We start from the raw sequence: 46892 nt of genomic DNA, 5'->3' as shown, positions 1-46892 counted from the left end.
GTCCTTCTGGTCTTCTATGATCTTTTAACTCTGAAAAACTTTCCTCAACTATTTCTCTAAATATTTCCATACCTTAATACCTCTGTGGTATTTAAGGCCTGTAAAAATCTCTTTTTTGTTTCTGGAAAGTAATGTTTCAGTGTTTAGATATTAGCAGCATGCTAGAACGTTAGCAGATTGCTTCGTCGCAACAAAGTTGCTCCTCGCAATGACGTTCTACGATTGGTTCATAAGCCATTTTTCTTATCGTTAACCTGACAGCTATGGCATGTCACTGCGAGGAGTGAAACGACGAAGCAGTCTCGAAGGTCTACACATAAATTCGTCCGGGATTGCTTTGCTCCGCTCGCAATGACATGATCCTCGAAAACTTTACAGACCCCCTTTAAAATTAGGTATAATTTAAAAGTAATGACATTAGAATTTCAAGGCATAAAAGACTTTGAGTTGTTTTTAAATCAAAATAATATTTTTGATTTACTAGGAGTGGATAATATAGGAATCTTTGGATCTTTTGCAAGAGGTGAACCAGCACATGATATAGATCTTTTACTAGAGAATATTACTAACAAAAACAAACTAATTGAAATAAAAGAAGATTTAGAAAAAAAAATTGGAAAAAAAATTGATGTTGTAATAGACCAATATACAAACCCAATAATTTTGCATCGGGCTAAAAAGGACATAATTTATGTTAAGAAGTATAAGAAATGATCTTTTATACCTTCTTGGAATACTAAACGCAATAGAAAAAACTAAAAAATATTCTGAAACCTACAAAAGTGCAGAAGAATTCTTTGAGGCTAACGAACAACTTAACTACAATGCCTGCTTAAATTTATTGTCGTTTATTGGTGAAAACACTAACAAACTTAGTGATAAATTAAAAAATAGATATAAAGAAATTGAATGGGATAAAATAATAAACTTTAGAAATAGAGTTGTACACGACTATCAAGGTCTGGATGTTTTTATTGTTTACAAAATAATAAATGAAAGTCTTGCTAAGCTGGGAAATAACATATGCAAAATCATAGAGGAAGGACTACACACTGGTGATTTTGACAAAGATGAATATGTGATAGCAAAAGAGAATAAGTATTATAGATTTATTGACTTCAATAAAATTAAATTTTAAGTTTCACAGAAAATATGCACATTAGTAATATAAAAATTGTTCTTGATGACGAAAAAATTAAAAAAGTCTTAAAAATAAAAGATGTAATTAAAGTTATTGAAGAAGGTTTTAGAAAAAAAGCACAAGGATTAGTTAGTTTGCCTCCTAAAATAGGACCAGAGTTGCACACCCCTGGTGCTTTTGCAGAAGGAATGCCAGTAGCAGTGTTTAAAAAAGAACGTAACGGCGAATCGGCGATACGGCAATACGGAGAAAGAACAAAGCTTGAAATATTTGGAATTAAGTGGCAAAGTGCATATAAAAGTAATTTAAAAAAAAGGATTCCTTATTTAAATAATTTAATTATTTTAAATGAACCAAAATATGGTTTGCCAATTGCAATTTTAAAAGGGAACTGGATTACTGCAATGCGTACAGCTGGTGTCAGTGCAGTTTGTGCAAAATATCTTGTAGGGGCCAGCCAGCGGCGAGCCCCTACAATTGGCATTTTGGGTCTTGGACTACAAGCATATGTCCATGTAATTGCATTTAAATCTATTTTTAAAAATCCAAGATTTGTTTTATTTGAATATATTCACAATGAGCTTGTAGCATTTCAAAAAAAATTCCCAAAAGAAAAGTTTGAAAGCACAAAAAACATTCATGAAGTAGTAAAGAGCTCTGATGTCATCCTAAGTGCTACAACATTTCCACCAAAAATTACTCCATATATTTTTAATAAGGACTTAAAGGATGACGTACTAATTCTGCCTCTTGAATATGGAACAAGGATTGATCCAAATCTTTACAAATATTTAGATGAAATCTATACCGATGACATTGCTCAATACAAATTAAAAAGTAGAGACGCTCCACCGGGGCGTCTTTACTTCCCGCCAAACAGGCCAAAGATAAAAAAAGAAATTGGAGATATTGTTTTTAGCAATTATAAAAGAAGTAATATACCTAAGAAAATTCTTGTCTTTAATCTAGGGATTGCACTCTTTGATATTTTGGTTGCAGACCTTTTTGTAAAGAAGACAAGGAAAATTTAATCTTTAATTAATAATTTCAAAGAATTAAAAAATTGATTTTATTGTCAGGCATTTTGCTAGTATCTATGCATGTTTCACGTCATATAGAAAAAGAAAATTAACTATCTTAACCTTATTAAAAAATAAGTTTTCATCTTTTCATCCTGCAAATACAAATAGTGATAGAATATTTTTTGTATTTAAAAAGAGTAGCTATATAGGTCAAGTAAAATTTAAGTACAAGTATAAAACCAAATCAATGTCGATTAGGTCGAAAAATATAAAAAATAATTCAAGCTTGATTTGCTTTGACTTTTGTAAGAAATAAAAGACAACAAGTTATTCAAAGGAGAATAACGTTTGGCTACAAATGTTCAAGACATTTCTAAAGTAATTCCAAACGGGGCGAGACGTGCTGAGTACCTTGGATATTTAGCTCTTAGGTCAAATGGTACACCAGAACAAAGTCAAAAAGTTCAAAGAGAAGTTAGTGAGCAACAAAGCCAGAACAAACTAGGTTTTTTTCAAAAACTATGGAGAGCAACTCTTATAGCATGTTCAATTATTGTTGGGACTCCACTTCCAGAAGACAACAAACCATTCTTAAGATATTATGAGCAAATTAGGAATACTGCTAGTGAAAGTGATGCTCCTGCAGTTCAAATAACAAAAAGAGCAGAACGATTACTTTCTGATTCAGAAGCAGCAATTGATTATTCAAAAGAATATTCTACAAATGTAATTCCAAAAGATGTTGGTGTTCCAATGTCTGGAATGCTTTCCTTTCTAGCTGGCTGTGATGGCACATTTCGATCAAATGAGCAACTCCAACATAATCGTTTTATCAAATGGTGGACAAAGCTACTTTTACAAGAACCAGAAAAAGCAACCAAGGTTATAAAAATTTTAAACGACATGGATGATACCTTAACAAGTAAGAGCAGAGACCCTGGTTTTACATGTGCTGATAAAGCAATAGAAATTCATGATGCACTCCAAAGAACTATAAAACTAATGCAAGAATTAGCTGATTCACTAGGAATTAAAATAATTGAAGGTACAAATAGTGCAAGGCCTTTAGATGAAACACTAACATCTTCACAACTTCCTGGAGTAGAACCTTGCATAAAATTAGGTCGCTTAAATGGGCTTGGACCAGAAATTTATGGAGACTTAGAGACATTAGAAGAAAATATTAAGCACTGCAGGTTTACTTTCTTAAATGCAAATGGATATGCAGGTGGTCTAGAAAAAATATTTCTTTCTAATAAGACCTATAGAGCTATAGATTTATTAAGGCACCTTGAAGACAGATCAAATCCAGATGAAATAATTACTATTGAAATTGATGGTAAACAAAAAACCTTTGTTGAAGCACTTTTTACAGATCCTGCGCATGAATATGCCATTGCAGAATCAAAGAAAGTTGCTGGATATATTTATGACACCAATCTTGCATTAGAAGAAGGTTCTTACTATGACCATTATTTAAAAATTGCAAATCTTAAAAAAGAATGTATCAATGACAAACTTATGCAAGCAAAAGAAAGTGGAGCAACAAAAGAAGAACTAGCAAGAATAGAAGAAGAATGCTTAAAACAATTTCAGGAAAAGTTACTTGCAAATGTCAATGCTGGCATTCCTAAGTGGCAAAAAGTTATTCAAATAAGAAAAGGACTAAATGAATGTGAGAAAAAGAAAAAAGCCGGGGAACTAATCCCTGCTGAAGTTATAGAAAAAAAAAATATTGCGCTAAATAATGCTCTAGCAGATGCAATGCTGCATGTAAGACTAATCGGGGCTGATAGCACAGAACAAGTATCAAATGATTTCAAGGGACAAAATCATTATGCATTGCTATCAAGCAATAACACAAATGATATAAGAAGATTCATCAGACTAGCTACACGTGGTGAACTTGCTGCCCTTACAATGCATTATTACAACAGGTTTCTAACACCATTTGACAGGAGACAAAGAGGTGGTTTAGATGCTGTTGACAGAGCAAATTACATATTAAAACAATTTGCAAATCACTCCAAGGTCAGGCGCCTCATCGCTAAAGAAAACATGTATACAAATAGGAGAGAGCTACATCAAGACATTAAAAAATTTAGAGACCATGGGATTGAGCTACTTAAGAAAGAAGGGGTTAAATCATATCTAGACTGGAGAATGCTTGAACATTTGTCCCTTCACTATACTCAAGAACAATTAGAAGCAATTGATAATCAAAGAGCCGAATCAGGAGAAAAAAAATTATTTTCTTTTAGCACTGGTCCTTCAAGAGAAAGACTTCTAGACTTTTCTGATGAATTTAAAGCTGAACGTAATACTTCTTGTGCAGGTTTTGGTTCATCTGGATACATACAGTGGACAAAAGAGCATTTTAAAAACTCAGGAGGACCTGAAGCAGAATTAATTAGCATAATCGATACTTTTCTACCTGAAAATATTGAGGATATTGAGAGTCTGAGGTCACTCAATGAATCTGATCTACAACAACTTGAGTGGCTTTACCCAAATGAAATGTTTATCCGAAACAGTAGCCGTGGAATGTTTGCAAAAAATGGCCAAGGCGGTAATGGAGATCGTTCGTTTTATCCCATTTTTTCTTTTGTAGACAAAAGAGAAATTCAATATTGTTCAACACCTATTGCATCAACTAGAGCAGTTGAGATTCCATACTTACCACCTAGCAGTATTGAAGATAAGAGATTTAAATTTTATGGAATCAATAAATTAAATCAAGACGGCTGGATTTATTGGGAATTACTAGGGAATCGTGATAAAGATTCAGGTGTAGACCTTAGAGACAATCTCCTAGATAAAGACGGTTTCCAAACAACAGCTTTAACAGGTGGTGGTGATAGCACTAGTGACCTTGAAGCTCTTGCAGCAATACTACTTAGAAATGGTTTAGCAAACCAGGTTTTGTTTAAGTACAATGAAAGAAAGCTATATGAAGCAATTATCAAACTATGTATCGAGGATTACGGGAAGTTCATGGAGAAACTTAAGAAGGACCCTGAACAATTTAAAGAGTATTGTGCTGAATTGAAAGAACAATCAAAAGAGTTTGGTAACTTTTTTTTACGTAAAAAGAAGAATGGAAATTATGAAAAAATAGTAAGGTTCGAAGGTCCAGACTATGAGCATAGAACTCCTATACTTGAATTCAATCCTAGAAGCAAGAATTATGAGTTTACTAAAGAAGAATTAATTGAAGATTTTAAAAGAATCTATGGAGATAATTTTGTAGCACATAGCTCTCCAGAAGTTTACATCTACAGGATGCTCGAAACATTAGAACTGCTTTTAGGTAAGCATGAAAGATTTATACAAAAAGACTTTGCAAAAGCACAAGAGTTATGCAAGCGACAATTAAACGGAGAAACAAACTTTAGTTCTGACGAGTTAAATCTTATAGCTAGATATAAACAAGCTGTAAGAGAACAAAATGAAGCTTTTATAATTCCTCCTAATGCACCAAGATGTAGAATATGGCGTGAATACAGAGTTAAAGATGAAAGCAGTCAAGTAACTGGAATAGTCTACAAGAACAAAGATAATGTTTATGTACTAGATGAGTTAAATGGCAACAACCCGATACCATACAACAAAGATATTTCAAAATTAGAGAAGATCGAAATTGAAGAAGATGAAGCAACAGGAAAATTTAAATACTTTGATCCGTCTTCTAATCAATTAAAAGACTATGAAACTCCGGAAAGACTAAATAACATTTTACAAGAAGAAAAATATTTACCACCCTTTTCTCCAAAATCAGGATTGTTAACAAACAAATTTTTACTCTGGCTTTTGGGAAAAGATGACACAAAGCTTGGGAAAGCTAGATTAAAGAAACTTGTAGGCAATATACCTTTCTTATTTAGCGGGCTTTTAAAATATTCCGGAGCTCTTATGGCAATAGGCGGGATAGTAAGAATAGTCAGTAAATTCTCTGGGAATCTGGAAGGAGTTCTATATACTTCTGGTTACTGGATATCAAATAGTGTAAGAGCTGTTTCTGCATTAGGTGGTGCACTTAGAGGAGTTTTAAATCCACAAAAATATCCTGAGATTTGCGTTGGTGAAGGTTTAAATATTATTGCATCATTTTTACCAAACAAATCAAAATACTGGTTACTTGGTTTAGGGAATTCATTCTTATTTTTTGGAAGAGGCAGACAAGAAGCATTAATCAATCAAAAAGTAAATAATCACAGTGAAAGTATGATCGAGGGACATTTTAATAAATCTATTGATCCAAGGCCAAAAGTAAGGGAAGTAACTCAATTTAGCACAAACTTAATTCTTGGCGCAATGAAAAAACTAGAAAACTTTGGTCTGCCAAAAGTTGTAGGTAAAACAATTGGCCAAGCTGTAAGCATGTTATTGACTCCATTCAAGATGGTTGGTGATGTAATTAACGAGCCAAGGTTAGCTGGTTTATTAGAAAAAAGAAAATCTGATAAAAATGGAATACTTTATTGGACTGTACCTAGTGTAGGTCACTTAATGGCAACAGTAGGAGCTTTAAGTGGTATTGGTGCAGTAGTAGGAGCAACTGTTGGAAGAGTAAAGGCTGAAGCTGAAGACGGGTTTAATTGGTTTGGTAAATATTTTGCTATTCCATTTGCAACAGCTATACCAGCAATTGGAATTATTTTAAAAGGTTTACAAGTTGCAACTAATCCAGATGGATTACAACGAATTACAAGAACATTAAATGGGAAAGATATTAAAATCGACTACATAAGAGCTGGTCTAGGTCAGGCCTTTTCTGGCGTCCTCTATCTTATACTCCCATGGTTTGGGCTTCACAAAGACTTAGTTGCTGCTGGATATGACACAGCAAACGGCAGGTATTTTATTGGGGCTGGTGAAGAAGAAAAAATTAACGGCGTACAAGTTGCAAGTACTATTGCAAGGCGTGCAGATGAACACACTACTGATGCCGAGACTTTGTATACTGTAGCAGCCTAAGGCGTATTGCAATACGCCTCTACACCTCTTTTGTTCTTACAGACTTAACAAGTGAAGCTAAAGGGTGAAACAATGTTGCAATAGTTAGTATTGGTTTTTTTTGAAGAAGATGATATACACGGTCAATGGTTTCTTTCATAGAGTCATGACGAGCACGCCGTTTTATTTCTTTCTTTAATTGCTTGAGCTCATTTTTTCTTTCTTTTTCTTCTTCAAAAATTGGATTGTAAATCATGACACTTACCTCTTTGTAATTTTTTTAATTTTCTAACCCTCTAACATGGTTATACCCATAATATAAATTTTTTAGGTTATAGATTCATTAAGCCACCTAATATTTCTTTAGGGAAGAACACTAAAACAAGATTAGGAATCTGATTCTAAGAATTGTTTTGTCAGTTTCTTGCTGGTACTGCTAAAATAAAAATCTATGACAAGACGCGATGATCGAAAAAATGATGAACTAAGACCACTAAAGTTTACCTGTAACTTCTCAAAGAAAGCCCATGGTTCTGTCTTAGTAGAACTTGGCGATACCAAGGTTTTAGTTACTGCAATGATTGAAGATAAAGTCCCGCCATTTTTAGAAGGAACAAATAAAGGATGGCTGACTGCTGAATATTCTCTTTTACCTGGCTCAACTAATCCAAGATACCAAAGAGAAGTAAACAAAGGGCGTCCTTCTGGCCGCACTAGTGAAATTCAAAGACTTATTGGAAGAAGCTTAAGAGCTGCATTTGATTTAAATGCAATCGGCCAAAGAACTATAACAATTGATGCTGATGTAATTAGTGCCGATGCATCTACAAGAGTAGCTAGTATCTGTGGTGGATATGTAGCAATATATAAGGCACTTGAAAATTTAAAAAAGAGAGGATTGATTTTAAAAATCCCATTACTAGAACCAGTTGCTGCTGTTAGTGCTGGTGTTGTAAACAAAGAAGTTTTATTAGATCTCTCATACTCAGAAGATTCACAAGCTGAAGTTGACAGTAATATTGTAATGAATCAGTCAGGGAAAATTATTGAGCTTCAAATGACTGCTGAGGGAAAACCATTTGAAGAAAATATTGTGAGTGAAATCATAAAATTAGCCCGAAGAGGGATCCAAGAAATTATTCAAAAGCAAATTGAAGCTACAGCAAAAATCTGTGCTGTCTAATAAAAAGAGGGTTACCCATTAATTAAATTTTTACCTTAAAGAACTAAGTTAAAAGATCGATAACTAAAGTAGAGAGCAAAATCATGAGGACAGTGATAAAACTTTTCATACGTCTTTTTTGTGGAACCATTTTCACTTGCACCATGGCCTGTGCCCAATTACAATACTCAGTGTCACCATTTTGTGAAAAAAATAAAGTTTTATGTGTACAGAATGAAACACCTGTATGTTTAGTCTCAAACCCAAGAATTCACGAAGAAAAAAATCGTTTTAGTCCTGATTGTGATGTAAATTCATCTCCAGCTTGTATTGATTTATCTTATGGAACAAGAGCTACAGATGAAAATATTTTTATAGCTTGCATAGAAAGAGTAATATGTAACTTTGACACTAACAAAAATAAACTGGTTATCACTTGCTCCTCGGGAAAAATTGCCAAATGTCTTGGTAGTGATGACAGTCCAAGTTGTATAAGTGATGGAGAAGCTGCTGAATGTAAAGATGGAATTGCTGTTTGTGATTTTAATAATTGGCAGATCAGTAAGGATGAGGTTTCCTCATTCCTGTTGCAATAGCATTACAAGAGGCCTGTCTCCTTTTCAAAATATTCTTTCATCCACTTTTTTACTTTGTCATGTTCTTCTTCTGACTTACAGCGCTCTAGACACCAAACAAATGCTGTTCTTGGGCTAACATTTCTTGTAGCACAAAATTTATTTATTTCAAGTTGTCCATTTAAAACCTGATCAATGTCAGAGCCCATATCTCTTCTTCTTGATGTCATGCTGTCTTTTGTGTAAGTTTTCTTTTTAAGCTTTCTTTATTTATTAACTGCAATGACTCATAAAATTCAAGAGTCCATTTACCACGATTTTTCTTTGCAATTCCCCGCATTTTATCTCTAATACTTAATACTTGCTTGTCAGACCATTTTGTAAAATCACCGCATTTCTTTTTGCTACCTTTATATAGTTTGATTGCTTTTTTTATTGCATCTGTCATTTTGATTACCTCTTTCCTACAACATAAATTATTATATAACAATGTCATTGTTGTCATTAGAATTAGCATATCTCTACCCAAAACTTTTAAACATCTATGGAGATCGTGGCAATGTATTAACTTTGCTTGCAAGGTGCAAAGCAAGAGATATTGTTTTAAACATTTCTCCAATTAGTATTGGAGAAAAAGTTGATTATAAAAAGTACGACATATATTTTATGGGTGGCGGACAAGATGAACAACAAATCTTGGTTTCAGATGATCTCCAAAAGAAAAAAGATGACCTGATTTCTGCAATTGAAAATAATGCAGTGTTTCTTGTTATATGTGGAGGTTACCAATTACTTGGAAGTTATTATAAAACTAATACTGACTTAGAGCTTAAAGGAATTAGTGCACTTGATCTTTATACTGTAGGTGGTAAAAAAAGAATGATTGGAAATGTATTATGCGAAGAAACTGAATCAAAATTTATGTTGGTAGGTTTTGAAAATCACAGCGGGAAAACTTATCTAGGTAAAAACCTTAAACCATTAGCAAAAATAATAAGAGGCAATGGAAACAATAGTGAGGATGGTTTTGAAGGAGCCAGATACAAAAATGTTTTTGGTACTTATTTGCATGGTTCTCTACTACCCAAAAACCCAGCTCTTGCTGACAAAATTATTAGACTTGCACTAGAACAAAAAAAATTAGAAGTGCCTAATATAGATTTAGATGACTCATTAGAAAATGCAGCACATGATAGAGCTGTAAACTTAAGATATTAATTTAGGTAAATCTCTCTTAGGCCCTACAGCTACAAGAGTGTAATATTTAGGATCAAATATTTCACCTGCAAGTTTAATAACTCTGTCATTAGTAATTGACTCTATTGAATTACTTATTTCATCTGGTGTTAAAAATCTTTCATAGTAAAGATCATAAAGAGCATTTCTAAAAGCTCTGACCTTGGATGACTCAAGTTCAAGGAATAAATTTGTCTTGAGTTGCATTTTTGCTCTTTCAAGTTCATCTTGCTTAAGCCCTTTATTTTTAATTGATTTTAGTTCTTTTAAAATCAAGTTTACTACTAACTCTGAATCCTTTGGTGCCACACCAGCGTAAACACTAAATATCCCCCCAAGTTTATTTGTGTGATAGTAAGATGAAACTGCGTAAGCTAATCCACGTTTTTCTCTTATTTCTTGATAAAGTCTTGAGCTCATCCCTCCACCAACTGCAATATCAATTACACCCAAAGTATATCTATCTTCTTCATAAACAGACACTCCATTAGTACCAAAGTTTAAATGTAATTGTTCAATTACCTTATACTTACACAAAACATCTGGCGTAATCACTAATGGAGATGGTTCTTTCTTTTTCTTTTTTTGCTTAACATTTAAAGTGAAGTTTTCAGCAAAGTGGATTATTTCCTGAAGATCAAACTTGCCAGCTACTGAAATAATCATATTGTCAGGGGTATAAAGATTGTGTAAGAAATCTACTATTGATTTCTTTTGAAGATTTGAGATTGATTTTATTGTTCCTGTTATTAACTTTCCAAGTGGATGATCCTTCCAAACAACTTCACATAAAAGATCTTGAACAAGATCTTCAGGAGTATCTTCATACATTTTTATTTCTTCAAGAATTACTTGTCTTTCAAGTTCAATGTCTTTATCATCTAACTTAGGATTAAAAAGCATATCCAGAAAAAGTTCAAGCACCACTAGAACATACTCACTTAAAACCATTGCATGGTAACAAGTATATTCTCTGTCTGTAAAAGCATTTAAACTGGCACCAACATCCTCGCTTTGTTCTGCAATCTGCAAGGCTGTTCTACTTTGAGTCCCTTTAAAAACAATATGCTCAATAAAGTGAGAAACACCGTTATTGTTTAGTTCTTCATCTATTGGTCCTGCACTTACCCAAATACTTAAAGTACATGACAATGCACCTGGCATTTCTTCTGCAATTATTCTTAAGCCATTATTTAATACAACTTTTTGGAGGAGCTTATTGTTAGAAGTCATTTTTTTAGAATCTGCCAAGGAGCTTTATTCCTTGCTACACTATCTGCCGTAGGTGTCAAGTGAATATCAAACTCATCACTTGCACCATTATCACAAATAATACTTACTGTAAGATCTTCTTCTTTATTATTTGATATTAAATCTAAAGCATGTGAACGCTTTATAACTACTCTCATGTTCTTAGCTAACATAGCTGGACTTAGAGAAAATACTGAAGGTTTTATTTTTACAAAAGATTCATTTGAACTGGTGATAAAACATTTGCTCTTTGAGTTGAAGTTAAAAGCAGAAGCTTTAATCATTGTTTTATTTGCACCAACAGGTTTCAAAATCAATGTGTCACTGCCTGTCAAAGTTACTGATGGTATACCAATACCTGTTGCTTCTGCTGATATGGCAAGTTTATAAGAAGTTGAACCTGAAAAGGCTCCTATCCCCAGTAAGTAAGTGCCAGCTTTAAGTGACTTATTAATTAACTCATCCGAATTACCGGTTTGACTTGATGATTCAAGAATTTGGTCTGCATACTGATTAAACAAAACAAGATCCAAATCATTGTCTTGCAAGTCACTTTCAATTGTTAACAGGGCAGTTAAACTAGAAGTTTGTGTAATTGTAAATTGATACAAATCACTTATTACTAAGGTTTCATTCCCTGTTGTAGTTGATACTTCAACTTCACCACTATCTGTAGAAGATGCTTGTCCACTAATAGTTACTGGCAATGTTACTAACTGAGGAGCACTCAATAAATCATTTGGCTCAATTTCATTTATGTTATTTGTACCACCAGAACTTGAAGATGGAATTATAGAAGTTGCACCAATAATATCTACTCCAGAGACTGTCTGACCACTAGCAACACTTACAACAAGTGCATCTTTTTCACTTGTTGTTATTGGCTGGCTAGGCCCTGTGTAAAACCCTTTGACAACAGGGTCTTGAAAAGATTTATCAGTTTTGCTTCCAGTATATGGACCTACACCAGATCCGCCAGTAAAAGAAAGATCAATTGGTTCAACTTCAATTCTATAATCACCTGGTGGTACAGCAAAGAGTGTAAATTCTCCACTGCCATTTGTAAGGAAATCAGAAACACATGAGATAGCTTCCAACAATGGATTATTTGTATTTCTTGCAATAACATTTGCACCTAAGACTGGTGTTTTTCCATCTCGCTTGAGGACTCTACCTGTTATTTTTCCATACTTCGTAAGCTCACTTTCATTTGGATATAAAAGAGAGATGCTTGAGATATCGTCTCGCCTGATTAAAAATAAGTCATTTACTGCAACTGGAAATTCTAAAGGTACAGAGTCTCTAATTTCTTGTGATGCACCTGGACTAATTGCTTCTACATTAATTTGAGAGTGATCTAAACCAATACCATGTCCTGTCTCATGAATAATTGTTCCTTTAAATGAATCAATTGTAGACTCAGGATTTGAAGGAGTATCAATTCCATCAACAAACCTGCCATTAAAAATTGCTTGAGACTCAGCAATCTGGTTTACAAGCGGACCAGAACTTACTGTAACTGGCCCAGAAAGACCTAAAACTTGATTCCCTGAACCATCGCCTAAAAATGAGCTCAAAAGTGAGCCATCAGTATCAAATATAACTGCTGTATAACCTAAAAGATCTTTTGAATTTAATATTGAATCATAGTTAGTAGCATCTACATCAAAAGCTAGAGAGCCTGGATTATCTCTTTGGAATCTCATTTCAGAAGTCTTGATTGCCTGCCATTCTCCATATAGAGGTTCAATAATTGATATTGCTTCAGAATTAGACAGCCTCCCGAGTGAGCCTTTATCATACCTATAAAGCAAAGGCCTATTTCCATATGTAACTGCCATGTTGCTTTTAACAACAAGGGGACCACCTGCATGTACCCTTAAAAAGCTACTTACAGCAAAGCATAAAACTATAAGTATAAATATTTTCTTCATCTTCTTATTTTTCTTTATTTACTAAAAACTTAACAGCCTTAATAAACTCTTTATATCTAATTGGTGCACCATGTACAGAACAAGTATCTAAATATTTATCAACAAACTTATCTTCTTCAATTGTGATTTTCTTTCGTGTCTTTAAGTTTCTAGTTAAACCTCTGTTATTGTGCCCATTTCTAACAACGTCTCGTTTTCTAATAATGCCTTCTCTTAAGATATCAAACTTTCCATATTGAATGGCTACAGGGCTTGTTAATCCTCTTTCACTCTCAGGATATAAAAATAAAATATATTTCTTTCCCATTTCATAACTTGCTTGTCTAATAGTTGGCTGCCATTGTTTAAATGTAACTTCTTTTTCCCCATGTACTCCTTTTACTCCTTCTGTTATTTTAAAAGTAATCTCATAAACAGGTAATTTAGATTCTAAATCTTTTTCTACAAACTTAACTTCTTTACATTCACCTGCAAATATCTTTCCACTAGATTTTACAATTTCATCTAATGTAGGCTGAATGGTATCAAATACGAAATGCTTTTCAATTTTTACTTTACTGGACTCTGTATCATTTTGTTCAACTATACTTGCATAAGAAGCAAAGAGAAAAATTCCACAAAGCAGAGAACTAAGAATTGAAAATTGAAAATTGACAATTAAGTAATTAAATCTCATAAAAGATTAGCCTATTCTAGATTATACATGCCCTAAAATCTATTGTCCTAACAATTTCGTAACCAAATAAGTGAGAGCCTTATTCGTAATTACTCAGGTGGCTCTGCGGTGACGTAGCTCCTCGAGCCACCTTTCCATAGACCGCTCGGCTTGCCCAAATGAATTGGACCAAGCCTCGCTTTGTTAAATAGCATAATTTCGTGAAGGATGACCTAAGAGAAATTAACATGCTGAGTAGTCCCCTTTATTCACTATTGTTTGTTCCTTTTTATATAATAAAAGCCTATGACTACATCAAATATTATTTACACACCAAAAGAAATTGAGATTAAATGGCAAAAAAAATGGGAACAAAGCAGTATTTATAAAGCTATTGATTTTGACAAAAAACCAAAGTATTACTCCTTAGTTATGTTCCCATACCCAAGCGGCGATCTTCACATGGGGCATATGAGGGTTTATACAATCAGTGATGTTATTTCAAGACACAAAAGAATGTGCGGCTATAACGTGTTAAACCCAATGGGATTTGATGCATTTGGATTGCCTGCAGAAAACGCTGCTATTGAAAGAGGAATACCACCAAATAAGTGGACTGAAGAAAATATTAACTACATGAAGAATGAACAGTTAAAAAGATTAGGTACAAGTTATGACTGGGAAAGAGAAGTAATATCTTCTAATCCTGATTACTACAAGTGGACTCAATGGCTCTTTTTACAATTTTATAAAAATAACTTGGCTTATCAAAAAGAAGCCCAAGTAAACTGGTGTCCTAAGTGTCAGACAGTTCTTGCAAATGAACAAGTAGAAGAAGGTAAATGCTGGCGACATGATGACACCTTTGTAGAGCGTAAGATGATGCGTCAATGGTTTTTAAAAATTACAAACTATGCAGAAGAATTATTAAATGATCTAGATAAACTAAGCGGCTGGGCAGAGCGTGTAAAGCTAATGCAAAAAAATTGGATAGGAAAATCTATTGGTGCTGAGATTATGTTTCAGGTTGAAGGTTTTCCCAATCTAAAAATCCCTGTTTTTACAACAAGGCCTGATACAGTTTTTGGAGTTACTTACATGGTTATTGCTCCCGAACATCTGCTTACAGAAAAACTAACAACTAAAGAAAATAAAGAAAGTGTAAAAGCATACATAAAAAAAGCAAGCTTACTTTCAGAAATTGAAAGACTTTCAGAAACCAAAGAAAAACTAGGTATTCCATTAGGTACTTATGCAATAAATCCATACAACAATAAAAAGATTCCTCTTTGGACTAGCGACTATGTTCTTCTTGAATATGGAACAGGTGCGGTAATGGGTGTACCTGCTCATGATAAAAGGGATTTTGAGTTTGCAAAAAAATTTAATTTAGAAATTAAACAAGTAATTTCAAAAGACGGCTTTGAAAAAGAACTTTCAAGTGCATATATTGAACCTGGCATAATGATTAATTCTGGAAACTTTAATGGTTTATCAAGTGAAGAAGGTAAGAAAAAAATTGTTCAGTTTGGAGAAGCAACTGGTTTTAGCAAAACAAGAATAAACTATAAACTAAGGGATTGGTTAATAAGCAGGCAAAGATATTGGGGTTGTCCAATTCCGCTTGTTTACTGTAACTCTTGTGGCATAGTCCCAATACCTGAAGAAGAATTGCCTGTCTTGCTTCCTAGTAAAAACATTGACTTTACAAGTAGTGGGTCCCCTCTTAGTAAGGCAAATGAATGGCTACAAGTTAAATGCCCAAAATGTAAAGGAGAGGCAAAAAGAGAAACAGATACTTTAGATACATTTGTTTGTTCAAGTTTTTATTACTTAAGATATGCAGATGCAAAAAACAACAAATTCGTTTTTGACAAAAAAAAAGTAAACTACTGGTTTCCTGTAGACCAATACGTTGGTGGGATTGAACATGCAATACTGCACCTTATGTATTCAAGATTTTTTATAAAAGCACTTCGTGATTTTGGACTTTTAAATTTTGATGAGCCATTTTTAAACTTACTTAGTCAAGGAATGGTTACTATGTACAGTTCAAAAGAAGGCAAAGTAACCAAGATGTCAAAATCAAAAGGTAATGTTGTAGGGACTACTGAGTTTTTTGATAAATATGGTGCAGATGCTGCTAGACTTTTTATTTTATTTGCAGCACCACCAGAACAAGAAATTGAATGGTCAACACAAGGTGTTATAGGTCAGGTGAGATTTCTAGAAAGAATCTGGAGATTGTTTTTTATTTTAAGAGAGAATATTGATTTAAAAATATATGAAGGATTTATTGATGTAGAGACGCATGGCCATGCGTCTCTATTGCAGGAATTGTACAAAATTGCAAATTATACAATTAAATCTGTTTCTGAAGATATTTCAGATAAAAAATATACCTTTAATACCTGCATTGCACGAATGACAGAGCTTGTAAATGCAATGTATAAATTTATCCTGGATAAAAAGATTTTTACTGAAGCAGAAGTTAAGGTTTTGAATTTTTCTTTTACAAATCTTTTAAAACTTTTAGCACCATTTGCTCCACATATTACAGAAGAGTTGTGGGAAAAGCTTGGTGGAGAATCTTTAATACACACTCAGAGATGGCCTGACTATGATAAAGATGCTTTAATTACAGATGAAATTGAACTTGTCATTCAAATGGGTGGGAAAAAGATTGATGTCCTTACTACTAAGAAAGGGCAAGATCAAAAGGAGCTTGAAAAAATTGCACTTAATCAGCCAAAAGTAAAATCAAAAATTAAAGGGAAGGAATTAATAAAGATTGTGGTCGTGCCGGATAAGATTGTAAACATTGTCATCAGAGGGTAGAGACGCCTCAATGGGGCGTCTGTACAAACATGAATAAAAACATATCTCTAATAGATTTTGGTGCGGGCAATCTTCATAGTGTTTATAAGGCATTTAAATTTATTGGTGCAAATACTGAGATCACAAAAGATCTAAAACAAATTGAAAAGTCAGATGCTGTTATTCTTCCAGGGGTTGGTGCATTTGGCGCTGTTATGGATTCAATCAGGAGAAATAATCTGGAAGAAATAATTATTAAATCAGCAAAAAAACCATTTTTAGGTATTTGTGTAGGGATGCAGGTTTTATTTGAAGAAGGAGAAGAAAATCCAGGAATAAAAGGCCTTGGAATTTTAAAGGGCAAAGTTGTGCGATTTAAAAAAGCAAAAAAAATTCCACACATTGGATGGAATGATGTGACACAATATGACACTGAGAAGTTCTATTTCATCCACTCCTACTATGTTATCCCAGAAGACAAAAACCTGATTTATGGAGAAACAGAATATGATGGAGAAAAATTTACCTCAGTAATTAAGAAAGATAATCTTTTTGCAGTACAATTTCATCCAGAGAAAAGTGGAGAGGGTGGTTTAGATTTATTAAAAGAATTTATTAAATCAATTTGACTAGATCAGGAATATTATTTATTTTAGAAAGTATTAAACTTGCAATGTCTCTTGCAGCATCTGGCTTGGCAAAAGACTTTGTAACTTTTGACATTTCATGTAACTTACTGGGATTTTTAAAGAGATCTAAAATTGTGTTTAATAGTTCTCTGGCTCTTAATCCTTTTTGTCTAAATAAAACTGCACCACTTGAATTAATTAAGTGATTAATATTTGCTTCTTGATGATTTCCTGCATAAGGATATGGAATAAAAATAGCTGGCTTACCTAAAACTGTAATCTCTGTCACTGTCATTGCTCCAGAGCGAGAAATTACTAAGTCAGCAAGATGGTAACATTTTTCAGGATTCTCAAAAAAAGGTTTTGCTATATAACCTGCAGTCATAGTAGCAGGTATTCTTTTGATAAATCCTTCATGAGAACTTTCACCGGTTTGATGAATGATTTGAATATCATTATTTATTACAAGATCTTTTATGATTTCCAAAGCTGCTTCGTTTATAGCATTTGCACCTTGAGAGCCACCAATTATAAAAATTGTCTTTTTATTCGGGCTAAAATTAAACTCTTTGCAGAGGGTAGCTTTATTTAACATTTCAATTTCTAAAAAACATTTCCTTACTGGATTACCAGTAACAATGACATTTTCTTTTTTATTTTCAGGGAGCTCATTTGTTTCAAAACCCAATGTCAAGGCTAATGCACCATTTGAACAAAATTTATTTGCAAGACCAAGCTTAACATCAAGATTATGAACAATATATGAAATGCCTAATCTTTTTGCAGCAATAAAAACAGGAGCTGCAGAATATCCCCCAGTTCCAAAAACTATTTCTGGTCTATAATGCTTTAAATAAAGTTTTGCTTTTGATACTGCCTTAAGTAAATAAAAAGGCCAGGCGAAAAGTTCTTTTTGAAGCTTTCTTGGAAAGCCTAAAAAATCATAACCAAAAAAATCTATTCCATTTTTTTCTGCAATATACTCTTCAGGTTTTTTATTAACTCCAAGATAGTAAAGATCACAACCTTTTTCTTTTAATATCTCGCCAACAGCAATACTCGGAAAAATATGTCCACCTGTTCCACCACCACATAGTACAACCTTTTTCATTTATAATTTCCGTGTCCTTCCTAACCTGCAGATTGTACAGGTACCAAGCGGCATTCAAAAGGAATATTACACATAGACTCCATTGGGCCCTCTTGTCTGCCAATAGAAATAGTTACATAGTAAACCCCTGTCTCTCTTAAAGTCAACATCATTGAGAATGAGTCAATGCACCAGTGGCAAGAAATTGGAGGACTAGAAGTAATAGTAAATTGATTTTTTCTTTCAGCAAGTAATTGTCCGCTTGGAGCAAATATTTCAAGCTGTTGTAAAAAAGTACCTTGAGCATTAGTCCATTGATTTGCAACTACAAACTGAGTTAAGGTAGCAGGTAAGGTCGTAGTTTGAAAAATATTTTGAATATTTAAAAGATGAACTGCATGTGTAACCCTGTCAAAACTTACTTGACTGCATATTGCACCAATATTATGTCTTGGGAGGTTAGTTGTCATAGCAATGATTATACCAAAACCCTGCAATCACGTTGTTTGTATTCTTCTCTAAGGAAATTAAAATTTCTTTTGCTCTTTCAACCTGCATCCCTTCATCACTTACAATTTCATCAGGTACAATCCCAACTTTGTTAATATTTCTTCCAGAGGGAGTTAAGTAAGCAGCAATTGTAAGATGCAAAGCAGAGTCATCAGGGAGTTGTAGAATTTCTTGAACAAGACTTTTACCATAAGTTTTCTTACCAATTACAAGTGCTCTTTTATTTTCTTTTAGAGCACCTGCTAGTATCTCACTAGCACTTGCAGTGCTTTCATTTACTAAGATAATAAGATGTGAACTTGTAATTTGATCTGAATTTGCAAACTCATTTTTTCTACCTGAGTCACTTACAGTTGTAACTATTTTGCCTTCTTTTAAAAACATATCTGCAATCTCAACTGCATTCTTCATTAAGCCCCCTGAATTATTTCTAAGATCAATAATTAAGCCACGTGTAGCCATAAGTTTTAAAACTTCGTTTTTAAACAACTCACTTGTGCTTTCAGGAATAAAAGAACTAATTTTTATAATTGCAACATCGTTATCTAACAATTTACTTGAAACTACTTTAAGTTTAACTTCCTTACGTTTTAATACCTTAGTTAAAATTTCATCCCCCCTTTTTAGCTTAACTGTAAGTAAAGAATTTTCTTGTCCTCTTAATAAGTTTGCTACCTGGTTTGGATTTAAATGTTTAGTACTCTTGCCATTTATACTTATTATGTAATCATCTGGCACAAGACCTTCTTTGTTCGCTGGACTATCTGGAAGAACTTCAATTATTTTTGGTTTGTTAAGTGCAAGTTTAACTCCAATTCCAATTAGTTTTGAGTTCATAATGTTTAGTTCATCTTTAAATTCTTCCTTTGTTAAAAGCCTTGTATATGGATCATCTAATGCTTTAATAAGTTTATTTATATATTTATGAGCATCTGTTAGGTTATTTATTTTGTTTTCAAATTTATTTTGCCAGCTATCTAAATCAATCGTTGACTTAAAGTAAAATTTTTCATTGACCACTTTCCAAGCAGTATTATACAAAGCTACTGCCTTTGTTTTTTCAGAGTCTGCGCTAACCTTTTGTATAAAGATTGTTGAATGTAACAAGAAAAACAAAACTAAAAAAGTAAGTAAATTTATCTTCAAGTATTTTTTTGTCTTGTTTGAACTTTTCATTAATACCGAATTATAACAAATTGGTTTACTATTCTATGCGCTATACGCTATACGCTGTACTCTAGTTCTCATGGAGCTTTTGCTTTACTTTTTTATCTCACTAATTGCAATTTTAATTTCATGTATTGTTTTTAGTAATTCAGTTGAGTGGCTCGGTGCAAAGTTAAACTTGTCACATGGAATTACAGGAAGCCTTTTAGCTGCTGTTGGAACAGCCTTACCAGAAACAATTGTTCCTTTAGTAGCAATATTTTGGGGAATAAATAAAGAAACTTTGATTAAAGTTTTAAAAGGCGAATTTGATACCACAAATCCTTTTAGTCAATATATGAATCAAATAAGTATTGGTGCAATTATTGGTGCCCCATTTATGTTAAGTACAATTGCATTTTTTTTAATTGGATTTGCAAGCTGGATTTATTTTAAAACTGGAAGAAGAAAATCAAAAGAAATTAAAATGGATGAAACTGTTTTAGAAAGAGACTTAACTTTTTTTATTATTTCATTTTCACTTGCATTTTTAGCTGTATTTTTAAACCACACTATGCACATACTGTTTGGCATTGTAATGATCCTGATTTATGTTATTTATTTATACCTAACAATAAAAGAAGAAGCAAGGACTGAGTTTAAAGGCGAAGAGTTAGAAGAAAATCTGGATCCTTTTTTATTAACCAAGCTTTTATCAAAACTAAAACCAAATTTACTGTTAATCTGGCTTCAATTAATTGTCTCGTTGCTTTTTCTTATATTTAGTGCTCACCATTTTGTAGAAGTAATAAAAGAAGTCTCACACAAGTTAAACTTTCCTGCATTTATTATTAGCCTTTTACTTACACCACTTGCAACTGAACTTCCTGAAAAATTTAACAGCTGGATGTGGATTAGACAAAAAAAAGACACACTTGCTGTTGGGAATATTTCAGGAGCACTTGTTTTTCAAAGCACATTCCCTGTAACAATTGGGCTTTTATTTACAAGCTGGAAAATTAGTTCATTAATTTCATCTCTAACTTTTATCTTTTGTTTAATTAACACAAGTATAGTTTTAATTTCATTAAAGAAAAAAAGGCTTACATACAGAACATTCTTATTTTGCGGGATTTTATATTTAGCTTACTTATTTGGTGTTTTTATCTGTTAAAATCTTTTTAGATTTATTTCAAGATAGGAGTAAAAGCAATGACTAAAATTAACGCACTGCTTTTATTCTCTTAGCAGCTAGTAGTCCTGCTGCCTCACCCATAGCCCAGCAATTTGCCTGAATACGTGCAGAGCTTTGTGCTTCAAAATCTGCAGAAAGACATCTCCCTGCAACAATCAAATTTTTAATTTCATTTTCCTTTGGTAATAATGACCTGAGAGGTATTTGGTAATAATCACCATTGGGTGGTTGTTGTGGTAGAGGCGTGATTAATCGCGTCTCTGCCACAGGCGGATGAATATCAATTGGCCAATTTGAATTTGCAATGGCATCTTTAAATTTTTTTGCACTTAAAACATCTTCCTTTGTTAAAACATATTGCCCTACAAGTCTTCTGCTTTCTCTGACACCAATATATGGTGCTATCTGACAAACATACGAATCTTTAAACCCAGGAAGATATTTTTTGCAAAAGGTGCTTTGTCTCTTTATCATTTGCCTTCCATGAACTAGAAGCCATGAAGTATCTTCATTATTTAGTGGATCTAAAATTTTATCTTCTGGCGTAATTCTTGGACAGTTAAATGCAACAAGTCCTTGTGAGTCTGGCACTGAAAAAATTTGAAAATATGCTGCGTCTTCTTTTTTTAAATCACCATTTTTAAAAGCTTCGTCAAAAAAAGGTTTTAGTGTCCAATTTTTTTCAAAAGTATGTGCACCTGAAAGTAAAATGTCTCCATTGTTTAAAAAATAAACTGGCGAATCGCCAGCTTTATCATTTTCTTTTAGCCAGTTAGCAAATGTCTTTAAGTCAACTCCAGCCATCATAAAACGAAGTGACATTGCTTGTCTGTAATTATTTTCACCTGCTTTATAACTTACACCAGATAAAGCAATAAGATCGCCATCACCGGTACAGTCTATAAATTCTTTAGCGCTGATAGAAAAAAAACCACCTTTGTTAAAAAAATATATATTTTTTATCTCATCCTTTAAGACATCACAGGAAATTATTTGACTTTCAAACATCAACCTAACATTTGATTCAACACACATTTCGTCAAGGACAATCTTATAAACCTCCGGATTAAACCAGCCCGGATTTCCATCTTCAAAGATGGCTCCACCACCAGCTTTTGCAAGACGATTACAAACTTCTAAAAACAATCCTTTTCCCATTGGCATATTTTTCATCATTGGTGTTACAAGAGCGCCTGTTGCCATTCCACCTAAGAAACTTGCTTTTTCAATTAAAACAACCTGTAGGGGCGTTGCATGCAACGCCCCTACTGCAGCTGCTACTCCTGCGGATCCTCCACCTGCAACAAGGACATCACATGAGGGAAGATCTTTGTAATTTATTTTAATTTCTGGCACTTTTACCTTATATCAAATAATTTTTTTGTATTTTCTGAGGTAATTTCTCCTACTTCTTCTACACTTACATTATGAATCCTTGCAAGTTCTTCTGCTACAAACCTTACATATTTTGGCTCGTTTCTTTTACCTCTATAAGGAACTGGAGTTAAAAAAGGACAATCTGTTTCAATTAAAGTACTCTTTAGTGGTATTTCTTTTGCAACTAGTTTTAAATCTTGTGCACCTTTAAAAGTTAGTATTCCTGAAAAAGAAATATAAAAACCAAGCTTAAGTGCTTCCTTAGCAGTATCAAGATCTCCTGTATAACAGTGAAAAACACAAGCTCCTTCTTGTTTTTCTTCTTTTAAGATTTCTATCACTTCTTTAAAAGCATCTCTGCAATGAATTATAAGTGGCAGTGAAACTTCTTTTGCAATTTTAATTTGTCTTTTAAAAGCATATAGTTGTACATCTTTAGGGCTTAAGTTGTAATAAAAATCTAGTCCTGTCTCACCAATTGCTACTACTTTTTTTTCTTTTGAATATTGAATAATTGTGTCATAGCTTACATCCCCCCAAGCTTTAGCCTCATGAGGATGAATCCCAACACTTGTGTACAGGTTGGTATACTTCCTTGTTAAAATTAAGTTTGTTTTAATCTCTTCAAGATTGTCGCAAGACTGGACAATATGTGTAACACCATTAGAAAATGCTTGTTGAATAACTTCATCTCTGTCGTGATTAAAATCATCAAGTGTTAAGTGAGAGTGTGAATCTATAAAAGTCATGGCAACAGAAATAAAAAATATAAAAAGATTTCTTCCAAGAAAAGGATTACTTGGTCTTGCACTTGGATTAATTCTCGCAATTATTGTACTAAACGTAGACAAAAAATTGTGGTGGCCGCTGGAACTTGAAACAATTAACGGTAGAAATATTTCAAGTAAAGTAGCATTAGAACCTACTCCTACGAAACAAATTGTTGTTTTACTTTTTGATGATAAAACTCAATTTTTACTTAGGCAAAATGGGATGCCAATAAAAGATTTTGAAAGAAAAGGAAGAGATTTAATTAGACTAATTATTGAAAAACTTGAGAAAAGTAACGTCAAGTCAATAGGAATAAACTTAAACTTAAGCAGTCCATCAGGTAATCTAGCAGATGAAAATCTAGCAAAGACAATTGCAAAATTTAAAAACATTGTAATTGCAGATTCAATAAATTCACCACTTCCACATATAGCAAGCACTATCTTAAAAAAAGCATCTGGAATAGGATATGGAGAATTATTTGCTGACTACGACAAAACTGTACATAAAATAAAGTTAATTGACAAAAGTTTTGGAGATATTCAAGCTTTTTCCTATGCTTTATTTAAAATATCTACAAGAAAAGATGTTGATCAAACTTTAAAAGCAAAAAATGAATTTTACTTAAGATACTTGGTAAAATTTTTCGTGAAGTATTCATTAATTGATTTTGCCCAAGGAAAAATCAGCCCGTTATTACTAAAAGATAAAATAATTATCCTGGGTATAGGTTCAAAAAGCAAATTAACTAGAGATCAGCTTTATAGCCCCTTTGACAAAAACACACTTTTATCTGATAGCGAGGTTCAAGCTATAGCACTCTCAAATCTTTTATATAACCTCTACCTTCATAAATTCAGCCTCATTGAATATCCAATTTTATTTATTGCTTTAAGTTTGTTTCTTGGTTTACTTTTTAGTAATCTGCCTACAACTAAAAGAGTGTTTCTTGGTGTGTTACTTTTTGTAAGCATAATAATCTTTAGCCAGATTTCTTATACTCATTACAAGCTTGTTATAGAACTTATTCCTCTTTTATTTCTTGTTTTAGGAAATTTGATTATTGGTTCACTAATTTTTTTACAAATAAACTTACAAGAGCAAAATATAGAACTAGAAGAAGCTCTTATAATGTTAAGTAACAGAGTAAAAGAGTTAAAAGAAGTAAGAAAACAACTTTCTACCAAAAGTGAAGATGAGAGAAGAAGAATTGCTAGAGAACTCCATGATGACTCGCTAGCTAGAATTACTGACTTAAGAAGATACTTAGAATCAATGTTACTACAGGACCTGCCTATAAACATGAAAAAAGAACTTGGAGTATCAATTAATACACTCGATAATGTTACTTCTGAAATTAGAAGGACAATAAATGCTCTTAGACCTTCAATGTTAGACAATGCAATGGGTTTAATTCCAGCAATTGAAAATCTCTTAGATGAACTTTCAAGAAGATCCAATCATAAGATTCAGACAAAATTAGCTACCTCAATTTCAAAATTAAAACTTATTGAAGCTAATGAGATACATCTTTATAGAATCATTCAAGAAGCACTAAACAATGTTTTTAAACATTCCCATGCTACAAAGGTAGAAGTATCAATTAAAGAACAACCAGGGCAAATATTAATTCTCATAAGAGACAACGGAATTGGTTTTAATTTAAGTGGATTAAACAAAAAACCAAAAAGTGGCTTTGGGCTTGTTGACATGAAAGAAAGAGCAGATTTAATTGGAGCAAATATTCAATACTTAACTAATCCAAGTGGTGTTGGCACTGCTTTTGAAATTACACTAGCACAAGAAAAAATCAAGGTTACTGAAAAGAATAAAGAAGAAGTATTATCTGTTAGATAGGGCTCATTGAGAAAAACATCCCTAAAATGTTTGCAATCAAGTATGTAAATAAGAAGAGCCCTAATAAAAAAGGAATTATTGCCATAAGAAAAACTCTCCAGGCTTCAAGCTGAAAGCTTTTTGCAAGACTAATCCAAAACAAAATAAAAGTCCAAAGACTTACTAACACTTCACAAGCAGTATAAATTGTAAGATTAAAATTACTTATTAAAGAAACAGGGGCAAGAAGTAAAAATGGTATGCTTGACAAGCCTGTAAATCCTAAGAGCCTTAAAAAACTATTATTTGGTGTTTTAAAAACTGTACTAAAGAAAAATATTAAAAGACCAACAAAAAACCAGCTTACAAAACCAATTATTTCAGTCCCGACGATATTTAGGATGTTTGCACTACCTGATCCAACTTTACCTAGATTAGACAAAAATACAGCAAGAACACCATAAACTAAAACTGTAAAAGTATCTTCATCATATAGCTCACAAAAGACTTTGTTTGGGCAAAACAAAACTCCATAAAAAGTTTCTAAAAAACTAATTTTAGGTTCATCTTGTGGAATATTTTGTTCAATATTTAAGTTATTTATACTCATGCCTAAATAATATCATGAATTAATTTTAATTCTTGTGGCTTTTCTTGTTTAATTAATACAGAGTTGGTTAAAGTTTTTTTTGCACTTTCTGCATCTTCTTTGTTTTTTGAATGTACTTCAAACAACACTTCACCATTTTTTACTTTGTCTCCATACTTTTTAAAAAACAATATACCAACTGAATGATCTATACTATCACTTACTTTTTTTCTACCTGCACCTAAAGTATGAACAGTCTTTCCAACACTTAATGCATCTATTTTATGTACATAACCATCTCGTTCACTTTTTACAACTTCAATGTGCTTTGCCTTATTTGAATTTGAAAATAATTTTAAATCTCCATCTTGAGCAATAACCATTTCTTTAAATTTTCTTAATGCTTTCCCGCCTAATAATATTTCTTTTAAATCACTGTCTGCCATAGGAGCAAAATCTATACACTTTGCAAGAGAAATTACAATCTCAACTAAATCAGTTACTTCTTTACCAGACAAAACATCAATAACTTCTTTAACTTCAAGAGCATTTCCAATAGCATAGCCTAAAGGTTGATCCATATCTGAAATAATAGCTTTTACATTCCTACCTAGATTCTGACCAATATTAACCATGGCCCGTGCTAGCAATTTTGCATCATGAAATGACTTCATAAATGCACCAGAGCCAAACTTTACGTCTAAGATTATATTTTTTGAACCACCTGCAATTTTTTTACTCATAATAGAAGATGCAATAAGAGGTATGGAATCAACGGTATTTGTTACATCTCTAATTGCATAAAGTTTTTTATCTGCAGGGGCTAAATTAGCACTTGCACTTGAAATTGCAAGTCCAATTTTTTTTACTTGATTTTTTATTTCATCAATTTGTAAGTTAGTTCTAAAACTAGGAATTGATTCTAATTTATCAATTGTTCCACCTGTAATCCCTAAAGCTCTCCCAGATAATTTAGGTACATTAATTCCACAAGCTGCTACCAATGGTGCAAAAAGCAGCGTTACTTTATCACCAATACCACCAGTACTATGCTTATCAATAGTAGGTTCCAGGCCTTCCCAGTTTAAAGTCTCACCAGAGTTTACCATTGCTAATGTGAGAGAAGTAGTTTCTTCATTAGTTAATCCGTTTTCTTTTACTTCTTTTAACCACTTGGTGATTTTATCTTGGCTAAAAGTATTTAAATTTTTTATAAAATAATTTATTTCTTCTTTAGTATGTGTTTGCATTTAATATCTCATCTCTTATGTCAAAGTTAGAATAAACTTCTTGCACATCATCATGTTCTTCTATTAATTCAAGCAATGTGATTAGATTTTTTGCAGCCTTAGGATCATTTATTTCTACATGCTTTTTAGGATGGTATACAATTTGTGTTTCTTGTAGTTTTATTTCTTTTGCAAGAATATTTTTTTGTACTTTTTCAAGCTCTTCAGGCTTTGTAATGATTGTTGCAAATTCACTGTCTAGTAAATCAATGTCTTCTGCACCAACTTCAATTGCAAGTTTATAGATTTCATCTTGGAGATTGGAAGAACATGGGATTTTAATTTCTCCACGCTTTTCAAACATCCAGCTTACTGCTCCACTCGTAGCAAGTTTCCCCTCATATCTTGTAAAATAACTTCTCAAATCAGCTACGGTCCTATTTTTATTATCCGTGGTACATAAAATTAAAATTGCAGCACCACCTGGTCCATAACCTTCATAAATTACTTCTTCCATACTTAAAGCACCTTCATCTACACCAGCTCCTTTTTCAATTGCACGTTTTATATTTTCTTGTGGTAGTAGATTTGCTTTTGCTTTTTCAATTGCAAACCTCAAACGAAAGTTACTATTTGGGTCTTTCCCTCCTAGTTTGCTTGCAACCATGATCTCTTTTGCAATTTTTGAAAAAACAGCCCCGCGTTTAGCATCAGTTACTGCCTTTTTACGTTTAATTTGTGCCCATTTAGAATGACCGGACATTTGTTTGTATCTCGTCGTTTATTCTCTGTAGAGACACACGGCCGTGTGTCTCTACCTAACATATAACATTATATGAAATACTATAACGAGGTACGCTATACTTTTTATGAAAAAATGAAAGTAGATATTGTTAAATACCGCTGGTTTTGGTTTGGGTTTTCACTTGCTATTTTAATTCCAGGATTAATTGCAGCTGGAATTTGCATAAGCAAGTTTGGCTCTCCAATAAAACTTGGACTTGATTTTACAGGTGGAACAAAGCTGGAATATAAATTCCCGCATGAAATTAGACTTGAAGAAACCAGAAAAATTGTAGACCGTAATAAACTTGGTGGAAGCAGTATCCAGGTCTCAAAACAAGCTCTTGATGGTTCTCAGATAGTTATTATTAGATCAAAAGCAATTAAAGAAAGAAAATCTACTCAAAAGAGAGCTAGCCAAAAAGAAAAATTAGATGAAGATTTAAGACAATCATTTGGCAACTTTGAGATTTTATCAATAGATTCAGTAAGCCCATTAATTGGTCCTGAACTGCTTACATCTGGTTTACTTGCCTTACTTTTTACTTGTGTTGGAATTGTCTTATATATTACCTATAGGTTTAAAAGAGACTATGCACTTTGTGCAATAATTGCACTTCTTCATGATGTGTTTATATTAATTGGTCTTTTTGCAATTTTTAGTTTAATTTGGGGACTTGAGATTGATAGCTTATTTATTACTGCAGCACTTACTGTAATTGGCTTTTCAGTTCATGACACAATTGTTGTTTTTGACAGGATTAGGGAAAATTCCAAATACTTAAGTAAAAATAAAACATTTGGTGAAATTGCAAACGATAGTATAAACCAAACTTTAGTTCGAAGCATAAATACATCACTAACTACACTAATTACACTCGGTACTTTATTTTTACTTGGTGGTGAAACTACAAAAATGTTTGTTGGTGCAATGTTTTTAGGAATAGCATCAGGTACTTATTCAAGTATATTTGTAGCTAGTGCACTTTTAGTCTGGTGGAGAGAAATTGCTAAAAGAAGAAGAGTTAGAACAACATGATTAATTCTGAGCTACTTCTTGGTGCAGGAGTTGCATTTTTAATTCTTACAATTATTTTTACACTTTACTTAATAGTCTTTAGAAACATCATGCCTGATGAGAAAGAAGATAATGACGAAGAATCTTGATATGCTGTTCTTAAAGCATAATTTTTTTCTTCAATTTTTCTTTTTATTTTAGGAATTAATTTTATCGTTTCTTCTTCACCTGCTTTAATTGCTTTTGCTAAGCTTTTTTTGTCCAAATCTAAAATACCAATCCCTGTTAAATCAGGATTTATTACAACATCTGCCTTACTTAGAATGCTTTCTGATTGAGCTCTTAATCCAAGACTTATTGCCCTTGTTAAAACTGATTCAAATGATCTAAAATCTTCTTTGTTCAAGGTCTCCATTTTAGTATCTACATCTACTGCTATTATTAAATTTGCACCCATTTTTTTTACTTCTTCAATTGGAATATTTTTTAAAACTGCACCATCAACGAGTAGTTGCTCATTAATTACTATTGGTTGGCGTAAGGCAGGGATTGCAGTACTGGCCTGTACAGCTAAACCAATATCACCTGACTTAATAACCACAGGAAGCCCACTAATTAAATCTACGGCAATGACATGCAAAGGTATAACCAGATCAATTGTTCCGTCACTTTTTGAAATAGCATTATTTACAAAATTATGTAATCTATGATCATTGTATAATCCTGCATAAAAAGGCTTGCCAATAAATGTTCGCCATGTTCTGTTAATATAAATAAATAATCCCCTAAGCAGTGAAAAATCTGATTTATAAACCTTACTAATTGCACCAGATAAAACATATTTTTCTAATTCACGAGGACAAACCCCGCCTGAATACAATGCAGCTATTAAAGCTCCTGCACTTGTACCTACTAAGTAATCAACTGGAATATTTTCTCTTTCTAAAACCTTCAACACCCCAATATGAGCTGCTCCACGAGAGCCACCCCCACCAAGAGCAAGTCCGATTTTTGGCCTAACTGGAGATTTGTCTTCAGCAAAAGAAGGAGGTAAGAAGGTAAAAAAGCAAGGAAGCAAGGAGACAAGGAAGAACATTATCCTTGTAACCTTGCAACCTTGCAACCTTGTAACCTTACTCATATATGTCCATTCTTTTCCAGCCAGCTTAATATTTTATCTGCACTTTCTTCAGGTGACTGTTTGTCTGTTTCTACAATTACCTCTGGACTTATTGGTTCTTCATATGGATCAGATATACCAGTAAATTGAGCAATCTCACCATTACGTGCTTTTTTATAAAGTCCTTTAATATCTCTTTTTTCTACAACTTCAAGAGGACACTTTGTATAAACTTCAACAAAATTCTCATGCATTTCTCTTGCTTCATTTCTAATTTCTCTGTATGGAGAAATTGCAGCAGTAATTGCAATAACACCATTTCTTGAAAGCAAGCTTGCTACATAACCAATTCTTCTAATATTTGCATCCCTATCTTCTTTACTAAAACCAAGTCCTTTGCTTAGATGTGTTCTTACCACATCACCATCAAGTACTTCTACCTTCAACCCCATTTTCTTAAATTTATTTTCTAAGATATTTGCAATAGTTGATTTACCAGCACCAGATAAACCAGTAAACCACAATGTAAAACCAATCATTTTATTTCTTCCTCTTTTTCTTTTTTCGCTGACACAGAAACTAGTGCAGCTCTAATAATTTTATTATTTAGCTTATAGCCTTTTTTTAAAATCTGCATTACTGTATGATCCGGCAGTTCATTTGTAGGTATTTGATGAAGAACCTCATGTAAAAAAGGATCAAATGGTATGCCTGTTTCTTCAATTGGTTCTAGTCCAATATCTTTTAAACACTTTAATAACATTTCAAAAACTAGACTAAAATCCTCTAAAATCTTTTCAGGACTTGAGTCAGGTTTTATAGTTTGTCTAGCATATTCAAAAGTATCAAGTGCTGGTAAAAGAATTTCTATAGTTTTCTCTGCCGCATATTTATACAGCTCTTCTTTTTCTTGCGAGGATCTCTTTTGAAGATTTTGGTAATCTGCTAAAACTCTAAGATATTGGTTTCCTAATTCGTCTAGTTTCTTTTGAAGTTTTTCTAACTCTTGTTCTGTGGAAATCTCAGGGGTGCTTTCTACTTCACCTGAAGGTTCACTAGTTAGGGGTATCCCAGCAGTTTCTTTATCATTAGTCATTTTAATTTCCTCATAGTCTATATTATCCAGCCTTCTTGTTATTTCCTTAAATAATTTATTTAAATTTTAACTTTCTCTGGTAATTACCCCTACCTTTTCAAAACCTTTTCATAACCTTCATATAGGATTCTATATTGCCAGTAAGGGCTGTAAAAAGACAGAATGAGGAATTTATGAAGATTAATACACAAGAAGAAATATCATTCACCAACTCATATGCAGGTGTATATCTAAACAAAAAAGAAGGTGCTGTTGCCATAGAATTTAAATCCCCTGAAATAGTTCTATACCTAAATACATCTTTATATCAATCCATGGCCTGGCTTTTCCTTAATGCAAGCGAGTGTACAGAAATAATGGGCTTTGTTAACTGGGCAGTTGATCCTAAGTCAGCTAGTAGAAATTCATTAATTGAAGTACATGGGCCTGAACATGCTGCTTGTTTAGTTTGCTCACCAAATCATGAAAGGATTCAGTTAAATCTAGAAATTGGTATTTCTGTTGATTTAAAGTTTAGCGACTTTAAGGGTTTAATTGAGCTGGTTAAAGAAGCACAAGGTGACCTAGAGTGGAGACGTCAATTATTAACCTGGTCAATCAACAAAGATAAAGACATAGATCAGCACAATAACGATAAAAAAGATAAAAAAGCTATATAAGAAATTGATATAATTATCCTTGATGTTTACAATCTATACGTTATCAGATAGCAGTGGTGAAACTGCAGAGCTAGTTGCTAAATCTGCACTTAGCCAATTTGAATCTATTCAAGCAAAAATACAAAGGCTTCCGAAAGTAAGATCAACTGAAGAGGTAAAAAAACTTTTTTTAGGTGAAATAAAATCACCAGCAATTATTATTTACACACTAGTCCTTCCTGAAGCTAAAGAAGCGTTAATGGAAGAAGCAAAAAAATATTCAATCCCTACTTATGATGTTCTTGGTGATATTGTAACTAAACTAGAAAATATATGTCATGCGCCTCCTTTACGAGAGCCAGGCCTTAGATTAAAAGTTGATGAATCCTACTTTAACAGAATGGATGCAATCCACTATGCAATTAAATATGACGATGGTCAAAATATAAGCAATATAGAAAGTGCAGATGTAATATTATTAGGTGTTTCAAGGACAGGTAAAACTCCAAGTTGTATGTACTTAGCACAACACTATGGCCTAAAAGCAGCAAATATTCCAATAGTTTTAGGTACCGAGCCACAAGAAAAATTATTTAAAATCAACAGCGGAAAGATTATAGGATTAATTTGTGACCCACTAGTTCTTCAGTCTTTTAGAAGTTCACGGGCAAATTCACTTCAAATGGACTACAGTGCAGATTATTGCGACCTTGATCATATTTCACATGAAGTAGAGTTTTCAAAAAAGGTCTTTAGAGAATTAAAATGTGAGACAATTGACATGACAAACAGGGCAGTTGAAGAAACTGCTATTGAGATAATGTCTAAGTTGCAGCTACTAAAAAGATAACCTGTGCAGAATAATTTTCACAAAGTTTATTTATTTCAGGAAGCATACAAAGCTTTTAACAGCAATGACTCACAAATGCGTGAGTATTTAGGAGGTAAAGGTACAGGACTTGTTCAAATGACTCATGCAGGTTTTCCTGTCCCGCCAGGTTTAATCATTACAACAAAAGCTTGTAATGAATATGCAAAAAACCAGTTCCAACTTCCTTCTGGACTTCTTGAGCAAGTATTTGAAAAGCTGACAACAATTGAAAAAGAAACTAATAAAAAGTTAGGAGACAAAACAAAACCACTTTTAGTATCTGTTAGATCTGGTGCAAAGTTTTCAATGCCAGGGATGATGGATACAGTTTTAAATCTTGGCTTAAATGATGAAACTGTTCTTGCTCTTTCTAAAGCTACTTCTAATGAATCTTTTGCACTTGACTGTTACAGAAGATTTATCCAGATGTTTGGAAATGTAGTTCTGGGTATACAAAAAGGAATTTTTGAAGCCATTTTAGAGGAATCAAACACTAATGGCCCCGCCAAAATAATTGCTAAGTTTAAAGAAACTATAAAAGAAAAAACAAAAAAAGAATTTCCACAAGATGTAAAAAACCAGCTAGAACTTGCAATTGAAGCTGTTTTTAAATCATGGAATAATCCACGTGCAAAGTATTACAGAAAATTAAATAAAATCCAGGACGATCTTGGAACTGCTGTAAACATACAAACAATGGTATTTGGAAATATGGGAAATGGTTCTGCAACAGGTGTTGCTTTTACAAGAAATCCATCTACAGGAGAAGATGAGGTTTATGGTGAATACCTTATAAATGCTCAAGGAGAAGATGTAGTAGCAGGAATAAGAACACCAAAAAAAATCACTGAAATGAAAAAAGAATTGCCTGAAGCTTATAAGCAGCTTTTAGAATGTATTAAAAAGCTAGAACTATTTTATAAGGACATGCAGGATACTGAGTTTACCATTGAACAAAACAAGCTTTGGCTATTACAAACAAGAGCAGCAAAAAGAACTGCACAAGCTGCAGTAAAAGCTGCTGTAGACATGACAAACACTAAGATCATTTCAAAAGAAGATGCTATAAGAAGAATTGATCCTTTATCCTTAAACCAATTTCTCTTAAAAAGTTTCGACCCCCAGTCAAAAAAGCAAGCTGAGGATGAAAATAAACTACTTGCAATTGGACTAAATGCTTCTCCTGGTGCAGCTTGTGGAAAAATTATTTTTAGTCCGGATGAATCAGAAATACTTTCTCAAAACGGGGAAAAGATAATTCTTGTAAGAGTTGAAACTTGCCCAGATGATATTCATGGAATAGTTCCTGCTGTTGGGGTATTAACTTCAAGAGGTGGGATGACAAGTCATGCTGCAGTAGTTGCACGAGGGATGGGAAAACCATGTGTAGTAGGATGTGAAACTTTAAAGATTGATTTAAATAAAGAAACAGCCTCAGTTAATGGAAGAACATTAAAAAAAGGAGAGCTAATTTCTATAGATGGTTCAAGTGGCCAAGTTTTTCTTGGAGAAATAAAAACAAAAGAACCAAAAATAAGTAATGAACTTAAGATTTTACTTTCTTGGACAGATGAGTTTAAACAGTTAGGTATAAGAGCAAATGCTGATACACCAATTGATGCAAAAGTCGCAATTGAATTTGGAGCAAAAGGAATAGGCCTTTGTAGAACAGAACATATGTTCATGCAACAAGATAGACTCCCTTGGATCCAAAAGATGATTATGGCAACTAGTCAAGTTGAAAGAGAAGAAGCATTAACAAATTTACTTCCTTTTCAAAAACAAGACTTTAAAGAAATATTTAAAGTTATGTCTGGCTTACCAGTAACAATAAGACTTCTTGATCCTCCACTACATGAATTCTTGCCAAAGTTTGATGAGTTAGCTATTAAGGTTAGCGAGCTTAAATACAAAAGCCTAGACTCAACAAAAGAAGAAAAACTTTTACATAGAGTTAAAGCTTTACATGAAGCAAATCCAATGATGGGTTTACGTGGTTGCAGGCTTGGGATTTCTTATCCAGAAATAAATAAAATGCAAGTACAAGCAATTTTTGAAGCTGCATGTGAATTAGAACTAGCTGGTACAAAAACTAATGTAGAAATAATGATTCCATTAATCTGTGAAACAAAAGAGCTTAAGCTTGTTAAAGATATGTTAGAAAAAGTTGCAAAAGAAACAATGGAAAAGTATAAAATTAACATTGATTATAAATTTGGCACAATGATTGAAGTACCTCGTGCTGCACTTACAGCTTATGAAATTGCAGAACATGCAGAGTTTTTTAGTTTTGGTACAAACGATCTAACTCAAATGACTTTTGCTTTTAGCAGAGATGATGCTGAAGCAACATTTTTATCAAAATATTTAGATGAAAAAATACTAACTGAAAATCCATTTGAAGTTTTAGATGAGTCAGGAGTTGGAAAACTTATGAAAATTGCTGTCCAAGAAGGCAAGAAAAGAAGGCCAGAATTAAAAATAGGAATCTGCGGCGAGCATGGAGGAGAACCTAAATCAATTTCATATGCACATAAAATCGGTCTTGATTATGTAAGTTGTTCCCCATTTCGTGTACCAATTGCAAGGTTAGCTGCTGCTCAAGCTTGTTTAAAAGTAAAAGAAAGAGATGTTTAATTCGCGAAATTACGATTTAATTTACCTCTTTCCCGTGAACCTTAAAAAAAATTTTAGAAATCAATAATTAAGAAAGTAATACTTTACCTTACCCTTTTTAAGATTGAAAAAATTTATTTGTAAGAATTAAGCCAAAATAAAACAGAAATTATTAAAGGAACATAACCAAATCAGAGATTTTTCCTGATTCACAAAAAAATTACTTTGTGGTATTAATATCAGTACTACTTAAAAACTTTTGAAAGGAGGTGGTTTTCATTCAGGGACATCGCGGTTATATATGCTGTCTGGTAGTTTGGGTCTAGCTAGACGACGTTTCATACGTGCTTCTATTACCGGGTCATCTTCAGAAGCCTTTGGAGCCCTGTCTAATTCTTCACGAAGCTTATCAGCCTTTGCTTGTGCCTCAGGAGTACTAAGTATTACAAAACATGCCCCTGTTTTTGGTATGTTTACTATTTCTACTGGCATGTTCCTTGCTCCTACCTCATAAAATGCCTTAACTATAACTCCATCCTTAATTGCAATACAGTAAAAGTCTCTGATTTGTTTAAAAAAGTTTATACAAGTTCAAAAATCTTAAAAATGTTCTATGGATAATAACTCGGTTAAAAGGAAAAATCACAAATAAATCATGATTGCATCAACACCACCAGTAAATCAAAAACACGATTATTATCCGCCTGTCTTTATAAGTCCAGTTATTAAAAGGGATAAAAAGAAATTAGAAAAGTTTTTAAAAGAAGAACTTAAAAACTTTTCATCAAGAGCAATATATAACGAAGACAAATTAATTTCTCTTTCTGATGTTTTTCCTGAACATTACAGAAATAATGATGGATTTTTAGAGGAAGCTGCTAAAGATATTTGTGTTCATCGAGATAAAGATGCTCGAATATTTCATGCAAAGCAATTAATTCAAAAAGGACTTGATGTAGGAGTTGAGCTTAATAAAAAAGAAGCTCTTTATGTTATAGACAAGGCATGTGAAAAAGTAGAAAAAACCATTGACTGGGCACACGCAAATAAAATATATGGAAATGAATCTGCTACTTATGCTATTGAAGCTTCTATCCTTAGTGGAGTGATTTCTGCCTTTGAACAGTTGGATTATTTTCCTCCTTCACTCATGATTGGTTTAAAAGCACTTCATGGTTACACCCAAGGCATGAGAGGAAAAAAGTTATATGGTCACATTTATGGAAGAGCTGACGATGATAAAGGTGTTTCTGTTTTTCAAAGAGATAATTATGAAAATGTTGCTGGGACTTGGGCTGAACTTTCTTGTACTTTTGAAACTAATATTAAACCTTATGTTTTACCTTTTCTCTCCTTCCTTGACTCAGATAAAATAGAAACAGCAACTTCTCTCCTTACTTTACCTACTAACTCCCTTTGGAGTTTAAGGTATCTTGCTCTTAGTGACCAAAGGCTTGGTAATTATTTATTTAAGTATGCTAAAAATATTCTTCCTGCAGTATTAGGGAAAGAAGAGAGTAAAGAAGCTATAGAAGAAATAATAAAATCAGAAGTTTTGTCAATAAATCATTTAAAAGGAAGAGTAAAAGGATTACTTAGATTAAAAGAAGGAGAAAAAGCATCAAGTAAGTTAGGCAAATTATTTCTTGGATTATTTTCAAGAGATATAAAGGTATTAGAAAACTCAGCAAGAATATTAAATGAAACAATTGCACCATTTATTGGAATTGCAGGATTTAGTTTTTTAGCAATTTTTATGCCATTAAGAGGAGTGACAGCATTTACCAAAGATGAATATGTAAGTGATTCATTAAAAAGAAAAATAAATTCACTTGCCCGTATAAGAGGATCATTTCAAAATGTTTTATACTCTCTTAGATTTAGTACAAAAGAATACGCTAGGAGTGTACAACTTAAAGACTATATAAGCAAACTAGATGAAGATGATCCAACTAAAAAAGAATTAGAGCCATTAGTAAATAACTTTTCTAATTTATCAAAAATAGGTTTAATTGGAAATGCAATAAATATATTTATGCCAGCTATAGAATTAATAGATGACAGCAGTCCATTAAAAAAAATACTAAAATCAGTTTTAAGTGAAACAGGATATGGTATTAGTCAATGGTTTTTCCCGAAAAGAAGAGAACTTAGAGGAAAATTATTTGAAGCAGCTAATTTAGATCTATATGAACCACCTGAAGAACCACCACCATCACCACCAAAATTAAAAATATATAGAGGTGATGTTTAGTTCTTTGCTACAGCTAACTTTTTTGTAACTTCAGATAAATTATTTCTAACTACAGCTAAGTCAGGATTTGTTTTACCAAGCAACTTTTCTAAAAGTACTAAAGCTTGTTTAAAAAGTAATTCTGACTCTTTATACTTTCCTCCTAAGTAATAAACTGCGGCTAAATCATTTAAGGATTTTGCATAAAGAGGATCTTGTTTCCCTTTTGCTTTTTCTGTAATTGTAACTAGCTCTTTAAAAAGTGGTTCTGCTTCTTTGTACTTCCCTTGAGCTTTATATAATTCAGCTAAGTTACTAACTGGAGTATATAAATTCTCATCACCAGCTTTAACTTTTTTCTGAATTATACCTAGAGATTCTTTATATAACGGTTCTGCCTCTTTATATTTTTTCTGAGTAAAATACAAGGTTGCAAGGTTGTTTAAAGAAATAGCATAATCTGGGTGCTCTTTTCCTAAAGTTTCTTCCCTAACCATTAATACTTTTTTGTAATTTTTTTCTGCATCATTAAACTTCCCTTGGAGTCTATATAGCTCAGCCAAGTTATTTAATGCTGTTGCTGTTCTTGGATCACTTGGACCAAATTCTTTCTCTGAGAAGGTAAATGCTTTTTTTGCCTCGCCTGATGCCCTAAAAAATTGTTTTTCATTATAAAGCTCAACTACTTTTTCATTTAACTTCTTCCACTTTGTTTCTTTATCAGCAATATCACTAGCTGAAATTGCTTGATTACATGCACATTGCATTAAGCTTCCTTTTCTTAAACAACCTGACAAACTAATTAATAAAAATATTGAAACTATTAGTAATAACTTTAAGTTATTCATTTTTTTCTCCTAGAATAAGATAGCATACTACTGACCTCAGAGCTCCGCGCTCTGAGCTATCAGCTCACTTATATCCTGTACCACAAGCGGCTCTCCACTTTTATCTAGCGTTCCTGCAGTCTCTAACATAATAGTACAAAATGGGCATGCACTTGCACAGGTTTTTGCACCAGAGTTTTTTATTTCATTTAACCGCATAACATTGATTTGTTTCCCAAGGGCCTCATACCAAAGCCCTGCACCTCCACCACCACAACATGTTCCTTGCTCACGTGAGTTTTTCATTTCAATATATTTTATACCTGGAATCTTATTTAAAATATTTCTTGGCGCGTCATATTGGCTATTGTGACGACCTAAATAACAAGAGTCATGATAAGTAAGTTCTTGGTTAATTTCTTTTGTCATTGTAAGTTTGCCTTCTTGAATCAAGCTCCATAAAAACTCAGTATGATGTAAAACTTCTACATCCTTTAAACCAAACTTTGGATATTCATTTTTAAAAGTATTAAAACAATGTGGACAATGAGTAACTATTTTTTTGACATTTATACTTTTAAATGTTTCAATATTTCCAATTGCAAGCTCTTGAAAAAGCCCTTCATCGCCAGCACGTCTAGCGGTGTCTCCAGTACATTTTTCTTTCTTTCCTAAGATTGCAAACTTTACATTTGCTTTTTTAAAAAGTTTAACCATTGTTTTTGCAATATTTTGATTTCTACTATCATATGCACCTGCGCAACCCACCCAATACAAATATTCAAAGCTAGGTGTATTTTCTACTTTTGGCACATCTAATCCTTCTGTCCACTTTTCACGATCTTCTACTGGCTGTCCCCAAGGATTAGATCTTGAACGGATATTTTTTAATGTATTAAGTAAATTATTAGGGGCTTTGTTTTCAGTAATTAATGTTCTTCTCATCTCAACAATTTTTGTAAGCTGATTTATTCCAACTGGACATACTTCAACACATGCATTACAAGTAGTGCATGACCAAAGGGTTTCTGGAGTAACTAAACCTGGAAGAGTAGAGCTAGAATTCCCTTTAAACTTATGCGAAAACAAAGGTCTTTTATACATAGCTTGCCTTAGATCTAGAATTACCCACTTTGGTGAAAGTGGTTTTTCTGAGTTTGTTGCAGGACAAATTTCATGACACTTACCACAAGCAGTACAAGCATCCAAGTCCATTAGATCCTTCCAGCTAAAATCCTCAAGCTTTGATACTCCTTGTGCAAAATCTTCAGGAGGGTTGTCCATTGCCATAAGTTCAACTAAATTAAAAGGAGTACTTAAAGCACCACTTGATTTTAAATCACTAAAAAATAAATTTACTGGGCTAACAAAAATATGAGCAAACTTTGTATATGGAATAAGTGCTATAAAAGAAAATGTTTGTAAAGAATGCAGCCACCATAAAATAAGATGCAGGTTTTTTTGTGCCTCATAAGATAATCCTTGAAACAAAGTTCCAATCATCATTCCAACAGATGTATATGTTTCAATTTGATTTGTAGCTGATTGTCTAAGTCCTTCAATTAAAAAACCAACAATTATAAATAAAGCAAGGTAAACAAGCTGTAACCAATCATTTTGATAATTATCTAATCTTTCGGGTTTTTGAATGTATCTAATATATGCAAAAAATAAAATCCCAAGAAGCATGAAAACACCAGATAAATCCATAAGAAGTGAATAAACTTTATAAAATGTCCCTTCAAAAAAATAAATTGGCAAGTGCTCTTGAACGGTTAAAATATCAGTGCCTATCCAGAGAACAAAAAAACCATAAAAAACAAGTACATGCGCAAAAATTACCGGGCCTCTCCAGCCTTTATAGAGAAAACTACTACAAAACATTTTTATAAACCGTTTAGGCAGATTGTTAAAGTTACTTACTGGTCTTCCACGTGACCAGTTTTTAATTTTTAAATAAAAACCATAAATAAAAAATAAAACTGAAATTAAAAATAAGCTATAAAAGATTTCTTTGTAGTGTGGGAAGTCATGAATATTCCACCAGAGGCCTCGTGTTTCCATAACATGGCTATTTTAGCAGTGGTAAGTGATAAGTGGTAAGAATAAATATCAGGACTTGTATTAGCTTTAATCTGAAGTTAAGTTTGATTTTTAAAATACTCTTCAATAGCACTTTTAGTAATTTTGCTCTTAATTGTTTCTTTAAGTAATTTTTTAAAATACTTCACATCTACTTCTTCTAAATCTATTTCAGGGAGTAAAGAAAACCTTTTCCCTTTACAAGTAGAAATGTATAAAGCGTCAAGAAGTGCTTTCTCAGCATTAGCAATTAAATAATTAGATTTACTATGACTCCATTCAATGCCTTTATTCATCATGAGTGGTGTTAAATGAAAAAACTCAAAATGGCCTATAGGACTTATTAATTTTCTTGTATGTCCAGTAGTTGCTACCTGGAATTTTGCTGGTATTTGGGAAATAACACCATGGTAATGTAGTGCGGTTAAAAATGAAACATACCCTTGTTCCCTGCCAAGTAAGTAAGGTACTGCTCCTAGCGGGTTGTAATAAGGATGATTAATATTAGCCCAGACGCCACGCGTAACTTTTTCTATTACGTGTTTAGCATAAAGTCTATGGAGTTGTTTTGATGCAGCTGATATTTCTAAATCATTACAGCAAGCATAATTACTAGTAGTAAAAAAGATCTCTTGATTTAAAAATTTAAGATTCATATTGTAAGTAATCCTGCTACTTTATTTTGCATTTCAGTCCAATTTTCATAAGAAGAATATTTTGCATATTCTGCTGCATCTAAAAATTCTAAAACTTGTTCTTTAAACTCTTTGTAATTAAGTGATAGGACTGCTTCTTTTGCTTTAAGAACTAAATTAGGATCTAATTTATTTACATCTAGCTCTTTAGCATGACCACCAAGAGTTAGAATAAAGACATCAAAAACATCTCTGCTTTGGGTTTGTGACCTTCCATATAATGCTTCGATTTTTTGTATTATTGCAGTTTTGCCAGTGTAGTGCTGACATAAAAAAGAAAGGCGATTGTACTTGTTTGAGATTTCAGTATTTATCCTGTCAAACTTATATGTGTACAAATCATGTGTTTTTTTTCTTCTTGAAAATTCAATCTTCGTTGGCAGTGATTCTCCTGAACTTGTTATGATTTTTAGCTTAAATCTTTGAGTGGTTTCTGTGTGTTTAGCTTTAGCTGGATCATTAATAATTAAACCTTCTATTCCAAATGTTTGCAATCTTCTTCTAAAGCTATTTTCATTTAATATTTTATAACCATTTTTTTTTAAAGTAGAAACACTGCTAGCTAAGACATCAATATCCATATCTTCTGAATAACGAGGGTTATTAAAGAAAAATCTTAGATTTACCCCACCTTTAAGAATGTAAATTTTTGGATCAGAAATTAAAAGCAAATGTTCTAAAAAACAAAAATGAAAAACTTCTCTAAAAAAAATATTTCTCTTCATAGATCTAATAAGTATTTGAATTGCCATTTTTGTCAATTCAAATACTTATTAGAATTATACCCAAATTTAAAAAACTATGTTACTATTTCCCCTTAAACACTTCACACTTTGCAACAGCTCTATCATCTTCAAAAACAACATCTGGCCTTAAATTAAAAATACATCTTACTCCAGGTTCATATGGTTTTTGTGGTGCAAAGAACTCACACTTACTACAAAGATCATAACGTACAGTAGTAGTAGCTTTCTTATGCCACGAATCTTCTGGATCAGACATTAATCTTTCCTACTAATGCCTTTAAGCCAAGCAAATAACTATCTTTCCCAAAGCCAGTAATCTGCCCAACACAAGCAGGAGCAGTAAGTGATTTTTGCCTGAACTCTTCTCTTGAATAAATATTTGAAAGATGCACTTCAACTGTTGGCAGTTTTGTAGCTAAAATTGCATCTCGAATTGCAACGCTTGTATGTGTGTAAGCTGCTGGGTTTATAAGGGTTCCACTTGTGCCATTCTTAGATGCACTTTGAATAAAGTTTACAAGTTCTCCTTCTATATTTGATTGTTTTATTTCAAGAGAAACTTTTAATTCTTTAGCAAGATCTTTTAACTCATTATTTATTTTTTCTAAACTAACTTTGCCATAAATACTTTTTTCCCTTTTACCAAGCATATTTAGGTTAGGACCATGGAGGATAAGAATCTTTTTTTTCTTTTTACTGGACATACAAACATTATAAAAGAAATGTCATGTGTATGAGTAAGTTTAAGCTATAATCTTCTACATGACAACAGCCATTATTATTCCAGCACGTTTTGGAAGTACTCGTTTCCCTGGAAAGCCACTTGTAAAAATTGCAGGGAAACCAATGATTGAATGGGTAATAAATGCTGCATGTGGTTCAAAACTTGCAAATAAAATAATTGTTGCAACAGATGACAAAAGAATTGTTGATTTTGTTGACAAGCACTCAGCACTTAAGATAGACGTTTGTCTAACCTCTAAAGATCACAAATGCGGCACAGATAGAATTAGTGAAGTTGCAGAAAAATATCCAGAAATAAAATATGTGGTTAATTTACAAGGCGATGAACCACTAATGCCAAGTGAATATATAGATAAAGTTATAGAAGTTCTAACCTCAGGATTCGAAATGTCCACCCTTGTAACCCCGATTACAAATCTAGATGACTTAACTAATCCAAGTATTGTTAAAGTAGTCATGGACAAAAATAATTTTGCACTTTATTTTTCAAGATCACCAATTCCCTATAAAAACCTCGAAACCTCGAAACCTCGAAACCTCGAAACCAATTCCTATTTCCGCCACATTGGCATCTATGCTTACACAAGAGAAACATTACTTAAGTTTAGTAACTTACCTCCATCCAAACTCGAAGAGCTAGAGCAACTGGAACAACTCCGTGCTCTCGAAAATGGCATTAAGATTAAGCTTGAGGTAGTACCGAAATCTTATCCAGCAGTAGATAGACCAGAAGATATAAAAGCAATTGAGGATATTTTTATGCTATCTTATTCAAAGGGGGTAATTTAAAATGTCATCGATGCTAAAAAATGTTTCAAACGAAGAAAAACTAAAAGCAGTAAAAGATATTGTTGTAGCTTACATAAATAGTTCTGTAAGAAAAAAAGGTGATGATGCTGAACCTACAATGAAACTTGAGCAAGTATGTGAACTTATTAAAAAAGTATTCCAAACAATGGAAGAGATTCTACCTATTGTAGAAACTAAAGTAGGATTACACTAAGTGATCACCTCATTGGGCTGTATCTTAATAATTGTCTGACCATTTATTCCATTGATTTTGTAATTCTTAGGTTTATCATTATTTTGTTTAAGCAGTTCTGTCTTTAGCTTATTTACTCTCTTATAAAGCCTTAGGGAAATATCTTTTGCTGTACTTAACTCTTCTCTTAGATGATTTGCTTTTGTTTCTAATTCCGGGATTTCATCTGTTTTTCGTTGAAGCATTACAATTTTTTCATGTGATCTTTCAAGAGACTCAGTCTTGTCTTGCAGATCTTTCTCCAGGTTTGAAGAGTTACTTTGAAGTTCTTTAAGTCTGTCATTTAATACATTTAAATCATTTTCCAACTGGTTTTTTACTAGAATAATGTTTTCATAATCTGATTGTAGTTTTTGTATCAACAAAACTTTTTCGTTTTGGTTCTTACTTGTCTTATTATTCAAATCAATTACCTGATTAAGATTTGATATTACCTCGTCAACTTTTTTTATTACACCCTCACGATTCTTTACCTTACCCATGAATAACTTGCTTAAAAAGCCACCTTCATGGGATTTGTTTACAATGTCTTGTACCTCTTTTAGCTCCTCAACCACATTTTGAACTAATTTGTTTTGATCATGGAACTCACTTTGAATAGATAGATTTGTATCTGTCCCTTTTTTATGAGTATTATAAATTGACTGGTATAAGCTTACTAATTCTTTTAGTTTCTCTTCACTAACATTTTTAGGAAAGTATTTTTCAACAAATCTTTCACATAGTCTTTGCAAACTCTTCCCAACCTTTTCTGAGATAATAGGGAATTTCTCTTTTATAGAATTTTGGAGTAACACCGGCAATGCTTGTGCTGTATTTATCCCCTCTAATGAAGGGCCAGCTAGAATCATTCTTATAAGCCACTGAGCTTGAATGTTTATATCTAAATCAGTTTGAATTGCTTGTTCTTTTTCAAATCTTTTAAACTTAGCAAGATTTTTACCTTCAACCATAAGTAATGATTGCAAGTGTCTAATTAAATCTTTTGAGACTTTTGACTGCTTATTTTGTAACCTAATTTGATTAAACTCAACAATAGTAGTCTCTTTTTGTTTTGTTGGCAATAAAAATAAAATCTGAGATTCTAATGTCCAAAGATATTCCAGGATCTCTTTTAAAATATCTTCCTGTGTTGCCCTGTGCCAGTTTTTATTTGGCGAGATACTATAAATAACCTGAAGGATTTCCTCCTGTAGAATTTCTTTCCCTCTGCTTTTTAAGCTAAGAGCAAGTTCCTCAACTGCTAAAGTAGGTGACTCGCAAATTACTTTTAACACATTTTTTTGTGCATCTTTTGTAATGGGTTGTATTTCTTGTGTCAACAAACTATACTCCTGGCTCTTGTTCATCTTTCTTTTCTACTGTGATGCTGCTGCTTGCATCAGTGTTTACTACTTCTTCTATTATGTTACTTTGTTTTTCTTCAACACTAGCATCTTGCAGGCTTTGTTCTACTTCCTGACTCTCTAATTCTGTGGTGCTTTGACCCACATCTTTTAGTGAAAGCCCTATTTTCCTTTGTTCAGGATCAACTTTTATTAGTCTTGCAGTAATAAATGAGTTTACTTTAGGTCTTTGAACATTTTCTGGGATCTCAGAATTATGCAATAAAGCTTCAACACCAGGTTTAAGCTCAATAAATAATCCAAATGAAGCTTCACTTATAACTTTCCCGCTGGCCAGGGTATCAATTCCCAGCGTGCTCTCAACTTGTTCCCAAGGATCTCCTAAAATTTGTTTAATGCTTAATGCCACTCTTTTATTTTCTTTATCAATCCTAAAAATCCTTGCTTGAACTACTTGTCCAACTTTTACTACTTCTTTTGGATGACGAAATCTCCCCCAGCTGATTTCTGAAGCAGGGATTAAACCATCAAGTCCTCCAAGATCTATAAAAATCCCAAAGTCTGCAATTCGTAAAATCGGAGCTTCGATAATATCTCCTTCATTTAATTTTTTAATTGTTACTTCTGCTTTCTTTTGTCTGTCTAGCTCAATGGCTTTTCTGTGATTTAAAATAATTTTTCTTTCCTTGTAATCCAGCTCCTCAATTAAAACTTCTATTTCTTGGTTAACCCAGTTTTCCTGACTTATACCAGGAAGTCTTATGTATCTGCCTGGTAAAAATGCTCTTACTCCATCAATATATACTTCAGCTCCACCTTTTATTACTTTTGAGATGGTAATTTTAATTGGTTTGTTTTCATCTTTTAATTTTTGAAGATTTTCACAAACAGTTTTTTCTCTTAGTGCTTTTTGCGAAACTAAAAACTGATCGCTTTTATCCGGTCCAGAGATAACTAAAACCTTAAAAGGTTCACTTTGGTGAAGTTCAATTTCTGCACCATTAACAACATGGCTATTGGGTATAAAACCTTCCCACTCTTCATTAACATCAACAATATATCCTTCCTTTGTTTTTAAAAGCAACTTACAATTTACTTCAGTTTCTAAGAAAGGTTTATTTTGATACTTATTTTTTAGTTCTTCAAATGTTACTTGTGGCATTGTTCCCTTTTAAATTAGTCGTCTTATTAAATTATATTTTATTCTTTATTACTAAAAAATATTTTACTAGCATACACCAAAGCAATGCCTACTGCCAGATAGATTATTCCTAAAATTGGTCTATCAAAGCTGCTATGACGCAGCAAAGAACCTAAAATCATCATCATACTAATTAAAATAAAACCTTTTATACCTAATATTTTCACACAACCTGTGAACATGTCACTTTTATCAAATTGAATGACTTCAGATCTTTTATAATACTTAAGAGCTACTTTCCGAAGTAAAAATTCCCCCTTCAACAGCCCTATTGAAAGAGCAATTGCAAGAAATATAATAAATTTAGGCCCAAAGTTTAAATGTAACAACCACCTTACACCAGCAATTGACAATCCTAAACCTACAAGAAACCAAATTAACCCGACTAATATTAAGCTTGTTTTCTTTATATCTATTTCTTGATTCACTTTGTCAGCATCCTATAAAACACATCTACTTATTATCACGCATATGCATCTTTACAACAAGTTCAAGAGTAGTAATGATAAAGATAAATTTCTTTTAATGTTGCTTGTTAAGTTCTACCAATTTAGTGATTTAGCCTGAATTATCGTGAAGATTAATTTTTTTTTATCTGATTTACGAGTTTATAGTATTCAAAATTCTATCTAAACCAGATATTATTGAGTTAAATACACTCATGCGATCACAACCTAAAAAAGACATAGCCACAACAAAAGCACTGGATCATG

At 32.8% G+C, this 46892-nt stretch carries 46 protein-coding genes (1 of these 46 only partly in view); 19 read left to right on the top strand and 27 right to left on the bottom strand.

Annotated elements, in window-relative coordinates:
- The first annotated feature begins 411 nt into the window (after positions 1 to 411).
- The 4 genes from HYY52_02805 (at position 412) to HYY52_02790 (ending at position 7140) form a co-directional block, all read left to right on the top strand.
- Positions 412 to 714 (top strand): nucleotidyltransferase domain-containing protein, encoded by a 303-nt coding sequence (locus HYY52_02805; GenBank protein ID MBI2995621.1) that lies wholly within the window; start codon positions 412 to 414, stop codon positions 712 to 714.
- Positions 692 to 1138 carry a DUF86 domain-containing protein gene (locus HYY52_02800; GenBank protein MBI2995620.1) on the top strand — a complete coding sequence of 149 codons (447 nt, stop codon included), beginning with the start codon at positions 692 to 694 and terminating at the stop codon, positions 1136 to 1138. Before HYY52_02805 ends, HYY52_02800 begins: the two co-directional genes overlap by 23 nt.
- Before the next feature lie 14 nt (positions 1139 to 1152).
- Positions 1153 to 2172, top strand: a complete 1020-nt coding sequence (locus HYY52_02795) for a hypothetical protein (protein ID MBI2995619.1) — start codon at positions 1153 to 1155, stop codon at positions 2170 to 2172.
- A gap of 339 nt (positions 2173 to 2511) precedes the next feature.
- On the top strand, positions 2512 to 7140 hold the full coding sequence (locus HYY52_02790; protein ID MBI2995618.1) for a hypothetical protein: 4629 nt from the start codon (positions 2512 to 2514) through the stop codon (positions 7138 to 7140).
- Between the two features lie 19 nt (positions 7141 to 7159).
- Here the strand turns inward: HYY52_02790 and HYY52_02785 are convergent, their stop codons facing one another.
- Complete coding sequence (locus HYY52_02785; protein ID MBI2995617.1) at positions 7160 to 7375, bottom strand: hypothetical protein; 216 nt, start codon at positions 7373 to 7375, stop codon at positions 7160 to 7162.
- A gap of 195 nt (positions 7376 to 7570) precedes the next feature.
- On the opposite strand from HYY52_02785, the gene rph reads away from it, so the two are divergent.
- Positions 7571 to 8302 (top strand): ribonuclease PH, encoded by a 732-nt coding sequence (gene rph, locus HYY52_02780; GenBank protein MBI2995616.1) that lies wholly within the window; start codon positions 7571 to 7573, stop codon positions 8300 to 8302.
- Between the two features lie 143 nt (positions 8303 to 8445).
- Positions 8446 to 8877, top strand: a complete 432-nt coding sequence (locus HYY52_02775; GenBank protein MBI2995615.1) for a hypothetical protein — start codon at positions 8446 to 8448, stop codon at positions 8875 to 8877.
- Between the two features lie 2 nt (positions 8878 to 8879).
- Here HYY52_02775 and HYY52_02770 read toward each other — a convergent pair whose 3' ends face one another.
- Positions 8880 to 9086, bottom strand: a complete 207-nt coding sequence (locus HYY52_02770) for a hypothetical protein (protein MBI2995614.1) — start codon at positions 9084 to 9086, stop codon at positions 8880 to 8882.
- Positions 9083 to 9304, bottom strand: coding sequence for a hypothetical protein (locus tag HYY52_02765; protein ID MBI2995613.1), 222 nt, complete (start codon positions 9302 to 9304; stop codon positions 9083 to 9085). Before HYY52_02765 ends, HYY52_02770 begins: the two co-directional genes overlap by 4 nt.
- A gap of 47 nt (positions 9305 to 9351) precedes the next feature.
- Here HYY52_02765 and HYY52_02760 point away from each other — a divergent pair, with 47 nt between their 5' ends.
- Positions 9352 to 10074, top strand: a complete 723-nt coding sequence (locus HYY52_02760; protein ID MBI2995612.1) for a glutamine amidotransferase — start codon at positions 9352 to 9354, stop codon at positions 10072 to 10074.
- Here HYY52_02760 and HYY52_02755 read toward each other — a convergent pair.
- From HYY52_02755 to HYY52_02745, 3 genes are read right to left on the bottom strand one after another with little or no spacing between them, the layout of a single operon-like run.
- Positions 10063 to 11325, bottom strand: a complete 1263-nt coding sequence (locus tag HYY52_02755) for an insulinase family protein (GenBank protein MBI2995611.1) — start codon at positions 11323 to 11325, stop codon at positions 10063 to 10065. The genes HYY52_02760 and HYY52_02755 overlap by 12 nt on opposite strands.
- Positions 11322 to 13277, bottom strand: a complete 1956-nt coding sequence (locus tag HYY52_02750) for a hypothetical protein (protein ID MBI2995610.1) — start codon at positions 13275 to 13277, stop codon at positions 11322 to 11324. Before HYY52_02750 ends, HYY52_02755 begins: the two co-directional genes overlap by 4 nt.
- Before the next feature lie 4 nt (positions 13278 to 13281).
- On the bottom strand, positions 13282 to 13953 hold the full coding sequence (locus HYY52_02745) for a hypothetical protein (GenBank protein MBI2995609.1): 672 nt from the start codon (positions 13951 to 13953) through the stop codon (positions 13282 to 13284).
- A gap of 300 nt (positions 13954 to 14253) precedes the next feature.
- Here HYY52_02745 and HYY52_02740 point away from each other — a divergent pair, with 300 nt between their 5' ends.
- Together HYY52_02740 and hisH are read left to right on the top strand one after the other, a co-directional pair.
- Positions 14254 to 16770, top strand: coding sequence for a leucine--tRNA ligase (locus HYY52_02740; GenBank protein MBI2995608.1), 2517 nt, complete (start codon positions 14254 to 14256; stop codon positions 16768 to 16770).
- A 29-nt stretch (positions 16771 to 16799) separates the two neighbouring features.
- Positions 16800 to 17378 (top strand): imidazole glycerol phosphate synthase subunit HisH, encoded by a 579-nt coding sequence (hisH, locus tag HYY52_02735; protein ID MBI2995607.1) that lies wholly within the window; start codon positions 16800 to 16802, stop codon positions 17376 to 17378.
- On the opposite strand, the gene murG is transcribed toward hisH, so the two are convergent.
- From murG to HYY52_02720, 3 genes are read right to left on the bottom strand one after another with little or no spacing between them, the layout of a single operon-like run.
- Complete coding sequence (gene murG / locus HYY52_02730; protein ID MBI2995606.1) at positions 17365 to 18489, bottom strand: undecaprenyldiphospho-muramoylpentapeptide beta-N-acetylglucosaminyltransferase; 1125 nt, start codon at positions 18487 to 18489, stop codon at positions 17365 to 17367. The two genes, hisH and murG, sit on opposite strands and share 14 nt — an antisense overlap.
- A 20-nt stretch (positions 18490 to 18509) precedes the next feature.
- Positions 18510 to 18938: a hypothetical protein gene (locus HYY52_02725; GenBank protein MBI2995605.1), complete on the bottom strand. Its 429-nt coding sequence runs from the start codon at positions 18936 to 18938 to the stop codon at positions 18510 to 18512.
- The gene (locus HYY52_02720) at positions 18928 to 20154 is read right to left on the bottom strand and encodes a S41 family peptidase (protein ID MBI2995604.1); all 1227 of its coding nucleotides are present in this window, start codon (positions 20152 to 20154) and stop codon (positions 18928 to 18930) included. Before HYY52_02720 ends, HYY52_02725 begins: the two co-directional genes overlap by 11 nt.
- Positions 20155 to 20224: 70 nt before the next feature.
- Here HYY52_02720 and HYY52_02715 point away from each other — a divergent pair, with 70 nt between their 5' ends.
- Positions 20225 to 21298, top strand: coding sequence for a sodium:calcium antiporter (locus tag HYY52_02715; protein MBI2995603.1), 1074 nt, complete (start codon positions 20225 to 20227; stop codon positions 21296 to 21298).
- Between the two features lie 48 nt (positions 21299 to 21346).
- On the opposite strand, the gene HYY52_02710 is transcribed toward HYY52_02715, so the two are convergent.
- A complete protein-coding gene (locus HYY52_02710) occupies positions 21347 to 22675 on the bottom strand; it encodes an FAD-dependent oxidoreductase (GenBank protein ID MBI2995602.1) in 1329 nt (442 codons plus the stop codon).
- Positions 22676 to 22677: 2 nt separating this feature from the next.
- Positions 22678 to 23445, bottom strand: coding sequence for a TatD family hydrolase (locus tag HYY52_02705; GenBank protein MBI2995601.1), 768 nt, complete (start codon positions 23443 to 23445; stop codon positions 22678 to 22680).
- On the opposite strand from HYY52_02705, the gene HYY52_02700 reads away from it, so the two are divergent.
- A complete protein-coding gene (locus HYY52_02700) occupies positions 23444 to 25324 on the top strand; it encodes a CHASE2 domain-containing protein (protein MBI2995600.1) in 1881 nt (626 codons plus the stop codon). The genes HYY52_02705 and HYY52_02700 overlap by 2 nt on opposite strands.
- On the opposite strand, the gene HYY52_02695 is transcribed toward HYY52_02700, so the two are convergent.
- Genes HYY52_02695 through HYY52_02685 form a run of 3 tightly spaced genes read right to left on the bottom strand, consistent with a single transcriptional unit; the run spans position 25317 to position 27884 of the window.
- Positions 25317 to 25913: a YIP1 family protein gene (locus tag HYY52_02695; protein ID MBI2995599.1), complete on the bottom strand. Its 597-nt coding sequence runs from the start codon at positions 25911 to 25913 to the stop codon at positions 25317 to 25319. The genes HYY52_02700 and HYY52_02695 overlap by 8 nt on opposite strands.
- A 2-nt stretch (positions 25914 to 25915) precedes the next feature.
- Positions 25916 to 27142, bottom strand: coding sequence for a thymidine phosphorylase (locus tag HYY52_02690; protein MBI2995598.1), 1227 nt, complete (start codon positions 27140 to 27142; stop codon positions 25916 to 25918).
- Complete coding sequence (locus HYY52_02685; protein MBI2995597.1) at positions 27126 to 27884, bottom strand: YebC/PmpR family DNA-binding transcriptional regulator; 759 nt, start codon at positions 27882 to 27884, stop codon at positions 27126 to 27128. The genes HYY52_02690 and HYY52_02685 overlap by 17 nt, the downstream gene beginning before the upstream one ends.
- Before the next feature lie 114 nt (positions 27885 to 27998).
- Between HYY52_02685 and secF the strand changes: the two genes are divergently transcribed.
- Positions 27999 to 28943, top strand: coding sequence for a protein translocase subunit SecF (gene secF, locus HYY52_02680; protein ID MBI2995596.1), 945 nt, complete (start codon positions 27999 to 28001; stop codon positions 28941 to 28943).
- A gap of 64 nt (positions 28944 to 29007) precedes the next feature.
- On the opposite strand, the gene HYY52_02675 is transcribed toward secF, so the two are convergent.
- From HYY52_02675 to HYY52_02665, 3 genes are read right to left on the bottom strand one after another with little or no spacing between them, the layout of a single operon-like run.
- Positions 29008 to 30063, bottom strand: a complete 1056-nt coding sequence (locus tag HYY52_02675; GenBank protein MBI2995595.1) for a patatin-like phospholipase family protein — start codon at positions 30061 to 30063, stop codon at positions 29008 to 29010.
- Positions 30060 to 30581 carry an adenylyl-sulfate kinase gene (gene cysC / locus HYY52_02670; protein MBI2995594.1) on the bottom strand — a complete coding sequence of 174 codons (522 nt, stop codon included), beginning with the start codon at positions 30579 to 30581 and terminating at the stop codon, positions 30060 to 30062. The genes HYY52_02675 and cysC overlap by 4 nt, the downstream gene beginning before the upstream one ends.
- Positions 30578 to 31138: a nucleotide exchange factor GrpE gene (locus HYY52_02665; protein MBI2995593.1), complete on the bottom strand. Its 561-nt coding sequence runs from the start codon at positions 31136 to 31138 to the stop codon at positions 30578 to 30580. The genes cysC and HYY52_02665 overlap by 4 nt, the downstream gene beginning before the upstream one ends.
- A 173-nt stretch (positions 31139 to 31311) precedes the next feature.
- On the opposite strand from HYY52_02665, the gene HYY52_02660 reads away from it, so the two are divergent.
- Genes HYY52_02660 through HYY52_02650 form a run of 3 tightly spaced genes read left to right on the top strand, consistent with a single transcriptional unit; the run spans position 31312 to position 35284 of the window.
- Positions 31312 to 31797, top strand: a complete 486-nt coding sequence (locus HYY52_02660) for a hypothetical protein (protein ID MBI2995592.1) — start codon at positions 31312 to 31314, stop codon at positions 31795 to 31797.
- A gap of 22 nt (positions 31798 to 31819) precedes the next feature.
- Positions 31820 to 32626 (top strand): kinase/pyrophosphorylase, encoded by an 807-nt coding sequence (locus HYY52_02655; GenBank protein ID MBI2995591.1) that lies wholly within the window; start codon positions 31820 to 31822, stop codon positions 32624 to 32626.
- A gap of 3 nt (positions 32627 to 32629) precedes the next feature.
- The gene (locus HYY52_02650; protein MBI2995590.1) at positions 32630 to 35284 is read left to right on the top strand and encodes a pyruvate, phosphate dikinase; all 2655 of its coding nucleotides are present in this window, start codon (positions 32630 to 32632) and stop codon (positions 35282 to 35284) included.
- 255 nt (positions 35285 to 35539) lie between these two features.
- On the opposite strand, the gene HYY52_02645 is transcribed toward HYY52_02650, so the two are convergent.
- On the bottom strand, positions 35540 to 35755 hold the full coding sequence (locus HYY52_02645; protein MBI2995589.1) for a hypothetical protein: 216 nt from the start codon (positions 35753 to 35755) through the stop codon (positions 35540 to 35542).
- Positions 35756 to 35918: 163 nt separating this feature from the next.
- Between HYY52_02645 and HYY52_02640 the strand changes: the two genes are divergently transcribed.
- Positions 35919 to 37517 (top strand): hypothetical protein, encoded by a 1599-nt coding sequence (locus HYY52_02640; protein MBI2995588.1) that lies wholly within the window; start codon positions 35919 to 35921, stop codon positions 37515 to 37517.
- Here the strand turns inward: HYY52_02640 and HYY52_02635 are convergent.
- The 6 genes from HYY52_02635 to aroQ all read right to left on the bottom strand — a co-directional run bounded on the left by HYY52_02635 (position 37514) and on the right by aroQ (position 42550).
- Positions 37514 to 38344 (bottom strand): tetratricopeptide repeat protein, encoded by an 831-nt coding sequence (locus HYY52_02635; protein MBI2995587.1) that lies wholly within the window; start codon positions 38342 to 38344, stop codon positions 37514 to 37516. The two genes, HYY52_02640 and HYY52_02635, sit on opposite strands and share 4 nt — an antisense overlap.
- A 36-nt stretch (positions 38345 to 38380) precedes the next feature.
- Entirely contained in the window at positions 38381 to 40387 is a 2007-nt protein-coding gene (locus tag HYY52_02630; protein MBI2995586.1) for a 4Fe-4S dicluster domain-containing protein, read from the bottom strand.
- Positions 40388 to 40464: 77 nt separating this feature from the next.
- The gene (locus tag HYY52_02625) at positions 40465 to 41061 is read right to left on the bottom strand and encodes a hypothetical protein (GenBank protein ID MBI2995585.1); all 597 of its coding nucleotides are present in this window, start codon (positions 41059 to 41061) and stop codon (positions 40465 to 40467) included.
- A complete protein-coding gene (locus HYY52_02620) occupies positions 41058 to 41852 on the bottom strand; it encodes a nucleotidyl transferase AbiEii/AbiGii toxin family protein (protein MBI2995584.1) in 795 nt (264 codons plus the stop codon). The genes HYY52_02625 and HYY52_02620 overlap by 4 nt, the downstream gene beginning before the upstream one ends.
- Before the next feature lie 55 nt (positions 41853 to 41907).
- A complete protein-coding gene (locus HYY52_02615; protein MBI2995583.1) occupies positions 41908 to 42102 on the bottom strand; it encodes a hypothetical protein in 195 nt (64 codons plus the stop codon).
- The gene (aroQ, locus tag HYY52_02610) at positions 42095 to 42550 is read right to left on the bottom strand and encodes a type II 3-dehydroquinate dehydratase (protein MBI2995582.1); all 456 of its coding nucleotides are present in this window, start codon (positions 42548 to 42550) and stop codon (positions 42095 to 42097) included. The genes HYY52_02615 and aroQ overlap by 8 nt, the downstream gene beginning before the upstream one ends.
- A 58-nt stretch (positions 42551 to 42608) precedes the next feature.
- On the opposite strand from aroQ, the gene kdsB reads away from it, so the two are divergent.
- Entirely contained in the window at positions 42609 to 43379 is a 771-nt protein-coding gene (gene kdsB, locus HYY52_02605; GenBank protein MBI2995581.1) for a 3-deoxy-manno-octulosonate cytidylyltransferase, read from the top strand.
- Between the two features lies 1 nt (position 43380).
- The gene (locus tag HYY52_02600) at positions 43381 to 43593 is read left to right on the top strand and encodes a hypothetical protein (protein ID MBI2995580.1); all 213 of its coding nucleotides are present in this window, start codon (positions 43381 to 43383) and stop codon (positions 43591 to 43593) included.
- On the opposite strand, the gene HYY52_02595 is transcribed toward HYY52_02600, so the two are convergent.
- Genes HYY52_02595 through HYY52_02585 form a run of 3 tightly spaced genes read right to left on the bottom strand, consistent with a single transcriptional unit; the run spans position 43590 to position 46607 of the window.
- Positions 43590 to 44957: a hypothetical protein gene (locus HYY52_02595; protein MBI2995579.1), complete on the bottom strand. Its 1368-nt coding sequence runs from the start codon at positions 44955 to 44957 to the stop codon at positions 43590 to 43592. The genes HYY52_02600 and HYY52_02595 overlap by 4 nt on opposite strands.
- A 1-nt stretch (position 44958) precedes the next feature.
- Positions 44959 to 46140 carry a S1 RNA-binding domain-containing protein gene (locus HYY52_02590; protein MBI2995578.1) on the bottom strand — a complete coding sequence of 394 codons (1182 nt, stop codon included), beginning with the start codon at positions 46138 to 46140 and terminating at the stop codon, positions 44959 to 44961.
- Between the two features lie 38 nt (positions 46141 to 46178).
- Positions 46179 to 46607, bottom strand: coding sequence for a hypothetical protein (locus HYY52_02585; protein ID MBI2995577.1), 429 nt, complete (start codon positions 46605 to 46607; stop codon positions 46179 to 46181).
- Positions 46608 to 46840: 233 nt separating this feature from the next.
- Here HYY52_02585 and HYY52_02580 point away from each other — a divergent pair, with 233 nt between their 5' ends.
- On the top strand, positions 46841 to 46892 hold the 5' portion of the coding sequence (locus HYY52_02580) for a hypothetical protein (GenBank protein MBI2995576.1). The gene runs 269 nt beyond the window's last position; the window shows 52 of its 321 coding nt (coding positions 1-52); the start codon lies at positions 46841 to 46843; the stop codon falls past the right edge of the window.

It is taken from the genome of Candidatus Melainabacteria bacterium (assembly GCA_016193285.1).
Lineage (GTDB): Bacteria > Cyanobacteriota > Vampirovibrionia > 2-02-FULL-35-15 > 2-02-FULL-35-15 > JACPSL01.
Note: the sequence above shows the minus strand (reverse complement) of the source record. Positions and strands in the feature narration are given on the sequence as shown.

Bases quoted from the DNA above. Each gene is read 5' to 3' on its own strand.
- HYY52_02675 (MBI2995595.1), bottom strand. From the start codon at position 30,063: ATGAGTAAGGTTACAAGGTTGCAAGGTTGCAAGGTTACAAGGATAATG.
- secF (MBI2995596.1), top strand. From the start codon at position 27,999: ATGAAAGTAGATATTGTTAAATACCGCTGGTTTTGGTTTGGGTTTTCA.
- HYY52_02645 (MBI2995589.1), bottom strand. From the start codon at position 35,755: ATGCCAGTAGAAATAGTAAACATACCAAAAACAGGGGCATGTTTTGTA.
- HYY52_02775 (MBI2995615.1), top strand. From the start codon at position 8,446: ATGGCCTGTGCCCAATTACAATACTCAGTGTCACCATTTTGTGAAAAA.
- HYY52_02625 (MBI2995585.1), bottom strand. From the start codon at position 41,061: ATGAATCTTAAATTTTTAAATCAAGAGATCTTTTTTACTACTAGTAAT.
- HYY52_02635 (MBI2995587.1), bottom strand. From the start codon at position 38,344: ATGAATAACTTAAAGTTATTACTAATAGTTTCAATATTTTTATTAATT.
- HYY52_02765 (MBI2995613.1), bottom strand. From the start codon at position 9,304: ATGACAGATGCAATAAAAAAAGCAATCAAACTATATAAAGGTAGCAAA.
- HYY52_02590 (MBI2995578.1), bottom strand. From the start codon at position 46,140: ATGCCACAAGTAACATTTGAAGAACTAAAAAATAAGTATCAAAATAAA.
- HYY52_02795 (MBI2995619.1), top strand. From the start codon at position 1,153: ATGCACATTAGTAATATAAAAATTGTTCTTGATGACGAAAAAATTAAA.
- HYY52_02700 (MBI2995600.1), top strand. From the start codon at position 23,444: ATGGCAACAGAAATAAAAAATATAAAAAGATTTCTTCCAAGAAAAGGA.
- HYY52_02800 (MBI2995620.1), top strand. From the start codon at position 692: ATGTTAAGAAGTATAAGAAATGATCTTTTATACCTTCTTGGAATACTA.
- HYY52_02755 (MBI2995611.1), bottom strand. From the start codon at position 11,325: ATGACTTCTAACAATAAGCTCCTCCAAAAAGTTGTATTAAATAATGGC.
- HYY52_02665 (MBI2995593.1), bottom strand. From the start codon at position 31,138: ATGACTAATGATAAAGAAACTGCTGGGATACCCCTAACTAGTGAACCT.
- HYY52_02785 (MBI2995617.1), bottom strand. From the start codon at position 7,375: ATGATTTACAATCCAATTTTTGAAGAAGAAAAAGAAAGAAAAAATGAG.
- kdsB (MBI2995581.1), top strand. From the start codon at position 42,609: ATGACAACAGCCATTATTATTCCAGCACGTTTTGGAAGTACTCGTTTC.
- HYY52_02805 (MBI2995621.1), top strand. From the start codon at position 412: ATGACATTAGAATTTCAAGGCATAAAAGACTTTGAGTTGTTTTTAAAT.
- HYY52_02750 (MBI2995610.1), bottom strand. From the start codon at position 13,277: ATGAAGAAAATATTTATACTTATAGTTTTATGCTTTGCTGTAAGTAGC.
- HYY52_02630 (MBI2995586.1), bottom strand. From the start codon at position 40,387: ATGGAAACACGAGGCCTCTGGTGGAATATTCATGACTTCCCACACTAC.
- HYY52_02690 (MBI2995598.1), bottom strand. From the start codon at position 27,142: ATGCAAACACATACTAAAGAAGAAATAAATTATTTTATAAAAAATTTA.
- HYY52_02725 (MBI2995605.1), bottom strand. From the start codon at position 18,938: ATGACAACTAACCTCCCAAGACATAATATTGGTGCAATATGCAGTCAA.
- hisH (MBI2995607.1), top strand. From the start codon at position 16,800: ATGAATAAAAACATATCTCTAATAGATTTTGGTGCGGGCAATCTTCAT.
- HYY52_02620 (MBI2995584.1), bottom strand. From the start codon at position 41,852: ATGGCAATTCAAATACTTATTAGATCTATGAAGAGAAATATTTTTTTT.
- HYY52_02660 (MBI2995592.1), top strand. From the start codon at position 31,312: ATGAAGATTAATACACAAGAAGAAATATCATTCACCAACTCATATGCA.
- aroQ (MBI2995582.1), bottom strand. From the start codon at position 42,550: ATGTCCAGTAAAAAGAAAAAAAAGATTCTTATCCTCCATGGTCCTAAC.
- HYY52_02695 (MBI2995599.1), bottom strand. From the start codon at position 25,913: ATGAGTATAAATAACTTAAATATTGAACAAAATATTCCACAAGATGAA.
- HYY52_02640 (MBI2995588.1), top strand. From the start codon at position 35,919: ATGATTGCATCAACACCACCAGTAAATCAAAAACACGATTATTATCCG.
- HYY52_02600 (MBI2995580.1), top strand. From the start codon at position 43,381: ATGTCATCGATGCTAAAAAATGTTTCAAACGAAGAAAAACTAAAAGCA.
- HYY52_02720 (MBI2995604.1), bottom strand. From the start codon at position 20,154: ATGAAAAGTTCAAACAAGACAAAAAAATACTTGAAGATAAATTTACTT.
- HYY52_02705 (MBI2995601.1), bottom strand. From the start codon at position 23,445: ATGACTTTTATAGATTCACACTCTCACTTAACACTTGATGATTTTAAT.
- HYY52_02715 (MBI2995603.1), top strand. From the start codon at position 20,225: ATGGAGCTTTTGCTTTACTTTTTTATCTCACTAATTGCAATTTTAATT.
- rph (MBI2995616.1), top strand. From the start codon at position 7,571: ATGACAAGACGCGATGATCGAAAAAATGATGAACTAAGACCACTAAAG.
- HYY52_02615 (MBI2995583.1), bottom strand. From the start codon at position 42,102: ATGTCTGATCCAGAAGATTCGTGGCATAAGAAAGCTACTACTACTGTA.
- cysC (MBI2995594.1), bottom strand. From the start codon at position 30,581: ATGATTGGTTTTACATTGTGGTTTACTGGTTTATCTGGTGCTGGTAAA.
- HYY52_02745 (MBI2995609.1), bottom strand. From the start codon at position 13,953: ATGAGATTTAATTACTTAATTGTCAATTTTCAATTTTCAATTCTTAGT.
- murG (MBI2995606.1), bottom strand. From the start codon at position 18,489: ATGAAAAAGGTTGTACTATGTGGTGGTGGAACAGGTGGACATATTTTT.
- HYY52_02770 (MBI2995614.1), bottom strand. From the start codon at position 9,086: ATGACATCAAGAAGAAGAGATATGGGCTCTGACATTGATCAGGTTTTA.
- HYY52_02685 (MBI2995597.1), bottom strand. From the start codon at position 27,884: ATGTCCGGTCATTCTAAATGGGCACAAATTAAACGTAAAAAGGCAGTA.
- HYY52_02655 (MBI2995591.1), top strand. From the start codon at position 31,820: ATGTTTACAATCTATACGTTATCAGATAGCAGTGGTGAAACTGCAGAG.